The sequence below is a fragment of the Alsobacter sp. R-9 genome, assembly GCF_054612375.1.
In genome coordinates, this window is the sequence record NZ_JBTSWJ010000004.1 from 219,568 (window position 1) to 275,437 (window position 55,870).

A 55,870-nucleotide genomic window follows, 5' to 3' on the forward strand; every position below is an offset into this window, starting at 1 on the left:
CTGGATGTCGACCAGCACCAGCTTCGCGCCCTCGCGGGCGAAGCACTCCGCGATGCCCTGGCCGAAGCCCTGCCCGGCGCCGGTGACCAGCGCGACCTTGTCCTGCAGGCGTCCCATGCCCTTGTCCCCGATGCTCCCGGCCTTCAGCCGTGGTTGATGACGATTGTGCGCGAGGCGCTGAACTCGTAGAGCGCCTCGAACCCCTTCTCGCGGCCATGGCCGGACTTCTTCACGCCGCCGAAGGGCAGCTCGATGCCGCCGCCCGCGCCGTAGCCGTTGACGAAGACCTGGCCGCAGCGCATCGCCCGCGCCACCCGCATCGAGCGCTTCGCGTCGCCCGTCCACACGCCCGCGACGAGGCCGTAGGGCGTGCCGTTGGCGAGGCGGATGGCGTCGGCCTCGTCGTCGAAGGGCAGCAGCGAGAGGACCGGGCCGAAGACCTCCTCGCGGGCGAGGTCGTTGGCGCGCGGGACCGGGCCGAAGAGGGCCGGCCTGACGTAGAAGCCGCCGGCCGGCAGGCCCTCCGCCAGCGTCCCCTCCGCCAGCGGCGTCAGCCCTTCGGCGCGGGCGCGTTCGACGAACCGCTCCACGCGCTGCTTCTGGCCGGCGTTGATCATGGCGCCGAGGTCGAGGTCCATCAGGTGGCTGCCGACGCGCACCTGCGAGAAGCGATCCGCCACGGCGGCCGCGACGCGGTCGTAGGCGCTGCGCTCGATGAGGACGCGGCTGCCGGCCGAGCAGGTCTGGCCACCGTTCTGCACGATCGCCTTCACAAGCACGGGCACCGCCGCGTCGAGGTCGGCGTCGGCGAAGACGAGCTGCGGCGACTTGCCGCCGAGCTCCAGCGTGCAGCCGATGTGGTTGCGCGCCGCCGACGTCTGGATCAGCGTGCCGACCTCCGGGCTGCCGGTGAAGGAGATGAAGTCGATTCCCGGATGGGACGACAGCGCGGCCCCCGCCTCCTCGCCGAGGCCTGTGACGACGTTGAGGGCGCCCGGCGGGAATCCCACCTCCAGCGCCAGCTCGGCGAAGCGCAGCAGCGACAGGCACGCATCCTCTGCCGGCTTCACCACGCAGGCATTGCCGCAGGCGAGCGATGCGCCGACCGAGCGGCCGAAGATCTGGGCCGGGTAGTTCCACGGCACGATGTGCGCCGTGACCCCGTGCGGCTCGCGCGTCACCGCGACGGTGTAGCCGTTGAGGAAGGGGATCGTCTCGCCGTGCAGCTTGTCGGCGGCGGTCCCGTAGAACTCGAAGTAGCGCGCGGCCGCGACCATGTCGGCGCGGCCCTGCGACAGCGGCTTGCCGGTATCCTGCGCCTCGAGCGCGCCGAGTTCGTCGACCCGGGCGGCGACCGCCTCGCCGAGCTTCACGAGCAGCCGCCCGCGCTCCGTCGCCGTGAGCTTGCCCCACGGCCCCTCGAACGCGGCGCGGGCGGAGGCCACGGCGGCGTCAACGTCGGCACTCCCGGACCGCGGCATGGTGGCGAAGGCTGCGCCGTCCGACGGGCAGATCGCATCCAGCGTCCGGCCGTCGCGCGCGGGGATGCGGCGCCCGTCGACGATGTTGGCATAGGCGGCGAGGCTGTCCCCGGAGCGGGGCTGGGGCGTCGGGGCGTTCATGGCGATCCTCCCGCGGCTCGCACGGCCGCTGCCGGAGTTTAGGCGACGCGTCAGGGCGGGGACAACACGGGAAGCGTTGCGCGCTTGCCCGCCGTCGACCGCCGCTCAGTCCTTGCGGACGTCGTCGTCGTCGAGGATACGGGCCGCGGCGCCGTCGAGGTCGTCGTACTGGCCGCTCTTCAGCGACCACAGGAACGCGCCCAGCGCCAGGAGCCCGAGGCCCAGCGCGATCGGCAGCAGGTAGGCGATGACGTTCATGCCGGCAGCGTGCGCGCCGGCCGGGGCGGAATCAAGCCGGATGCCGTCCCGGTGGCGTCCTCCGCGCGGACCCTCTCCGGAGCGCGGGCCCGCAGCGCATTGAGGGTGACGATCACCGACGAGCCCGACATGGCGGCCGCGGCGATGAGAGGCGTGACGTGCCCCGCGATCGCGAGCGGGACCGCGACGAGGTTGTAGAGTACCGCGATCCAGAGGTTCTGCCGCATCACGGAGACGGCCCGCCGGGCGATGGCCGCGGCGTCGGCCACCGGGGCCAGCCGCTCGCCGAGGAAGAGGGCGTCGGCGCTCGCCTGGGCAAGGTGGGCCGCGGTCACCGGCGAGATCGACGCGTGGGCGGCGGCGAGCGCGGGCGCGTCGTTGAGGCCGTCGCCGACCATCAGGACGCGGCGGCCCTCGGCCGCCATCGCCTCCAGCGCAGCGATCTTGTCGCCGGGCTTCAGCCCGCCGCGCCACTCCGTGACGCCGAGCGCGGCGGCGGCCTGCTCGACAGGGCGCTCGCGGTCACCGGAGAGGATGGCGATGCGGTAGCCGGCGCGGCGCAGGCCTGCAACGACGTCGACCGCGTCGGGTCGCAGCGCCTGCCGCAGCAGGAAGACGGCGCGGCGGTCGCCGGCCGACAGGGCGATGACCGTGGCGTCGGGCTCGTCCGACAGGGCGGCGGCCGCCTCGGCCCCGGCCCCGCAATAGGCCGGGCTGCCGAGACGCACTTCGACGCCGTCCAGCACGGCGCGGACGCCCTGCCCCGCCTCCTCGACGGCATCGGCAAGGGGCGCGACGCCCCGCGCCTCCTGCGCCAGCGCCGCGGCGAGCGGGTGCCTGCTCGACAGGGCGAGCCTCGCGCCGAGGGCCACGAGATCCGCCGGGATGGACGCCCGGTTGACGATGCGCGGCTCGGGCGTGGTGAGCGTCCCCGTCTTGTCGAAGACCACCGTGTCGCACTGGGCCATGCGCTCGATGGCATCGCCCGCCTGCAGCAGCACGCCGGCCTTGAACAGGCTGCCGGACGCGACGACCTGCGTCGCCGGCACGGCGAGCGCCAGAGCGCAGGGACAGGTGATGATCAGCACGGCGATGGCGGTGACGAGGCTGTCATGCACGCCGGCGCCGAGCACCATCCAGCCGACGGCGGTGAGCAGCGCGGTGAGGTGGACGATGGGCGAGTAGATGCGGGCGGCGCGGTCGGCGAGGCGCAGGTAGCGCGAGCGGGCGCTCGACGCCGTCTCGACGAGCCGGTTGATCTCCTGCAGCAGCGTTCCTTCCGCCGCGGCGGTGACGCGCACGGTGACGGCTCCGCTGACGTTGACGGTGCCGGCATAGACCATGGCGCCCGGCCCGATGGCCTCGCGCGCGGTTTCCCCGGTGACGAGGCTGGCGTCGACCTCCGACCGTCCCTCGACCACGAGGCCGTCGACGGCGAAGCGGTCGCCGGGGCGCACAAGAACCCGGTCGCCCGGCTTCACCGCCTTGACCGGCAGTTCACGCGAGGCGCCGTCCTCGCCGAGGACGAGCGCACTGTCGGCCCGGAGCGCCAGCAGGTTGCCGGCGACCGCGCGCGTCTTGCGGCGCATCACCTGGTCGAGAACGCGGCCGAGCAGCAGGAAGAAGAGCAGCATCACCGCGCTGTCGAAATAGGCGTGGTGGGCGCTGTGGGCGGTCTCGTAGATCGACATGCCGAGCGCGAGGCAGACGCCGAGCGAGATCGGCACGTCCATCGTCATGGAGCGGTTGCGGATGGCGCGGGACGCGTTGCGGAAGAACGGCAGTCCGGCGTAGGCGGCGGCCGGCAGCGCGATCAGCGCCGACACCCAGTGGAAGAGGTCGCGCGTCTCGTCGTTGATGTCGGTGACGTTGCCCGACCAGACGGACACCGACAGCAGCATGATGTTCATCGCCGCGAAGCCGGCGACGCCGAGGCAGCGGATGAGGAAGCGCATCTCGGCCGCCTCGGCCTCTTCCTCCCGCGACGCCTCGAAGGGATGGGCCTTGTATCCCAGGTCGGCGAGGCGGCGCACGACGGCGCCAGGATCGAAGCCCGGGTCGGTCCAGTCCACCGCGAGGCGACGGTTGGTGTAGTTCAGACGGGCGCGGCCGATCCCCGGCAGCGGCGCCAGCCCGCGCTCGATGTCGCCGATGCAGGCGGCGCATGTGATGCCCTCGACGGCGAGGTCGAGGTGACGGGACCCGTCCTCGCGCGTCTCTACGAGGGCGCTGTAGTCGATGCCTTGGGCGGGGGCTTGGGGCATGACGGATCTCCCGTGGTGCGCCCCGGTCAGGGCAGCAGCAGCCTCGAGGTGGACTCGAACACCGTCTCGCCGCCGCGCTGCAGCTCGACGATGACGTCCCACTGGCCCGACTGGACATCGTCGAGCGTCGCGCCGTAGCGGCCGGTCCCCGTCGCGGCAAGGTCGGCCTCGTGGTCGAGCCGCTTGTCCGACGGGCGCTCGAGACGCAGGCGGCCGGCGAGCCCGTCGACCGGGCGCCCCGCCTTGTCCGCCGCGGTGAGCGCGAAGGCCGCGCGGCCGTTGCCGTCGCGCGTCAGCCGGCCCTCGACAGACCAGCCGAGGGCATCCTGCTTCTGCGCCGCCGCGATGCGCGTGTTGTAGGCGAGGCCCATCTTGTAGGGCGTCTCGGTCTGCACGCCGCTGAAGGTGGCGACGGCGACGCGCATCATGTAGCCGTTGACGGCGAAGACGACGCCGAAGAAGGCGACGAAGAGCAGGAAGACGTGCCGGCCGGTCAGGCGGAACCCGTCCTGCGACTCAGGCGCAGTGCTGTCGTGGCTCATGGGGCGCTCCCCGGTCCCTTGAAGTAGTCGTCGGCGTAGGCGACCGCGCCGCTCACCACGTCGGTGAGGCGGAAGCGGACGGCACGGGACTCGGCGTCCGCGCCCTGCCCGCGCAGCGACACGAGGACACGCAGTTCGCGCGTCTGGTCGGGCCCCACCTCGACGAGCGTCGAGAGCTGGGCGGTCGAGTCGATGCCGGGCACCTCGAGCTGCGCGTCGGGCAGGCCGAGCACCTCGAGCCGGAAGGGCCGCGACTCCAGCGTCTTGTTGCTGAGGCGCACGGTCCAGCCGTTGCGGATGCCGCCCTCGGCGAGGCGCACGAAGATCGGGTTGCGGTCGTGCAGCGCGCTGATCGCGAGGGTGGTGCGGCCGGCGAGCGTCCACGTCATCAGGCCGCCGATGACGGCGATCAGCGCGGCGTACAGCAAGGTGCGCGCGCGGATGATGCGCACGACCGGCTCCTCGCGCGCGATGCGGCGCTGCACGTTCACATCGGTGTCGTAGCCGATGAGGCCGGTCGGCCGGCCGATCTTCACCATCACGTTGTCGCAGGCGTCGATGCACAGGCCGCACTGGATGCAGCCCATCTGCAGGCCGTCGCGGATGTCGACGCCGGTCGGGCAGACGTGCACGCACTGCCGGCAGTCGACGCAGTCGCCGGCGGGTTCCTCGCGGCTGCGCGCCAGTTCCGCCTTCTTTGCCGACATGCGGGGCTCGCCGCGGTCGTAGCGGTAGGTGACGTTGAGCGCGTGCTCGTCCGTCAGGGCCGCCTGGATGCGCGGCCACGGGCACATGTAGAGGCACACCTGCTCGCGCATGAAGCCGGCGAGCGCGTAGGTGGTGAAGGTGAGGATGGCGATCCAGGCATAGGCGACGGCGGGTCCGTTGAACCGGACGAGCTCGCTCACCAGCGTGGGGGCGTCGGAGAAGTAGAGGACCCAGGCGCCGCCGGTCCACCACGCGATCATCAACCAGATCGAGTGCTTGAGGATCTTCTCGGAGACACGCTCCAGATCCCACTTGCCGCTGTCCTTCTTGCGGATCTGCTCGCGCCGGTCACCCTCGATGGCGCGCTCGACGGCGTAGAAGAGGTCGGTCCAGACGGTCTGCGGGCACAGGTAGCCGCACCAGACACGGCCCGCGACGGCGTTCATGAGGAACAGCACGAGGGCCGCGAGCACGAGCAGGCCCGTGACGTAGTAGAGCTCCTGCGGCCAGATCTCGATGAAGAAGAAGTAGAAGCGCCGGTTGGCGAGGTCGATGAGGACCGCCTGGTCGGGGGCGTTCGGTCCGCGGTCCCAGCGCAGGAACGGCAGGAAGTAGTAGATGCCGAGCGTAACGACCAGGATCAGCCACTTGACGGTGCGGTAGCGGCCCTTGACCGCGGCCGGGAAGATGTCCTTCCGGGCCTCGTAGAGGGGGACGTCGTCGATCGACGCCGCGGCCGCAGCGGCCGCCCGGTCGGGCTGGCCTTCGACGCTGGACATGGCAGAACCTCGAAGGGAGGGGGATGAACGGGATCCGGCGCCCTTCGCTCGCCGGATCCCGGACTTTCGGGATTACTTGCCGCCGCCGAGCGAGTGGACGTACACGGCGAGGGCCTTGATGGTGCTGTCGTCGAGGCGGCCCGCCCACTGCGGCATCACGCCGCCGCGGCCGTTGGTGACCGTCTGCTCGATGGTCGCCTGGTCGCCGCCGTAGAGCCACAGGCCGCTGGTGAGGTTGGGCGCGCCGACGTCCGGGTTGCCCTTGCCGGCGTCGCCGTGGCAGGCGGCGCAGTTGTCGGCGAAGAGCTGCTTGCCCTTGGCCACGTCACCGGCCGTCGGCTTGCCGCCCGACAGCGTCACGACGTAGGCCGCGACGTTGGTGATCTCGTCCTTCTTGAGGATGCCGTCCTTGCCGAAGGCCGGCATCGGACCCTGGCGGGACTCGGGGTTCTCGTTGCGGATGCCGTACCGGATCGTCTGGTAGATCTGGTCCAGCGAGCCGCCCCACATCCACTGGTCGTCGACCAGGTTCGGATAGCCCTTCGAACCGCCGCCGCCGGAGCCGTGGCACGGCGCGCAGTTGTTGCCGAACGCCGCCTTGCCGGCCGCGTTGGCCACCGGCTGGAGCTGCGCGCTCTTGGCGATGTCGGCGAGCGGAGCCGTCGCCAGCGCCGCCACCTTGTCACCGCGGACCCGGTTCAGCGCGGCGAGGTCCTCCTCCACGGCATTGCGGGTGGCATAGCCGAAGAGGCCCTTGGTGTAGCTCGTCGCCAGCGGGATCGCCGGGTACACGATGATGTAGCCGATGCCCCAGACGATGGTGGCGTAGAAGAGCCACAGCCACCAGCGCGGCAGCGGCGTGTTGAGTTCACGAATGCCATCCCATTCGTGACCGGTGGTCGATGTGCCGGTCAGGCTGTCGACCTTGAGGTTGTCGGACGCCATCGGATCAGTCCTTCTCGAGCGGGACACGGGCGGCTTCGTCGAACTTGCCGCGGTTGCCCGGATTGAGTGCGTAGATCAGGACCAGGACGAAGAGAGCCACGAAGCCCACCGTGCCCCAGGTCTGGGCGAAACTCGCCAGCGATTCATAGGTCATCGGGGGGCTCCTCAGCGGATGTTGGCCTTGCGGTCGTAGGTCTTGAAGTCGACCAGTGTGCCGAGCATCTGCAGGTAGGCGATGAGGGCATCCATCTCGGTGACCGCGCCGGGATTGCCGTCGAAGTCACGCGCCGTCGCCTTCGGATACCGCTTGGCGAGGTCCGCCGCGCCGGGATCGTCGGTCGTCGCCTGGACGGCGACGTCGCCGGCCGCCTTCGCGATCATCTCGTCCGTGTAGGGCACGCCCAGCATCTGCTGGATGCGCATGTCCTCGGCGATGTGCGCGGCGTTCAGCTCCGTCGTGGCCAGGAAGGGATAGCCCGGCATGATCGAGGCCGGGACGACCGCCCGCGGGTTCACCAGGTGGGCCCGCTGCCACTCGTCCGAGTACTTGCCGCCCACGCGGGCGAGGTCCGGACCGGTGCGCTTGGAACCCCACTGGAAGGGGTGGTCGTACATGCTCTCGGCGGCCAGCGAGTAGTGGCCGTAGCGCTCGACCTCGTCACGCAGCGGCCGGATCATCTGCGAGTGGCAGTTGTAGCAGCCCTCGCGGACGTAGATGTTGCGGCCGGCGAGTTCGAGGGGGGTGTAGGGGCGCATCCCCTCCACCTTCTCGATGGTGCTCTTCAGGTAGAAGAGCGGGGCGATCTCCACGAGGCCGCCGATGGCGACCACGATGAGGATGCCGACGATCAGGATGATCGAGTTCTTCTCGAAGACCTGGTGCTTGGCCCAGACGGACATGGTGTCGCCCCCTTACTCGGCCGGGACCATCTGGGGACGCGCCTCGGGCTCGACCGCAAGGTCGGTCGAGGCGATCGTCTTCCAGACGTTGTAGGCCATGATGAGTGCGCCGAGGACGAACAGGCCGCCGCCGATGGCGCGAATGACGTAGAACGGATGCATCGCTTCCGTCGTCTCGATGAACGAGTACTCGAGGTAGCCGAGGCTCGTGTACGCCCGCCACATCAGGCCCTGGAGGATGCCCGACACCCACATCGCCGAGATGTAGACGACGATGCCGAGGGTCGAGAGCCAGAAGTGCCAGTTGACGAGCTTCAGCGAGTAGAGCCGCTTGCGGTTCCACAGCCACGGCACGAGGCAGTAGATCGCGCCGAAGGAGATGTAGCCGACCCAGCCCAGCGCGCCGGAGTGCACGTGGCCGATGGTCCAGTCCGTGTAGTGCGACAGGCTGTTCACCGCCTTGATCGACATGAGCGGACCCTCGAAGGTCGACATGCCGTAGAAGGCCAGCGAGACGACCATCATGCGCAGCACGGGGTCGGTGCGCAGCTTGTCCCAGGCGCCCTGCAGCGTCATGAGGCCGTTGATCATGCCGCCCCAGGAGGGCATCCACAGCACGACCGAGAACACCATGCCCAGGGTCTGCGCCCAGTCAGGCAGCGCCGTGTAGTGCAGGTGGTGCGGGCCGGCCCAGATGTAGATGAAGATCAGGGCCCAGAAGTGCACGATCGACAGCCGGTAGGAGTAGATCGGGCGGTCGGCGCGCTTCGGCACGAAGTAGTACATGATGGCCAGGAAGCCGGCGGTGAGGAAGAACCCGACCGCGTTGTGGCCGTACCACCACTGGACCATGGCGTCCTGGACGCCGGACCAGACGATGTAGGACTTCGGCGAGAAGATCGAGATCGGGATCGTCGCGTTGTTGCCGAGGTGCAGCATCGCGATCGTCACGATGAAGGCGAGGTAGAACCAGTTCGCCACGTAGATGTGGGGTTCCTTGCGCTTCCAGAGCGTGGCGAGGAACACCAGCAGGTAGACGACCCACACGACCGTGAGGAACAGGTCGGCGTACCACTCGGGCTCGGCGTACTCCTTGCCCTGCGTGATGCCGAGCAGGTAGCCCGTGCCCGCGATGACGATGAAGAAGTTGTAGCCGAGGATGACGAACCACGGCGCGATGGTACCGGCCAGCCGGGCGTGGCAGGTGCGCTGCACGACGTACAGCGACGATGCCAGCAGAACGTTGCCGCCGAAGGCGAAGATCACCGCCGAGGTGTGCAGCGGCCGCAGGCGCCCGAAGTTGATGAACTGGAAGTCGAAGTTCAGCGCCGGATAGGCGAGCTGCAGCGCGGCGATGAGGCCCACCGTGAACCCGGCGATGCCCCAGACGACCGACGCGATGGTCGCGAACTTGATCGGCCCCAGATTGTAGTTCGGCCGGCCGTTGATCTCCTGCGGGATCGGCTCCCCGGAGCGCTTGTTGTACCAGCTGAACACCATGAACACGGCCGCCACGCTCGCTGCCGCGAACAGGTAGGCGTGGAAGGCGTACGCAGGCGTATAGGCCTTCGCCGCGATGATGATGCTGAGGACGGCGAGCGCGGCGAAGGCGATGACCGACCCGCCCTCCCCTATCGTCATCGTCTTTCGGACGGCCGCAGATTGCGCCATGACTTCCCCCTTCGGACCCCAAAGTCCGCCATTCCCGACGACACGGCGTAACAGACGGGTCTGTCGGCCGCGCAGATGGGACGATTACGGAGGCCAGCATTGGCGCGGCCCGAAGCGTCCAGTCCTTGAGGAAAATCAACGGTAGGCGGAAGGACGCATGCCCCGGGCGGTCGCATGCGACGAATTGTCCATGCCCGAGGCGGGAATTGGGCCTCGTCCTGCTGCGCTGCAGCAACGGGGCCCGCCACAGGTCCCGCCGGCACCCTGACCATGCGCTGCCCGCGGCCCTGCCATGACGACGCGAGGCGGTACCCGGGGCGGCGACGGCTTCGATTGTGGAAGATGGCCGTGGCGTCCTAAAGGAGCATCCGGAGGAACGCGGCCGATGGAATCACGGGCGACGCAGGGCTACCTCGGCGGGGCGCTGCTGGCGCTGGCGGCCGGGACGATGTGGAGCTTCGGCGGCCTCACAGTCCGCTTCGCGCCCGACAGCGACGCGTGGCAGTACCTGATCTGGCGCTCGATGGGCCTGCTGCTCGCCATCGAGGGCTGGAGCCTCCTGCAGGGGCGCGGGCTCCTGCTCGCCCGCTTCCTGCGCGGCGACCGCCTCGACGTCATCGCGGCGCTGGCCCTCGTGCTCGCGGCCGTGGCCTTCGTCTTCGCCATGAAGGCGACCACGATCGCCAACGCCATCTTCTTCGCGTCGGTCACGCCGCTGATCAGCATGGTGCTGGCGCGCACCATCCTCGGCGAGCCGCTGACGTGGCACGCCATCGCCGCCATCGGCCTGGGTCTCGCGGGCCTCGCGGTGATGGTGGGCGGCGAGTTCGGCCACGGAACCCTGTCGGGCGATCTCGTCGCCCTCCTCTCCTCGCTCGGTTTCGCCGTCTATTCGATCTGCGTGCGGCTGGCGCCGAAGCGGGATTTCTCGCCCGCGCTGCCGGCCTACGCGGTCCTCTCGATGACGTTGTGCGCCGTCATCACGGTCTTCAACGGCAAGCCGCTGGTGCCGCCGGCCTGGGACGTGGGCATGGCGATGCTGCACGGCGCCGTCTTCATCGGCATCGGGATCCCTCTGTTCAACCGTGCCGCGCCCCGCGTGCCGGCGGTGGGCCTTGTCGTCCTGGCGCAGACCGAGACGATCCTGTCCCCGTTGTGGGCATGGCTGTTCGTCGGGGAGACACCGAAGCTGACGACGCTCGCCGGCGGAGGCCTCATCCTCTCCGGCGTCGTGCTGACCGCGATTGCCGGAGCCCGGCGCGCCGCAACGCGCTGAATCGGTTATCGGTGGCGGCTGCGGGCCGCAGCGGCTCGCCGGAGACGGGAATGGACTGGTCGCCACAACAGGAGGATGCGCTGCGGGCCGTGGCCGCCTGGCTGCGGCGGGGTTCGCCCCAGGTCTTCCGCCTGTTCGGTTACGCCGGCACGGGCAAGACGACCTTGGCGCGGCACTTCGCCGAGGGGCTCGACGGAGACGTCGCCTTCGGCGCCTTCACCGGCAAGGCCGCGCACGTGCTGCGCTCCAAGGGGTGCGAGGGCGCCGCGACGATCCACAGCCTGATCTACCGGCCGGCCGCCGTGGAGAGCGAGGAGCCCTCCTTCGTCCTCAACCGGGAGAGTGCGGCGGCCAAGGCCGACCTCATCGTCATCGACGAGTGCTCGATGGTGGACGAGGAGCTCGGCAAGGACCTTCTCTCCTTCGGCTCACCCGTGCTCGTGCTCGGCGATCCCGCCCAGCTGCCGCCGGTGAAGGGCGGCGGCTACTTCACCGAGGCCGAGCCCGACGTGATGCTGACGGAGGTACACCGGCAGGCCCGCGACAACCCGATCATCCGCATGAGCATGGCCGTGCGCGAGGGCGGCACGCTGGAGCGCGGCGACCACGGCGACAGCCGCGTCATCGGCCGACGGGAGATCGACGCCTCGGCCGTGCTGGCGACGGACCAGGTGCTCGTCGGCACCAACAAGACCCGGCGCCAGTACAACCGCCGGATCCGCGAGCTGATGGGTTTCCGCGACCCGATGCCGGCGGCGGGCGAGAAGCTCGTCTGCCTGCGCAACGACCGGAAGAAGGGGCTTCTCAACGGCGGGTTGTGGACGGTCAAGGAGCTGCGCGACCAGCACAAGGGGCAGGTCCGCATGACCGTCGTGCCGGACGAGGATCCCGGCCGGCGCAAGGGCGTGAACGTGAAGGTGCTGCGCGAGTTCTTCGAGGGCGGCGACGAGGAAATCCCCTGGCTCATCCGCCGCGACACGGACGAGTTCACCTACGGCTACGCGCTGACCGTCCACAAGGCGCAGGGCTCGCAGTGGGACGACGTCGTGCTCTTCGACGAGAGCTGGGCCTTCCGCGAGCACCGGGCGCGCTGGCTCTACACCGGCCTCACGCGCGCGGCGAAGCGCATCACCGTGGTGGTGTGAGGGCAGGTTTCGCCGGACGTAGCGAAGTCCCTCACCCCTGCCCCTCCCCACAAGGGGGAGAGGGCGGAGAGGGCGAGTCTGTCCGCCATGTTTCGTGCCGAAACGTCGAAGAAGGAGCCTGCGCGGGCGACGAGATCGGGCTCCTTGATGCGCCCGGCCGGTCATCCCCCTCCCCCTTGTGGGAGGGGCAACGGGTGGGGGCAGCCGAGGGTAGCAGCCGGCCTCAGACGATGCCGTTGCGCAACTCCGTCTCCCCCCGCCAGAGGCGGTCGAGGTTCTCGAGCAGGATGTCGGCGACGTTCTCCTCGTAGCGCCGTGTCTCGCCCGCCGTGTGCGGGGTGACGATGACGTTGGGCGCGGTCCACCACGGCGACGACGCCGGCAGGGGTTCCTCGCGGAAAACGTCGAGGCCCGCCCCCGCGATGCGGCCGGATGCGAGCGCGTCGAGCAGCGCGGCGTCATCGACGACCTTTCCGCGCGCCACGTTGACCAGCAGGGCACCGGGCCGCATGGCGGCGAGGGCACGCGCGTCGATCAGGTTCTCGGTCTCCGGCGTCAGGGGGCAGGTGAGGACGACGACGTCGGCCTGCGCCAGCGCCTCGAAGAGGCGGGACATCGGCCACACCTCGTCGGCCGCACCAGGGACCGGCGCCGCGTCGCGGCGCAGGCCGATCACGCGCATGTCGAAGGCCTTGGCCAACCGCCCCACCCGCTGGCCGATGCGACCGAAGCCGACGATGGCGAGCGTCTTTCCGCCGAGTTGGTCCTCGCGGCGGCCGAGGTCGCCGATCATCGGGCGCCAGAACGCGCGCGCCTGGTTGTCGCGCGCCTCCGGGAGCTTTCGCGTCAGCGCTAGCATCAGCGACAGCGCGTGCTCGGCGACGGCGCGCTCGTTGACGCCCTGGCCGCTCGCGAGGCGGATGCCGCGCGCGCGGAAGGCGTCCTTGTCGTACTGGTCCGTTCCGGCGCTGAAGGACTGCACGTAGCGCAGCCGTGGCGCCTGCGCGAGCAGCGCATTCGACCACAGACCGGAAACGACGAGGACGTCCACGTCGCCGATGATGCGGGCAAGCCCCGCGGCGTCGGTCGCCGTGACAGTCCGCAGCCCGGTGTCCCGTCCCGCGAACGCAAGGTCCATGCGGTAGGCGACGTGTGCGAAGCCGACGAGAAGCTCGGAGGGAGGCGGCAGCAGGGAAGGCGTCGTCACGGGGCTCTCCACGGGCCGGCGGGCCCGCGGACAGGACTAGAGCATTTCACGGGGACGGAGAAGCGCGGGGGATGGGAGGCGCCGGCAGGGACCGGCGCCGTCCCTTGCTCACCCGAACATCAGTGCGAGGGCGCCCACGGCGGCGATGGTGCCGACGGAGAAGGCCATCACCGGGTCGAAGCGCGCCATCGGGTCGGCGATCTTGCGGACGTTCCGCGCGACCTTTCCCGAGGCCATGCTCCAGCCGTTCATGCACGAGCACATGAGGCGGTGAGCGTCGTCTTCCGAAATGCGGAAGAAGGCCATGCCGTCGCCGAGCCGGTCGCTGGCAAGCCCTTCGGCCCGCAGGACGGGGTCGTCGAAGGCGACCGAGAGGGGCGAATCGGGCGCACGCATCGCCGGCCGGTCGGCCGGGGATTTCAGCTCGATCTCGCCGAGCGACCGGAGCCTGCGCTCCGGGTCCTTCTCCAGCAATTCGGCCCAGCGCAGCAGACGCTCCTTGCGGGACATCGGCTGCTTTTCCGAAACGCGCACGTCTGCGACGTCGCGCAGGTCCTCGACCGTCTTGTATTCCATGGATCCGTCTCCCGGGTTTGCGGAGCATGGCGCAGGCTTCGCGCACGCCGATCCTCCGCGGAGGATCGCCCCCCTCACGGCCGCCGGCCTCGGCAGGCGACCGATCTCCCCGGGAAACGCGCGACGCGGGTTCCCGTTCGTTTTCGAGATGTCTGACGGATGGAAAATGGAGTGACGGCAGCGCCGACGCCGGCGGCCGTTCCCCGGCGATCAGGCGTGGGAGCGCTGCGGCGAGGCCCGGTGGTCCTTCAGCACGTCACCGGCGCGGTCGACCTCGCGCAGGAGGACGTCGTAGCCCCACAGGTCGGCGAGGTGCTGCAGCACGCGCCCGACGTCCTCGGCCTCCAGCAGCATGCGGTTGGCGACCGTATGATGCAGGACGAGCCGGCGGTCCCCCGCGAGGTCGACGTCGACCACCTGGATGTCGGGGTCTGTCCACGCCACGTCGTACTGCCGCGCCAGCGTCGAGCGGATGCGGCGGTAGCCGCGCTCGTCGTGGATCGCCTCCACGCGCAGTTCCTGCTCCTCGCTGTCGTCGAGGACGTGGAAGAGCCGCCACTTGCGGATCAGCGACGGGCTGAGGAACTGCAGCACGAAGCTCTCGTCGCGGTAGTTCGCCCACACGTCGCGCAGCACGCCCTCCGGGTCGCCCTTCCCGGCGAAGTCCGGGAACCACTGGCGGTCCTCCGCGGAGGGGTCGAGGGCGATCCGCTCGATGTCGCTCATCATGGCGAAGCCGAGCGCGTAGGGGTTGATCCCGTTCCAGCGCCGGTCGTTGTAGTTGGGCTGGAACGTGACGTTGGTGTGGGAGTGCAGGAACTGCATGTAGTGGCCGTCGTCGATGCGGCCCTGCTCGTGCAGGCGGTTCATGATCCTGTAGTGCACCCACGTGGCGCAGCCCTCGTTCATGAGCTTGGTCTGGCGCTGCGGGTAGAAGTACTGCGCGATCAGGCGGACGATGCGCAGCACCTCGCGCTGCCATGGCTTCAGGCGGGGCGCGGTCTTCTCGAGGAAGTAGAGGATGTTCTCCTGCGGGAGCTGCAGCAGCGCGCGGCGCATGTCCTCCCGCGTCGGCTCGGCCGCCTCGCGGCCCTTGGCGGGCAGCGTGCGCCACAGGTCGTTGTACATCCGCTCCTCGTGCTGCCGGCGCTCGCGCTCGCGCGCTTCCTCGGTGCGCAGGTCCGGCCGCGACCGGCGCGGATAACGGTGCACGGAGTGGCTCATCAGCGCATGCGCGGCGTCGAGCAGGCGCTCAACCTCCTGGTGCCCATAGCGCTCCTCGCAATCGGCGATGTAGCCCTTGGCGAAGTCGAGGTAGTCGAGGATGCCGTCGGCGTCGGTCCACTGCCGGAAGAGGTAGTTGTTCTTGAAGAAGTGGTTGTGGCCGTACGAGGCGTGCGCGATGACGAGCGCCTGCATCGTCGCCGTGTTCTCCTCCATGATGTAGGTGATGCACGGGTTCGAGTTGATGACGATCTCGTAGGCGAGGTCGCCGTAGCCCTGCCGGTAGATCGACTCGTGCTGCGCGAAGTGCTTGCCGAAGGACCAGTGCTTGTAGAACAGCGGCATGCCTGACGAGGCATAGGCGTCGAGCATCTGCTCGGCCGTGATCACCTCGATCTGGTTCGCGTAGGTGTCGAGGCCCAGCTCGCGCACGGCAATGCGCTCGACCGCCTCGTTGATCCGGCGGATCGTCTCGAAGTCCCAGTCCGCGCCCCGGAAGAGCAGCCCCTCGCCGCTGTCGACCACGGTGCTCACGGAGCGCTCCTTGCGCCCTCGGCGCGCCGCTGGAAGAGTTCGCGGAACACGGGGAAGATGTCGCGGCGGTGGCGCACCTTGCGCATGCCGAACGGGGCGCCGTCATCGCGCAGCGACTCGTAGGTCCGCCACAGGTCGCTGGCGCGGTTGCCGAGGCCGAGCGAGGACGGCTCGTCCTCCGTGCCGACCTCCAGGTAGGCGAAGTACTGGCACACCGGCAGGATGGCGTTCTGCAGCAGGTCCACCGTCCGCTCCTTGTCGTTGGGCGCGTTGTCGCCGTCCGATGCCTGCGCGGCGTAGATGTTCCAGTCGCTCGGGCTGAAGCGCTCGGCGACGATGCGGCGCATCTCCTCGAGGCCCGTCGACACGACGGTGCCCCCCGTCTCCGTGGAGTGGAAGAAGGTGTCCTCGTCGACCTCCGCGGCGACGTGCGTATGGCGGATGAAGACGATCTCCACGTGCTTGTAGCGGCGCTTCAGGAAGATGTAGAGCAGTGCGTAGAAGCGCTTGGCGAGGTCCTTCATCGGCTCCGTCATCGAGCCGGAGACGTCCATCAGGCAGAACATCACCGCCTGCGCGACGGGCCGCGGGTAGGGTGCGAACTGGCGGTAGCGCAGGTCGATCGGGTCGATCCACGGGATGCGCTTTCGGCGTGTGTCCAGCGCCAGGATTAGTGCCTCCAGTTCGGCGAGCTGCGCCGGGTCCCCTCCCTGCTCGCGAAGGTCCGCCGCCTCCGCCTCCAGCGCGCGCAGTTCCTCCGACTTCGGACGCCGCAGGGCGATGCGGCGGGAGAGGCTGTTGCGCATCGTGCGCAGCAAGGCGAGGTTCGCCGGCGAACCCGACACCGAATAGCCGGCGCGGCGCCACTCGACATGCTCGACACCCTCCAGCTTGCGCTTGGCGAGGTCGGGCAGTTCGAGGTCGTCGAGGAACAGGTCGAGAAACTCGTCCTGCGACAGCGCGAAGCGGAAGTCGTCCTCCCCGCCGCCGTCCTCCGAGCCCTGCGAGCCGCCCCGCCCTCCCCCGCCCCCCGGACGGGGAATGGTGTCGCCCTCGACGAACTCACGGTTCCCGGGGAGCACCATGTCCCGCCGCCCGCCGCCGGAGGCCCGGCGCAGCGTCGGCTCGCGCACGCCGTCGCCCGGGATCGTGACGTCGCCGCCCTTCTCCATGTCGCGGATGCCGCGCTCGCGGCTCTGCTCGCGGACCGCGCGGCGCACATAGGCCTGCGCGCGGCGCAGGAAGCGCTGCCTGTTCTCGAGACTCTTGCCCCCTGGATTGAGGCGCCGGTCGACGATGTACATTCACTCGTCCCTGGACACGTCCCTGCGCCCGGCCTCAACCCGCCTGCTTCACCCTCATGTACCATTCCACCAGGCGGCGGACCTGACGCTCCGTGTAGCCGCGGTCCATCATGCGGCGCACGAACTCGCCGTGCTTCTTCTCGCTGTCGCTGTCCTTCTTCGACCCGAAGCTGATCACCGGAAGCAGTTCCTCCACCTGGCTGAACATCCGCTTCTCGATGACCTCGCGCAGCTTCTCGTAGCTCGTCCACGAAGGGTTGCGCCCGCCGTGGCTTGCGCGCGCCCTGAGAGCGAACTTCACGACCTCGTTGCGGAAGTCCTTCGGGTTGGCGATGCCCGCCGGCTTCTCGATCTTCGTCAGCTCCTGGTTGAGGAGTTCGCGGTTCATCAACTGACCCGTGTCCGGGTCCTTGAAATCCACGTCCTCGATCCACGCGTCGGCATAGTCGACGTAGCGGTCGAACAGGTTCTGGCCGTAGTCGTGGTAGCTCTCGAGGTAGGCCTTCTGGATCTCGTGGCCGATGAACTCGGCGTAGCGCGGGGCAAGCTCGCCCTTGAGGAACTCGAGGTAGCGCTTCTCCACCGCCTCGGGCAGCTGCTCGCGGCGGACCGTCTGCTCCAGCACGTACATGAGGTGAACCGGGTCGGCGGCGACCTCAGTCGTGTCGTGGTTGAAGGTGGCCGCCAGCACCTTGAACGCGAAGCGCGTCGAGATGCCGTCCATGCCCTCGTCGACACCGGCGGTGTCCTTGTACTCCTGCAGCGAGCGGGCACGCGGGTCGACCTCGCGCAGGCTCTCGCCGTCATAGACCCGCATCTTCGAGAACACGTTGGAGTTCGCGTGCTCGCGCAGCCGCGACAGCACGGCGAAGCGCGCCAGCATCTCCAGCGTCGCCGGGGCGCAGGGCGCGCCCGCCAGCTCCGACCCCCTGATGAGCTTCTCGTAGATCTTCTGCTCCTCCGTAGCCCGGAGGCAGTAGGGCACCTTGATGACGTAAATGCGGTCGATGAAGGCCTCGTTGTTCTTGTTGGTCTTGAACGACTGCCACTCGGCCTCGTTCGAATGGGCCATCACGATGCCCTGGAAGGGGATCGCGCCGATGTTCTCGGTGCCGACGTAGTTGCCCTCCTGCGTCGCGGTGAGCAGCGGGTGCAGCATCTTGATCGGCGCCTTGAACATCTCGACGAACTCGAGGATGCCCTGGTTGGCTCGGTTGAGGCCGCCCGAATAGCCGTAGGCGTCAGGATCGTTCTGCGAGAGCATCTCCAGCTTGCGGATGTCGACCTTGCCGACGAGCGAGGAGATGTCCTGGTTGTTCTCGTCGCCCGGCTCGGTCTTCGCGATGCCGATCTGGCGCAGGCGCGAGGGACGCAGTTTCACGACGCGGAAGCGCGTGATGTCGCCGCCGAACTCGTCGAGGCGCTTGATGCACCACGGGCTCATGAGACCCGTGAGGCGACGGCGCGGAATGCCGTAGCGGCTCTCCAGCAGGTCGCCCATCTGCTCGGGGTCGAAGAGGCCGAGCGGGCTCTCGAAGATCGGGCTGATCTCGTCTCCGGCCTTGAGGACGTAGATCGGGTGCGTCTCCATGAGCGCCTTGAGGCGCTCCGCCAGCGAGGACTTGCCGCCGCCGACGGGGCCGAGCAGGTAGAGGATCTGCTTGCGCTCCTCGAGTCCCTGAGCGGCGTGGCGGAAGAAGCTGACGATCCGCTCGATCGTCTCCTCCATGCCGAAGAACTCGGAGAAGGCGGGATAGACGCGGATGGTGCGGTTCATGAAGATCCGCCCCAGCCGGGTGTCGCGCGACGTGTCGACGAGCTGCGGCTCGCCGATGGCGGCGAGGATGCGTTCCGCCGCCGAGGCGTACATCATCGGATCGTCGCGGCAGCCCGACAGGTACTCCGCGAGGGACATCTCCTGCTCGCGACGGGACTCGTAGGTCTTCGCGAAGGTGGCGAAGAGGTCAGTCTCCGGAAACATCGTGTTCCTTCCGATTCTGCCCAGCCGACACTAACCGTCCGGGAAGCAAAGGGTTGCGTCAAGTCACACGGCGTAGATTTCGCTTAATTCTCAATGCTTTGGCAGCGCTCGGCGCAGAGTGCTGACATGCTGCGTCCCGATGTGCCGGGGCAGCAGGCAGATGACCATTTCCCGGGCCGGTCGTTGCCCGGTTGTTCATCGCGCTCGGATGCGCGACCTCTTTCGCGCGTCCATCCTCTTCGCAATTATGTCTCCAACGGAGGTCGACAATGGCCCAGTCGCAGATTTCGAATCCCGAATCGGTGATCGCGTTCTGGCGGGAGGCCGGGCCTGAGCGGTGGTTCCGCTCCGACCCCGCATTCGACCAGGCTTGCCGTGACCGATGGATGGCTCTTCACGCCGACGCCGCGGCGGGGCGTCTCGACGACTGGGCGGCGACGCCGGACGGCGCGCTCGCCCTGCTCCTGCTGCTCGACCAGATGCCGCGCAACATGCATCGCGGGACGCCGGCCGCCTACGGCTCAGACCCGGCGGCGGTCCGTGCGGCCCGCGCTGCCCTTGCGCAGGGCTTTCCGTCGCGGGTGGACCCCGCGCTTCGGCGGTTCTTCCACCTGCCGTTCTCCCACTCGGAAGCGCTGGCAGACCAGGACCTGGCGGTATCGCTGGCGGAGGCGTCGGGCGATGCGGACGCGGCGAAGTGGGCCCGTCATCACCGCGACATCGTCGCGCGGTTCGGGCGCTTTCCCCACCGCAACGCCATCCTCGGGCGGGCAAGCACGCCGGAGGAAGTGGAATGGCTGGCCGGCGAAGGGGCCTTCAAGGGCTGACGGGATCAGGCGCCGCTCAAGCGCCGGCGAGATCCTCGCGGGTGATCCAGAATACCTCCGCCTCGCTCTCCTCTGTGTCGAGCCAGAGGAAAGGAAGATCGGGAAAGGCCTCCTCGAGGGCGGGGCGTCCGGTTCCGACCTCGCACAGGATGGCGCCGCCCGGCTTCAGGTGGCCTGTTGCCTGCTCGAGAATGCGCCGCACGATGTCGAGCCCGTCATCGCCGGCCGCGAGCGCCATGCGCGGCTCATGGCGGTACTCCGGCGGCAGCAGGCTCATCGCCTCCGCATCGACATAGGGCGGATTGGTGATGATCAGGTCGTAGAGGCGACCGGAGAGCGGCGCGAATAGGTCGCCGTGACGCAGCGTGACCCTGTCCTCGAGCCCGTGGTCACGGACGTTCTCCGCCGCGACCTGGAGCGCCGGCCCGGACAGGTCGACGGCATCGACGGCAGCGTTCGGGAACAGCATGGCCGCGATGATCGCGAGGCATCCCGATCCCGTGCAGAGGTCGAGCACGTCCTCCACCGCGTCCGGATCGGGCACGAAGTCGTCCTGTCCCAGCACCGCGTCGCCGAGAAGCAGTTCGCCGAGATAGGAGCGGGGGACGATCACGCGTTCGTCGACGCGGAAGGGGATGCCGCGGATGTATGTGCGGCCCAGCAGGTAGGCCGCGGGCTTCCGCGTGGTCACCCGCGCGTGGACCAGCTCGACGAGACGAACCCTCTCGGCGCGCGTGAGCCGCGCGTCAGCGAAGGGATCGAGCCGGTCCACCGGGAGATGCAGCCCCTCGAGGACGATGAAGGCGGCCTCGTCGATCGCGTCGGTCGTGCCGTGGCCGAAGACGAGCTCGGCCTCGCGGAAGCGGCTCACGGCATAGCGCAGCACGTCGCGCACGGTCCGCAGTTCATCGGCGACGGAGGCGGCGGTCGGCAGCGACGTATCCATGGCGGGGCAATCCCGGAGCGAAGCAGTGGTTTCGAGCTGACGGTGCGCACTGTGGCGTCGCGGCCCCGCGGGCGCAACCCGCGGCTACGTTGATCGGCATCAAGGACGACGGGCGTTCTTTTCCTACGATCGCACGAAGGAGGACCGCACGATGTCCCAATCCAATCCCGACAAGCGGAGCTTCGTCAGCTCGATCAGCGCTGCCCTTGCCTCGCTCACCCAGCCCTTCAACGACGAGACGGCGGCGCTCGGGGCGCACGAACTTGACCGGGTGATGCACGAACTCGGCATGACCTGCGCCGATCTCAATCCCGAGAACCCGGACTCCTTCGAGCTCCTGCCGGCGATGCTGGCGCGCCTTGGTCTCGGCTCGCGCTCCGACATCGAGCCCTCGGTCCTGCGCGAGCTGGAGCGCACCTGCAGCCGCTGCACGAACGGCGGCACCTGCCGGACGGCGCTTCGCGAGGCCGGTGCTCCGGATTACGAGGCGTTCTGCAACAACGCCCCCACGCTGGCGACCCTGGAACCGGGCTCGCACGGCTGAGGGTCAGCTGCCGGTGTCCTGGGGTTCACCGGCCGGGCCGACGCGCCCCATGATGTGACGCAGGACGCGGTCGAGCGCGGCAAGATCGTCGGGCGCGATGCCCTCGACGAGGGAATGCTGGTACGACAGCGCGACGGGGATCAGGCCCTCGTAGGTCGAGCGACCGCGCGCGGTCAGCATGAGGAAGGCCTCGCGCCGGTCGGTTTCGTTGGCGCGGCGCACGAGAAGCCCGTGCTCCTCCAGCGAGGTGACGGCGCGCGATACCTTCGCCTTGTGCATGCGGCTGATAAGGCCGATCTCCTTGGCCGTCATCTCGGTGAACTCCCCGAGGCACGCCATCACCCGCCATTCGGGAATCGTGATGCCGAAGCGCTCGGAATAGGCGTGGGCCAGACCTTCCGCCACGCGCTGGGCGGCGACGTTGAGCCGGTATGGGAGGAAGGCGTCGAGCCGAAGCCGCGGCCGGGCCGGACGGGCCGGCGCGGCGGACCGGCCACGCGAGGTTGAGTTTGCGGCCGGTTTCGCCACGATGGACGCACCCCTCCCCTTGCCGGACCTCGGGACACCTGACGCGCCCTCTGCGGCGCCATCCGGCGCCGCGGGGGCGGGAATGTCAATGTCGGGGGCGCTCATGCAACCGCCGGTCGCGGTCGCGGCCGCCACACGAGCCAAGCCATGATCGCCACGTTGATCAGGTTCCAGGCCAGCCCGTTGGCGAAGGCCGCGCGGTAGGAGCCCGTCAGGTCGAAGATGGCGCCCGACAGCCATCCGCCGAGGGCCATGCCGACGAGCGTCGCCATGATCACGACGCCGACCCGCGTGCCTGCCTCCGCCGCCGGGAAGTACTCCCGCACGATGATTGCGTACATCGGCACGATGCCGCCCTGGAACAGGCCGAACAGGGCCGAGATGACGTAGAGCGACGTCAGGCCGTCGAACTGCAGGTAGAGCATCAGCGCGACGCCCTGGAGCGTCGAGCCGAGCAGCAGCGTCTTCACGCCGCCGATCCTGTCGGCGATGAAGCCGGAGGCGAGGCGGCTGATGATGCCGAAGCCCAGCATCAGCGACAGCATCTCGGCGCCGCGGGCAACGCCGTAACCGAGGTCGCCGCAGTAGGCGACGATGTGAACCTGCGGCATCGACATGGCGACGCAGCAGGCCAGCCCTGCGGCGATCAGGAGGGCCTGGAGGACGCGCGGCGGCAGGTCAGCCGCGGTGCCGCCCCCCGAACCCGGCGAAGGACCCGCGGAAGCCGGCACCGGCGGCCGGCGGCGCAGCAGCAGGGCGAGCGGCAACATGAGCACGAGGCAGACGATGCCGATCCCGATCTGGGTCTGCCGCCAGCCCACGGTATGGATGTAGTGCTGGACGATCGGCGGCCACAGCGTGCCGGCGATGTAGTTGCCGCAGGCGCAGATGGCCACGGCGACGCCACGCCGCTTGACGAACCAGCGCGACGCATCGGCGAGCAGCGGTCCGAAGGTCGCGGAACTCCCCAGCGCCCCGATGAGGATGCCGTTGATGATCGCGAACTGCCACAGGTTCGCAGCGTAGCCGGACAGGACATAGCCGAGGCTGAGCGCGACCGCGCCGATGAGCACCGTGACCATGACGCCGTATCGGTCGGCGACGCGTCCCATCACGACACCGCCGCCGGCGAACCCGAGCATGGCGAGCGTGTACGGAAACGACGCCCCGGCCCGGGCGGCGCCGAACTCCTCCTGCACGGCCGGAAGCGCGACGACGACCGACCACATCCCGACGCCGCCCACGGTGCTGATGAGGACGCTGACGCCCAGGCGCATCCAGGCATACCCGCTGTCGGCCTGGCCGGCGGGGAGGGAAGACGAGGAGGACGACATGGAGGCGAATTCCGAAGCTGCGGCGCGCGACGTTAGACCAAGCCGCGCGCCGAGGGAACGCCGCCGGATCAGCCCGGCGGACGAGTCCAGCGCTGCCTGAGGTCCATCAGGTGGGAGACGAGCGACCCGCACAGGCCCAGCGCCACGCCCGGCCAGCCGCCGCCGGTGAGGGCCGTGCGCAGGGCGATCATCAGGAAGACGCCGGAGGCCGTGATCCACAGGAGGTCGCCGGGCGGCACGCCGCCACCCGTCCTGCGGCGCCACAGCGCCAGGGCGACGACCTCCACCGCCATGAAGGCGAGGACGACGTCGACCGCCCGGCCGCTGGCGAAAAAGGCCGCGATGGCGTCGCTCACTGCAGCGAGGGACCGCCTGTCCGGCTCCGGGCGTCGGGATCGACGGCCGGGACGAGGCCCAGCAGGTGACCCATGTCCTTGAAGAATATCTTCACGTGGGCGAGCGGGTCGCGGCGGACCAGCTCCTTGTTCATGTAGCTGTCCCAGGTGAGCTTCTGGACATCCTTGTCCTTGCACATCGAGACGAAACGCTCGCGGCGCTTGTCGCTCGAGTACCAGAAGTACTGCATGATCCCAAGGATCCAGAAGACCCGGCCATGCGCCTTCATGAAGGCCTTGCGGGCGCCAGCGAGGTGGACCGCGTCGCCGGTCGCCAGGAACTTTCGCGCCGCCTCGCCCGCGAGGCGGCCGCTCAGCATCGCGTAGTAGATGCCCTCGCCCGACGCGGGCGCGACGACGCCGGCCGCGTCGCCGACGAGCAGCACGTCGCGGCCATTGTCCCAGCGCTTCAGCGGCTTCAGCGGGATCGGCGCGCCTTCCCGGCGTATCGTCGTGACGCCGTCGAGGCCGGTCAGCTCACGCAGGTCCTTCACCGCGCCGCGCAGCGAGAAGCCCTTGTGCGCGCTGCCGGTGCCGATGCTCATGGTCTCGCCGTGCGGGAAGATCCAGGAGTAGAAGTCGGGCGAGAGACGCCCGTCGTAGTAGACGTCGCAGCGCCGGGGATCGACCGACTCGAGCGCCTGCTGCGGCCACGCAACGATCTCGTGGTAGGCGAAGACGCAGGGAACGCGTTCCGCCCCCGGGATTTCCTTGCGACCCACCGCCGAGCGTGCGCCGTCGGCGCCGATGACGAGGCGTGCGCGCACCTGCTCGCAGGGCTCGTCGTCCGTCGCGCCCCGGGGACGGTAGTGGACCACTGCAGGCCCGCCATGGCCGCGGGTGATCTGCTCGAAGGTGCCGTCCCGTCGCTCGGCGCCCGAGCGTTCGGCCCGGTCGCGCAACCATTCGTCGAAGACGTCGCGGTCGACCATGCCGACATAGCCGCCGCCATCGATGGGCATGTCCACGCGCTGGTCGGACGGCGAGATCATCCGGGCCGCCGTCACGCGCGCGACGAGAAGGTCGTCCGGAATCTCGAAGTCGCGGATGAGCCGGGGCGGAATGGCGCCACCGCAGGGCTTGATGCGCCCTGCCCTGTCGAGCAGCAGCACGTCGTGCCCGGCGCGGGCCAGATCCGTCGCGACGGTGGCGCCCGAGGGGCCTCCGCCGACGACGATGACGTCGTAGATCCTGTCGGCAGCTGCCTGGGTCGCGTTCATGGTGGTCACCCTGCGTGAGATCCGGCCGGGAGGGGCCCGACGCCGGTACGGGCACCGGCGGGCCGCGGGGCCTGTCCGATGCCGAGCGCCAGCACCGCGCCGACGACGAAGAGAGCGGCCTCGCCGAGGAACACGAGCCCGTAGGCTTCGACCGGCGAGGCGATGAAGCGGCGCGCGACGTCGACGGCCACGGCGCCGAGAAGGCCGCCGACCCCGAAGGCGATGGCCTGCGCCGCGCCCCACAGGCCCATCCGCGTGCCTTCGCGCGAGGCCGCGCCCGAACCGGCGAGGCTCATCATCGAGCCGATCGCGGCGACGGCGAAGGCGCCGTTGGCGACACCGAGGAGGAAGACGGAGGCGCGCAGCGGATAGGCCGGGCCGGCAGCCCCGCCGACCGCGATGGCGACGAGCGCCAGGGCCGAGGCGAGACAGCCCCCCACGGTCCACATCCGCAGTGACCCGAGGATCCGTCCCCCGATGGCCGTGGCGCACACGCTGACGAGGATCATTCCGGCGAGAACGCCACCGTGCTGAACCCCGGCGAGGGTGGTGCTGGCTCCTGCCGTCAGCCCGAACACGATGCCCGCGAACGGCTCCAGGATCAGCTCCTGCGCGTTGTAGGCCAGCATCGACACGAAGACGAAGATCGTGAAGCGGCGCGCCTGGGGTTCGCGCCAGACCTCGCGCAGCGCCGTGAGGAACGCCGCCTTCGGCGCGTCCGGCCGCGCCGCCGGGGCGACGCCCTTCTTCTCCACGCCCCACAGGGCGAGGCAGGCGAGGCTGAAGGCGGCGGCCGCGACGGTTCCGGTGACGGCGACGAGTCGCAGGGGGCTGAAGGGGTCGATGAAGCGGCCGGCGAGGGTCGCGGTGATCGCAAGCCCGGCGATCATCATCACCCACACGATCGTCGCCGCGGCGGCGCGGCGTTCAGGCGCCACGTCGGTTGCCAGCAGGGCGAGCACCGACGTTCCCGCCGCACCGACGCCGATGCCCAGCAGCAGGAATGCCAGCACGGCCACGCCCAGTCCGGCCCAGAACATGGTGCCGAGAAGGGCGGTCGAGGCCGCCGCGCCGACCCCGCCGAGGCAGAGCGCGGCCATGCCGCCGATGATCCATGGCGTGCGGCGCCCGCCGACGTCGGATCCGTAGCCCCAGCGCGGACGCAGCACCTGCACCGCATAGTGGAGGGCGACGAGGAGGCCGGGCAGGAGGGCGGGAAGCGCCAGTTCGACGACCATCACGCGGTTGATGGTGGAGGTCATCATGACGACCACCGCGCCCAGCGACATCTGGACGAGGCCCAGGCGCACGATGCCGAGCCAGCCGAGACGCGGGCGGAACACGGGAGCGGTCATCGGCACCTCGGACTTCGGGTCCGCCCGGAGCGGACGGCACGGTGTCGTCGCCGTCGGGTCCTGCCGGGACGGCAGGCGTCGGCACAGCGGCGCCATGAGTGACGCTACGGCTTGACGTTTGGAAGTGTCAAGAATGACTGACAGTCGCAGGGGCGCCGCAGGGCGAGCGGCCCGGGCGTCAGTTGCCCTCGCCGTCCCCGTCGAGATCGCCCAATCCGTAGCGACGCAGCTTGGAATAAAGGCTCTGACGGCTGAGACCGAGCATTTCGGCGGCGGATGCGCGGTTGTCACGCGTGAGTTCGAGGGCCGCCTCGATGCACAGGCGCTCGATCATGTCCGTGGTCTCACGGACCAGATTTTTCAGGGAGACCCGTCCCACGAGCTCGGTGAACTGCTCGACCGAGCGCGGCAGTTCGCGGCCCGCGAGCGGCCCGCCCGTGCGCAGACTGGCCCCTCGGATCGTGAAGCCAAGGCAGGGGCTGTCGCCGCTGCTGACCGAGACGCCGGCCACCTCGACATCCTCGGTGGTGCCGAACTCGCCGCGCAGCACCGTCGAGAACAGCCGCACCGACCCGTGCTCGCGCAAGTTGGCGGAGAGCACGTCCATGTCGATCCCGGGACGGCCGAGCCAGCGGCCGAGCGACTCACCCCGAACCTGCTCCTCGGTGGCGAGTTGAGCCATGTCGAGGAAGGCCGCGTTGGCCGTGAGGATCCGCATCTCGGGATCCGTGACGACGAATCCCTCGGGCAGCCGCTCGACCACCTGCATGACGCCACGGCCGAGCTTGCCGGCCGTGGACGGCGGCCCGGCGACCGGCGTCAGCCGGACCAAGAAGTGCGACGCGCTCTCCTGGCGGAACATCGAGGCCGTGAGCCCGAACTCCGGCCCCCCGGCGAGCGTCGCATGCACATCGTCGACACGACCCGTGACCCGGACCGCGGCGAGCATGGACTGCACCTGCTCGCGGCTCTCCGGTGCGAAGAGCTCCGCGAAAGGCTGGCCGATGACCCGTTTGGCCGAGCGCCCGATCATCTGGTTCGCAGCCGGATTGGCGTCGATGATCCGCTGGCTGGAGGCCTCGACGATCAGCACCGGCTCGGACGCGAGCTGGAACAGCAGGCGGTAGCGGGTCTCGGCGCCGCGAATGCGCGCATATTCCCGCTCCATCGACTGCTGCGCATCGGCGAGGCGCTGCTGCAGCGAAGCCATGACCCGCAAGTCGCGGCCGATGGCGACAACGTCGCCGTCGGGGGCGAGGCGCATTGTCGAATAGCGGACGGGCACGTCGGCGCCGCGCGGCGACGGGTGGTTCACCTGCCGGAGTCGCGACACGCTGCTGGGCGACGCCTCGCGCAGGAGATCCTCGATCTTCGGCCGGCTCTCGACCGTCACGGTCTCGACCCAGGGGCGGCCGACCCACGCGGCATAGCCTTCGCGGCCGAGGTCCTCGCTGCCGAGGGCGACGTCCTTCACCACCCCATGGCGGTCCACGACGACGGCCACGTCCGCGGCCGCCGCAATCAGGACCGCTGCCGCCTCAGGTCCGAGCCCGGCGAGCGATTCCGTCGGCGCCGCGAAGGGCTTGGCCGAGTCGTTGGGAGAGAGAATCTCCATTCCCGTATCGATTTGTTTCGTCGCGCTCTTTCAGCAGGCTCTGGCACGGAGATCAAGCAGGCTTTGTGCCATGACGACTGCGCTGGGCCCATCGGGAGCGGTCGCGTCCGCGCCGATGAGAAGGGCCTTCTCCGGGTATCGGACGAAGTACTCGCCGCCAACGAGAATCCCGATGCCCTCGTTGCGGGAGGCCTTGCGGACCCGCCGGATCGCGGTGGTGAGCGCCTCCAGGCCGACCTCGCAGCTGAGCGAGAAGCCGACGATGGCGTACCAGTCGCGCCGCACCGCGCGCGCGGCGTCGGCATGCGGGTCGGCAGCGTGGGACGCCACGTCCCAGCCCGCCCCGCGGAAAAACTTCTCGACCATCGAGAGACCGAACGTGTGCCGTTCCCCCGGGGCCGCGATCAGCAGGATCCGCCGCGACCCCTCGGGCAGGCGACGGTCGGGGCCCTGGCCTCGCGGCGTCAGCTCCCGCAGGATCTGCTGGAGACGGGTCAGTGCGACCGTCACCTCCATGAAGTCCGCAACGTCCGCCGACCACAGTTCCCCGAGCCTGCGGGCCGCGGGAGCCAGGAGACCGAGGAAGATCGCATCCACCGACGTGCCTTCGGCGCGCAACCGGTCGACGAACGCGAAGGGCCGCGCCGGATCGCGGGACAACACCGCGTCGAGGAACGCGTCGACCTCCGCCATCACCGGCGGCTCGTCGAGCCCCGTCGAAGTCCTGTGAGCCAGCATCAGGCGCGGAATGATCTCCCCCTCGATGACGCTCGAGAGGCGTGACCGCACCGTTTCGGCAAAGTTCTCGTTGTCCGGGAGTCCTAAGGACGCTCCCCGAGGGCCGGACGCCTTCTCGAGAGACGGCCATCCACGTCGTCCGTCGTCTCGCCTGGCATTGTCCATGGGGCCCTCCCGCCCGATGGGTTACGTCACGTTTCGCCTGAGCAACTACACAGGGGAACCCACCATCTCCGATATGCGCCGGGTCAAAGCATACGCCCCAATGGGGGGCCTGAACAGCGCAACCTTGACCCATAGCAAAGCGCATCCGGACGACATTGTAAATCGTTCTTGACGTCAAGTTTGATTGACAGTCGTGGAGAGCGGGTCGTAGAGTCCTGGGCATCGGCGGTCGGGGCGACACCCGGCCGGGGGAGTGGGGCGACATGGTCAAGAAGGAGCACGCCGGAACGCGACCGCTCTATTCGGCCGAGGAACGAGCCCGCCGCGACCGCTCCCCGTGGACGATCGTCCAGGGGATCCTCGCTCCGATCCAGTTCGTGGTGTTCCTGATCAGCCTGGGCCTCGTGCTGCGCTGGCTCGCAACCGGCGAGGGCTACGCCGCGGCGACCGTCTCGGTCGTGATCAAGACGGCGATCCTCTACACGATCATGGTCACCGGAGCGATCTGGGAGAAGGATGTCTTCGGGCAGTACCTCTTCGCCGGCCCCTTCTTCTGGGAAGACGTGGTCAGCATGCTCGTGCTGGCGCTCCACACAGCCTATCTCGCTGCCGTCGCCGGGCACTGGCTCGACCCGCAGGGGCAGATGCTCCTCGCGCTCGTCGCCTACGCGACCTACGTCGTCAACGCCGCGCAGTTCGTCCTGAAGCTGCGCGCGGCGCGGCTCCAGTCGCGCCCGGCCCCCGCCCTCGCCACGGTGGAGCTGGCTCGATGAATGCCCCCCTCGTCACCCGCCCCGACACTGCCGAGGGTTGCACCAACGCCCCCGTGCTGCGGGAGCGTGGTCAGCGCGAAGTGTTCTGCGGTCTGACCGGAATCGTCTGGCTGCACCGCAAGATCCAGGACGCCTTCTTTCTCGTCGTCGGATCGCGCACCTGCGCTCACCTGATCCAGTCCGCCGCCGGCGTGATGATCTTCGCGGAGCCGCGATTCGGGACGGCGATCATCGACGAGCGCGACCTCGCCGGACTCGCCGACATCGACGACGAGCTCGACCGAGTCGTCGGGCGGCTGCTGGACCGGCGTCCCGACATCCGCCTGCTCTTCCTCGTCGGCTCCTGCCCGTCCGAGGTGATCAAGCTCGATCTTTCCCGCGCCGCGGCCCGGCTCTCCGCGCGGGTCGCTCCGCGTGTCCGCGTCCTGAGCTACTCGGGCAGCGGGATCGAGACGACGTTCACGCAGGGCGAGGACGCCTGCCTCGCGGCCCTGGTGCCGGCGCTCCCCGCCGCGACCGAGCAGGCCCCGCCGTCGCTCCTTGTCGTGGGTGCGCTGGCCGACGTGGTGGAGGACCAGTTCGCGCGCCTCTTCGCCGACCTCGGCATCCCCGACGTTCGATTCCTGCCGCCGCGGCGCTCCGGGGACCTGCCGCAGGTCGGGCCAAACACCCTTTATCTGCTGGCACAGCCGTTCCTGACGGACACGGCACGGGCGCTGGAGGAGCGCGGCGCGCGCCGTCTCGACGCGCCCTTCCCCCTCGGCGAGGAGGGGACCACGCTCTGGCTGAAGGCCGCGGCCGACGCCTGGAACGTCCCTGCGGATCGGTTCGAAGCGGTGACCGCGCCCGGCCGCCAGCGTGCCGCCGCGGCGATGGGCCGGCAGCGAGACCGGCTTGCCGGCCGCTCCGTGTTCTTCTTCCCTGACTCGCAGCTGGAGATTCCGCTGGCGCGCGTGCTGTCGCGGGAGCTCGGCGCCCGGCTCGTCGAGGTGGGAACGCCCTACCTGCACCGCCAGCACCTCGCCCGCGAACTCGCCCTGCTGCCTGCCGGCACGATGCTGAGCGAGGGCCAGGACGTGGATCGCCAGCTCGATCGCTGCCGCGCGGCCAACCCGGACCTCGTCGTCTGCGGGCTGGGCCTCGCCAATCCGCTCGAGGCGGATGGCATGACCACCAAGTGGTCGATCGAGCTCCTCTTCACGCCCATCCAGGGCTACGACCAGGCCGGCGACCTCGCCGAACTGTTCGCCCGCCCGCTGGTGCGGCGCACGCGGCTGGAGGTCTGACCATGCAGCTCACGGTCTGGACCTACGAAGGACCTCCCCACGTCGGCGCGATGCGCGTCGCGACCGCGATGAAGGGCCTGCACTACGTGCTGCATGCCCCGCAGGGCGACACCTACGCCGACCTGCTGTTCACGATGATCGAGCGGCGCGACCGTCGCCCGCCGGTGACCTACACCACTTTCCAGGCCCGCGACCTCGGCGGCGACACGGCGGAGCTGTTCAAGACCGCGGCGCGCGACGCCTTCGAGCGTCATCGCCCGGACGCCATGATCGTCGGCGCCTCGTGCACGGCCGAACTCATCCAGGACGATCCGGGCGGCCTCGCCCGCGCCCTCAACCTGCCGGTGCCGGTGATTCCGCTGGAGCTCCCCTCCTACCAGAAGAAGGAGAACTGGGGCGCCGCGGAGACCTTCTACCGGATCGTGCGCACGCTCTGCAGCCCGTCGGCACCGGCTCCGGGCACGATGCGTCCGGCAAGGCCGGCCGACCGCCGGCCGACCTGCAACATCCTCGGCCCGACCGCGCTGGGCTTCCGCCACCGCGACGACGTGACGGAGATCACGCGCCTGCTGGCGCGGCTCGGCGTCGACGTCGCCGTCGTCGCGCCGATGGGCGCCGCGCCTGCGGACGTGGCGCGCCTCGGCGAGGCGGATTTCAACGTCGTGCTCTATCCCGAGACGGGCCTGCCCGCGGCACTCTGGCTGGAGAAGGCCTTCGGCCAGCCCTGCGTGAAGACGGTGCCGATCGGCGTCGGCGCGACGCGCGACTTCGTGGCCGAGGTGGCCCGCGTGGCGGGCGTCGATGCCTCGGCGGTGCTGGACGATCCGGGCACCCGGCTTCCGTGGTACTCGCGCTCGGTCGATTCGACCTACCTCACCGGCAAGCGCGTCTTCATCTTCGGCGACGCGACCCACGCGGTCGCGGCGGCGCGCGTCGCGGCCAAGGAACTCGGCTTCGCCGTCGTCGGCATCGGCACCTACAGCCGCGAGTTCGCCCGCGAGGTGCGCGAGGCCGCCGCGCTCTACGGCGCAGAGGCGATCGTCACCGACGACTACCTCGAGGTGGAGGAGCGCGTCGCGGCGCTGCAGCCCGAGCTGGTGCTCGGCACGCAGATGGAACGCCACATCGCCAAGCGGCTCGGCGTTCCCTGCGCCGTCATCTCCGCGCCGGTCCACGTGCAGGACTTCCCGGCCCGCTACTCGCCCCAGATGGGGTTCGAGGGCGCCAACGTGCTCTTCGACACCTGGGTCCATCCGCTGATGATGGGCCTCGAGGAGCATCTGCTGACGATGTTCCGCGACGACCATGAATTCCACGACGACGCCGCGCCCTCGCACCTCGGCCACGGGCCGCGCGCGAACGGCACCACGGCCTCGCACGAACCCCCACTTGCGGCGGGAGCAACCCCAACTCCGTCCCCGGCTCCCGCCGCCTCTCTCCTGACCGTCCCCCCTGCCACGCAGACTCACGCGCCGATCCAGCTGAACTGGGCGGTCGATGCCGAGAAGGAACTGAAGAAGATCCCGTTCTTCGTGCGCGGCAAGGCCCGCACCAACACGGAACGGTTTGCAAGGGAGCGCGGCGTCGCGCTCATCACCGTCGAGACCCTGTACGATGCCAAGGCCTATTTCGGGCGCTGAGCAGACCCCGCTGCGCGTCGCCATCATCACGATGGATACGCATCTCGCCGGAACGGTCCGGCGGGCGGAGCGCGCCTTGCGCAAGGACCTGCCTGGCCTGGTGGTCAGCCTCCATGCCGCATCGGAATGGGGTGACGACGGTTGCAGCCTCGACCGGTGCCTCGCCGACATCGCTTCCGCCGACATCGTGCTCGCCGCGATGCTGTTCCTCGAAGATCACTTCCAGCCCGTGCTGCCAGCCCTTCAGGCCCGGCGCGACCGCTGCGACGCGATGGTGTGCATCCTCTCGGCCGGAGAGGTGACCCGCCTCACGCGCATGGGCGGCTTCACCACCGACGGCCGCCAGGGCGGCGCGATGGGCCTGCTGCGCAAGCTGCGCGGCAAGAAGGAAGAGGGCAAGCCTGCCGGCGAGGCGCAGATGAAGATGCTGCGCCGCCTGCCGAAGATCCTGCGCTTCATCCCCGGCGCGGCGCAGGACGCGCGCGCCTGGTTCCTGACCCTGCAGTACTGGCTCGCCGGCACCGACGACAATGTCGCGAACATGCTGCGCATGCTCGTCGAGCGCTACGCCGACGGCCCGCGCAGGCCGCTGCGCGGTCTCGTCCATGCGGCGGCTCCGGTCGAGTATCCCGAGGTCGGCGTCTACCACCCGCGCGCCAAGGGCCGCATCGGGACCGACGCGGCGAAGCTGCCGGCGGGCGGCAGCAAGGGCACCGTGGGGGTGCTGGTGCTGCGCTCCTACGTGCTGGCCGGCAACGCGGGGCACTACGACGGCGTGCTCGCGGCATTGGAAGCTCGCGGTCTCACGGTGATCCCGGCCTTCGCGAGCGGCCTCGACGCGCGTCCCGCGATCGAACGCTACTTCATGAAGGACGGCCGCCCGACGGTGGACGCGCTCGTCTCCCTCACCGGTTTCTCGCTGGTCGGCGGTCCCGCCTACAACGACGCCGCCGCAGCCGAAGAGGTGCTGGCCCGTCTCGACGTACCCTACGTCGCCGCGCATCCGGCTGAACTGCAGACGCTGGAGCAGTGGGCAGCCTCCGAGCGCGGCCTGCTCCCCGTCGAGGCGACGATCATGGTCGCCATTCCGGAGCTCGACGGCGCGACCGGGCTCAGCGTCTTCGGCGGACGCTCCGACAAGGCGGGTGTCGCCTGCACCGGCTGCGACCGGTCCTGCCGTTTCGAGGCGGGCGCGGACGACCGCAACATGCAGGCCTGCCCGGACCGCGCCGAGGCGCTTGCCGCGCGCGTCGCCAAGCTCGTTGCGCTGCGCCGCAGCCGGCACGCCGAGCGCAAGCTCGCGATCGTGCTGTTCAACTTCCCGCCGAACGCGGGCAACACGGGCACGGCCGCCTTCCTGTCGGTGTTCGAGTCGCTCTACCGCACGCTGGGCGCGCTGGCGCGCGACGGATACACGGTGGAGTTGCCCGAGAGCGTCGACGACCTGCGTCGCCGCATCATCGACGGCAACCGCGAGCGGATGGGCAGCCACGCCAATGTCCATGCCCGCATCCCCGCCGCCGATCATGTCCGTCGCGAGCGCTTCCTGCGCGAGATCGAGGGCCAGTGGGGTCCGGCCCCCGGTCGTCATCAGAGCGACGGTTCCTCGATCTTCGTGCTCGGCGCGCAGTTCGGGAACGTGTTCGTGGGCGTGCAGCCCGCCTTCGGCTATGAGGGCGACCCGATGCGGCTGCTGTTCGAGCGGGGTTTCTCGCCGACGCACGCCTTCTCGGCCTTCTACCGCTGGATCCGCGAGGACTTCGGCGCCCACGCCGTGCTCCACTTCGGCACCCATGGGGCGCTCGAGTTCATGCCCGGCAAGCAGGTGGGCCTGTCGGCGCGCGACTGGCCGGAGCGGCTGATCGGCGACCTGCCGAACCTCTACCTCTATGCCGCGAACAACCCGTCCGAGGGCGCCATCGCGAAGCGCCGCGCCGGCGCCACGCTGATCAGCTACATGACGCCGCCGATCGCGCATGCCGGCCTCTATCGCGGCCTGCTCGACCTGAAGGCATCGATCGAGCGCTGGCGGCAGACCGACCCCGCCCTCATCGAGGAGCGCGCGCGGCTCGCCGAGCTCGTGCAGGCGCAGGCCGCCGCGGTCGATCTCGCGGCGGCCGAACCGGCCTGGGGCGAAGACAGCGAACGCCACGTCGTCGACCTGGCCCATGCCGTCCTGGAGCTCGAATACACGCTCATTCCGCACGGCCTGCACGTCGTGGGACAGGAACTCTCGGTCGCCGAGCGCGTCGACATGCTCGCCGCCGTCGCCGAGGCGTCTCACGGCGTGCGGCCCCAGCGCCCGGTGCTGGAGGCCCTCGTCGCGGGCGCCTCCTCGACCGAGGCGAACGCCCGGGCCGGCTCGGGAGACGTCGTGCCGGTGCCGGTGCTCGACGAACTCGCCCGCACCAGCGCGCTGCTGGCGCAGGACCACGAGGTTCCCGCCATCCTGCGTGCGCTCGACGCGCGCTTCATCCGCCCCGCTCCGGGCGGCGACCTGGTCCGCACCCCGGCTGTGCTGCCCACCGGGCGCAACCTGCACGGGTTCGACCCGTTCCGTATTCCCAGTTCCTTCGCGCTGGTGTCGGGCGCGCGGCAGGCCGAGCGGCTGATCGAGCGGCACATGGCCGACGGGCAGGCGTTCCCCGAGTCGGTCGCAGTCGTGCTGTGGGGCACCGACAACATGAAGACCGAGGGCGGCCCGATCGCCCAGGCGCTGGCGCTGATCGGCGCCCGTCCCCGGTTCGACGGCTACGGGCGCCTGGCCGGCGCCGAGCTGGTGCCGCTGGCCGCGCTCGGGCGCCCGCGCATCGACGTCGTCGTGACGCTGTCGGGCATCTTCCGCGACCTGCTGCCACTGCAGATCAAGCTCCTGGCCGAGGCGTGCTTCCTCGCCGCCAGCGCCGACGAGCCGGTCGAGGAGAACTTCGTGCGCAAGCACGCCCTCGCCTACCAGGCCGAGCATGGCTGCGACTTCGAGACGGCCGCTCTGCGCGTCTTCGGCAATGCCGACGGCGCCTATGGATCCAACGTCAATCACCTCGTCGAGAACGGCGGGTGGGACGACGAGGACGAGCTCGCCGAGACCTACACGCGTCGGAAGAGCTTCGCCTTCGGCCGCACCGGAAAGCCCAGCTGCCAGGCCGGCCTGCTGAAGAGCGTTCTCGCCGATGTCGACCTCGCCTATCAGAACCTCGACTCGGTCGAGCTCGGCGTCACGTCGATCGACCAGTACTTCGACACGCTCGGCGGCATCAGCCGCGCCGTGAAACGCGCTCGCGGCGACGCGGCACCGGTCTACATCGGCGACCAGACGCGCGGCGACGGCGTGGTGCGCACGCTCGGCGAGCAGGTCGCGCTGGAAACCCGCACCCGCATGCTCAACCCCAAGTGGTACGAGGGCATGCTGAGCCACGGCTACGAGGGCGTGCGCCAGATCGAGGAGCACGTGCGCAACACCATGGGCTGGTCGGCGACGACCGGCGAGGTGCAGCCCTGGGTCTACCAGCAGCTGACGCAGACCTACGTGCTCGACGAGCAGATGCGCGAGCGGCTCGCCGCGCTCAACCCGACCGCTTCGGCCAAGGTCGCCAACCGCCTCATCGAGGCGCACCAGCGCGGCTACTGGACCCCTGACGACACCATGCTCGATGCGCTCATGCGTGCGGGCGAGGAGCTGGAAGACCGGCTCGAAGGCATCACCGCGGAGGCAGCAGCATGAACATCCCGATCCGGGCGGGCGTCCCCCGTCGCCCCGAGGGCAGCATGCAGGTGGAGATGGACCCCACCCTGAAGATCGACACCGCCAAGGTGTTCGCGGTCTACGGGAAGGGGGGCATCGGCAAGAGCACGACGTCGTCCAACCTGTCGGTCGCCTTCGCCAAGCTCGGCAAGCGCGTGCTGCAGATCGGCTGCGATCCCAAGCACGACTCGACCTTCACGCTCACGAAGCGCCTCGTGCCGACCGTGATCGACGCGCTGGAAAGCGTGCAGTTCCACTCCGAGGAGCTGCGTCCCGAGGACTTCGTCGTCGAGGGCTATGCCGGCGTGATGTGCGTGGAGGCCGGCGGCCCGCCGGCCGGCACCGGCTGCGGCGGCTACGTCGTCGGCCAGACGGTGAAGCTCCTCAAGGAGCATCATCTGCTGGAAGACACCGACGTCGTCATCTTCGACGTGCTCGGCGACGTCGTGTGCGGCGGCTTCGCCGCACCGCTCCAGCACGCAGACCGCGGGCTGATCGTCACCGCGAACGATTTCGACTCAATCTTCGCGATGAACCGCATCGTCGCGGCGATCCACGCCAAGGCGAAGAACTACAACGTCCGCCTCGGCGGCGTCATCGCCAACCGCAGCGCCGGCACCGACCAGATCGACCGCTTCAACGCCGCCGTCGGCCTGCAGCGGCTCGCCCACTTCCCGGATCTCGATGCGGTGCGGCGAAGCCGGCTGAAGAAATCGACGCTTTTCGAGATGGACGAGACGCCTGAGCTGACGGCCGTGAAGGCCGAGTACATGCAGCTCGCCGAGCGTCTGTGGAGCGGCGTGGACGAGTGCGAGGCCAAGCCGATGAAGGACCGCGACCTCTTCGAGTTCCTGGGCTTCGACTGAGCGAACGGAGAGCGGGACAGCCATGCCGACCGTCACCTACACCGAGCGCAAGGGCCAGCTCGAGACCTACTTCGACCGCACCGCGGTCGATGCGTGGGCTCGCCTCACCTCCGACGCGCCCGTCGGCCGGATCCGCGCCACGGTGCGCGCGGGCCGCGACCGCATGCGCGCGACGCTGCTCGACTGGCTGCCTGCCGACCTCTCCGGCCGCCGCTTGCTCGACGCGGGATGCGGGACCGGCGCGCTGGCCGTCGAGGCGGCGAAGCGCGGGGCCGAGGTGACGGCCATCGATATCTCCCCGACGCTCATCCGCCTCGCCCGCGAGCGGCTCCCGCATGACCTCGGCGTCGGCTCGATCCGCTTCCTGGTGGGCGACATGTTCGACCGCGAGCTCGGGCGGTTCGACCACGTCGTCGCCATGGACTCGCTCATCCACTACCGCGCGCACGACGTGACGCGGGTGCTGGCCGGGCTTGCCGCACGCACCGACCACTCCATCGTCTTCACCTTCGCGCCGCGCACGCCGGCCCTCGCGCTGATGCACGCGGTGGGCAAGTTCTTCCCGCGCAGCGACCGCGCCCCGGCCATCGAGCCGGTGTCGGAGACGACCCTCCTCTCGCTCGTCGGGCGCGAGCCCGGGCTCGACCACTGGCAGGCGCGCCGCACGCTGCGCATCGCCAGCGGCTTCTACACCTCGCAGGCGCTGGAGCTCGCGCACCTATGAGCATGAACCCGTTCGGCAGAGGCATCGTGAAGGCGTGGGGCGAACTCGGCCCCCGCTTCCTGCCGTTTGCCGACGCGGCCACGCCGGAGCTGCCTCTCGGCCGGCTGATGCGGCTGTCGCTCTTCCAGGTGACGGTGGGCATGGCGGCGGTGCTGCTCATCGGCACGCTCAACCGGGTGATGATCGTCGAGCTCGGCGTCCCGGCGTGGCTGGTCGCGACGATGGTGTCGCTGCCGCTGCTGTTCGCTCCCGCGCGGGCGCTCGTCGGCTACCGGTCCGACACCCACCGCTCGGCGCTGGGATGGCGGCGCGTGCCCTTCATCTGGACAGGCACGCTCGTCCAGTTCGGCGGGCTCGCCATCATGCCGTTCGCGCTGATCCTGCTGTCGGGCGACGTCACCGCCGGCCCCTCGTGGATCGGCCAGCCGGCCGCGGCGCTCGCTTTCCTCATGGTCGGGGCCGGCCTCCACACGGTGCAGACGGTCGGCCTCGCGCTTGCCACGGACCTCGCGCCCGAGCGTGCGCGCCCGAAGGTCGTGGCGCTGCTGTGCGTCATGCTCCTTGTCGGCATGGTGCTCTCGGCCACCGTGTTCGGCGCGCTGCTCGCCAACTTCAGCCAGTTGCGCCTGATCCAGGTCATCCAGGGCGCGGCCGTCCTGACGATGGTCGTGAACATCATCGCGCTGTGGAAGCAGGAGCCGCGCGATCCGGGCCGCAACCGCAACGTCGAGGCGCCCCGTTTCGGTGACGCCTGGGCCGCGTTCCTGAAGGGCGACAAGGCCCGCCGCCGGCTCGTCGCCACCGGCATCGGCACGGCGGCGTTCAGCATGCAGGACGTGCTGCTCGAGCCGTATGGCGGGCAGATCCTGAAGCTCTCCGTCGGCGCGACAACCGCCTTCACCGCGGTCCTCGCCGCAGGCGGTATCGCCGGCCTCGTCCTGGCCGCACGGCGCCTGAACAATGGCGCCGATCCGCACCGCGTCGCCGCGCTGGGCGTCGTCGCCGGCATCTTCGCGTTCTCCTGCGTGGCGTTCTCTGCGCCGCTGGGGTCCGGCCCGCTGTTCGGCATCGGCGTTGCGCTCATCGGCTTTGGCGGCGGTCTCTTCGGCCACGGGACCCTGACGGCCACGATGGAGAGCGCACGCCGCACCGGGGACGTCGGGCTGGCGCTGGGCGCCTGGGGCGCCGTGCAGGCGACCGCCGCGGGACTGGCGATCGCCGCCGGCGGCATCATGCGCGACATCATCTCCGACAGCGCCGTCCACCACCGGCTCGGCGACGGGCTCAATGACGCTTCGGCCGGCTACGTCGCCGTCTACCACACCGAAATCCTGCTCCTGTTCGTCACCCTCGTCGCGATCGGACCGCTGGTCCGCCGTCACGTCGGACCGGCGGGAGCCGCTTCATCCTTCGACCTGGCCCGCGCGCCAGGCTGACGACCCCGGGAGGTCAACATGCAGACAGGTGCCATTACCCAGTACATCGACGTCGCCCAGGTCGTCCTCTACGCGTTCTGGGTCTTCTTCGCAGGGCTGATCTTCTACATCCGGCAGGAAGACCGCCGCGAGGGCTATCCGCTCGAGAACGACAAGACGGGCGAACTGGGACCCAAGGGCTTCCCGTTCATTCCCGATCCCAAGACGTTCATCCTCGCGCATGGCCACGGCACGGTCTCGGTGCCCAACAACATCCGCGACCGCCGCCCCATCGCCGCGCAGAAGATCGCGCCGTTCGCCGGCGCCCCGCTGGAGCCCACCGGCAACCCGTTGGTCGACGGCGTCGGTCCTGCGGCCTGGGCCGAGCGCTCGGACCGCCCCGACGTGACGCTGCACGGCGACGCCAAGATCGTCCCGCTGCGCGCCGCGCTGGCCTTCCACATCGCCGAGGAGGATCCCGATCCCCGCGGCTACGAGGTGGTCGGCTGCGACAAGCAGTCGGGCGGCAAGATCACCGATGTCTGGGTCGACCAGTCGGAGCACATGGCGCGCTACTTCGAGGTGACCACGGGCAGCGGCCGCAAGGTCCTGGTGCCGGTGACGTTCACTCTCGTCGACGGGAAGCAGGGCATCGTCTACGTCCACGCGCTGCGCGGCAGCCAGTTCGAGGGCGTGCCGGTGACGAAGCATCCCGAGCAGGTGACGATGCTCGAGGAAGACAAGATCTGCGCCTACTACGGCGGCGGCACGCTCTACGCCACGCCCTCGCGCTCGGAGCCGCTGCTGTGAGCGCGCACGACGACTTCGCCGTCGAACCGATGCCGGGCCTGCCCGCCGTCCCGCCGCAGGGCGAGACGATCCTGTGGCAGGGCCGGCCGGACCGGACCGCCTTCTCGCGGCACGTCTTCCACCTGCGATTGATCGGCGTCTATTTCGCCATCCTCGCCGCGTGGCGCGTCGTCACGATCGCGTCGGACGGCGGGACACTCGCCGACATGGCCGTCTCCGTCGCGGTGCTCGCCGCCTGCGGGGTGGCGGCCGTCGGACTGTTCGCGTGGATCGCCCGTTCGATCCAGCGCTCGACCGTCTACACCATCACCTCGCGCCGCGTGGTGATGCGCTTCGGCGTCGCCTTTCCGATGACCTTCAACCTGCCCTACGCGCGGATCGACGGTGCCGACCTCGTGCAGCATGGTGACGGCATCGGCTCGATCGCGCTGAGGCTCGCGCCCGGCGAGCGCGTCGCGTACGCGGTGCTCTGGCCGCACGCCCGCCCGTGGCGCTTCGGTCATCCGCAGCCGATGCTGCGCTGCATCCCGAAGGCGGAGACCGTCGCGGCCATCCTCGGCCAGGCGTACGCCGCCGCCCAGCCGGCGCGGGTCGGCCGCACCGAGGCGGCCTCCGCCGCCACGGCCCGCCCCACCCTCTCCCCGGCTGCCTGAGGAGGACCCCAGCATGGCCTCGTCGACCGCTCCGCTTCCCGCGAACCGCTTCCCCCGCCTGCCGCTCTACTCGGCGATCGGGCTCGTCGCGTTCGCCATCGCCGCGGTGATGTTCGGGCAGGCCACCGAGATCGGGACGCTGCGCAATCCCAGCACGTCCCCCGAGTCGATCCGCGACCTGAGCTTCGTCGAGCTCGAAGGGGACCGGATCCGAGTGCTCGATGCCCGCAGCGGCAGCGAGCTGGCCCTCATCGGGCCCGACCAGGACGGCTTCATTCGTGGTTTCCTCCGTGGCCTCGGCCACCAGAGGAAGCTCCACAACGTGGAGCCGGACCAAGCCTACCGCCTGATCCTGTGGAACGACGGAAGCCTGACGATTTCCGACACGGCCACGGGTCAGCGGGTCATGCTCAACGCGTTCGGCGCCACCAACGCCGCCGCGCTGGCCCGTTTCCTGGAGAAAAGGAGCGCTACCCCATGATCAAGTCCATCCTGGGCGGTCATACGGAGGACGTGCCCTGCACGATCGAAGTAGAGAACACCTTCGAGAGCCTTCACGCCCACGTGAAGCTCGAGAACGGGGCGGTCATCCACCCCGGCGACGAAGTGCTCGTCCATGGCGAGCGTGTCGTGGTGCCCTACGGAGAGAAGCGGGTGTTCAGCCGTATGGCCACCATCAACCGTGCCAGCTGGCTGGAGCGTCTTTGGACGCGCGCGACCGGCGATCTCGAATTCATGGAGCTGTGTGAGTTCAGCTTCTCGGAAAGGCCGCAGCTATGAACGCGCACGCTCCCCTCACCGCCGAAGAGCGCGAAGTCAACGAGACGACGCGCATCGCGCAGTCCGACACGCTGCTCACGCCCCGCTTCTACACGACCGACTTCGACGCCCTCGACAAGATCGACGTCACGCCGGTGCGCGAGGAGTGGGACGCCCTCATCGCCGAGATGCGGGCCGACCCGAACAAGGGCCACTTCCGTCGCAACGAGGAGTGGAACACGATCAACCTCGACGACCTGCCGGAGGACCTCCGCAAGGAATTCGTCGACTTCCTGGTGAGCTCGCTGACGGCGGAGTTCTCCGGCTGCGTGCTCTACAAGGAGATGAAGCGCCGCGGATCCAACAAGGAGATCTGCGACCTGTTCTCCTACATGAGCCGCGACGAGGCACGCCATGCGGGCTTCATCAACGACGCCCTGCGCGAGTTCGACATCGCGGTGAACCTCGGCTTCCTCACCAAGACGAAGAAGTACACGTACTTCCAGCCGAAGTTCATCTTCTACGCCACCTACCTGTCGGAGAAGATCGGCTACGCGCGCTACATCACGATCTTCCGCCACCTGCAGAAGAACCCGGACCGGCGCTTCCACCCGATCTTCAAGTGGTTCGAGCAGTGGTGCAACGACGAGTTCCGCCACGGCGAGGCGTTCTCGCTGCTGATGCGGGCCAACCCGCAGATGATCAGCGGACTGAACAAGCTGTGGGTGAAGTTCTTCCTGCTCGCCGTGTTCTCGACGATGTACGTGCGCGACCACGCACGCCCGGCGTTCCACAAGGCGCTCGGCATCGACGTGGACGACTACGACTTCCGCGTGTTCCGCCTGACGTCGGAAATCTCGAAGCAGGTGTTCCCGCTGACGCTGAACCTCGACGACCCGCGGTTCCTCGCCGGCCTCAAGACGCTGCGCAAGATCAACGACGAGATGGCGGCCCTCGACGAGAAGGGCGGCATCGGCTCGAAGATCCGCAAGGGGTGGCTCTCCGCGCGGGCGGCCGTCGCCTTCGGGAAGCTCTACATGATCCCCTCGACGCCGAACACGATCCCCGCCCGCAGCAGGCTGCAACCGGTCTGGTGATCGCATGCAGGCGTGGTGGCACTCCTGGGGCGCGGCGATAGGGTTCGCCCTTTTCGTCTGGTGGTTCTCGACGGGCGTGATCCTCATGCTCGTCAGGATACCGCGCGTCCTGCACCCCATCGCCATGGCCGGCTTCACGGTCCTGGCGGCGGCGTGCCTGTGGGGACTGGCCGCCACGCGGTCCGACGTCTCGCCGCTTGGGGCCTTCGCCGGCTTCACCTACGGCATCGTCATCTGGGGATGGCTGGAGACGGCCTTCCTCTTCGGCTACGTCACCGGCCCGCGCCGCGTCCCGCTGCGCGAGCCGGTGAGCGGCCTCGAGCGCTTCCGGCAGGCGTGGGGCACCATTGCCTACCACGAACTCTCCATCCTCGCGGCCGGCATCGGCCTCGTGGTTCTCACCTTCGGCGCGCCGAACCAGGTCGGCACTTGGACGTTCCTCGTGCTCTGGATCATGCGGATCAGCGCCAAGCTCAACCTCTTCTTCGGAGCGCCGAACGTTTCGGCGGAGCTCCTGCCGCCGCATCTCGACTATCTCGGCTCCTACTTCGCGCGCCGACGCGTCGGTGCGTTCTTTCCCTTCTCGGTGACGGTCGCGAGCCTGTGCTTCGGTGTTGCCCTGCACGCCGCCGCGACCGCGGTGGACGGCTACGGCACCGTGTCGTGGACGCTGATCGCGTCCCTCCTCGGCCTCGCCATCATCGAGCACTGGTTCCTCGTGCTTCCCCTGCCCGACGCGGCCCTCTGGCGATGGGCCGTCAAGTCCCCCGAGGCTGCCCGCATCGCCCACGACTTCGCCCGCGACGTCGCCGACGACCTCGCTCCCTTCGACCCGATGAACGGCGATGCCGTGCGGCCGGTCGCCGTGCGCACGCCACCGCTGACGCAGAGGATGCCATGAACTACGAAGACTTCTTCAAGGGGAAGATCGCGGAGCTGCACAAGGAAGGCCGCTATCGCGTGTTCGCGGAACTCGAGCGTCGGGCGGGCTCGTTTCCGAAGGCGACCCGCTACACGCCGGAGGGCACCCAGGAGGTGACCGTCTGGTGCTCCAACGACTACCTCGGCATGGGGCAGCACCCCGATGTCCTCGCCGCGATGCACGCGGCCATCGATGGATGCGGCGCCGGTGCCGGCGGAACGCGCAACATCTCGGGCACCAACCACCACCACGTGCTGCTGGAGCGCGAGCTCGCCGACCTCCACCACAAGGAGGCCGCGCTGCTCTTCAACTCCGGCTACATGTCGAACTGGGCGGCGCTCGGCACGCTCGGCGCGCTCCTGCCGGACTGCGTGATCCTGTCGGATGCGGGCAACCACGCCTCGATGATCGAGGGCATCCGGCACAGCCGGGCCGACCGCGTGATCTTCCGTCACAACGATCCCGAGGATCTCGCCCGCAAGCTTGCCGCCGTCGCTCCCGGCCGCGCGAAGCTCGTGGCCTTCGAGTCCGTCTACTCGATGGATGGCGACATCGCCCCCATCAAGGAAATCTGCGACGTCGCCGATGCGCATGGCGCGATGACCTACATCGACGAGGTTCACGGCGTCGGCCTCTACGGCCCGCGCGGCGGCGGCGTCGCCGAGCGCGAGGGCCTGATGGACCGCATCACGGTCATCGAGGGCACGCTGGGCAAGGCGTTCGGCGTGATGGGCGGATACATCACCGGCTCCGCCGCGCTGTGCGACTTCGTCCGCAGCTTCGCTTCCGGCTTCATCTTCTCGACCGCGCTGCCGCCGGCGCTCGCGGCCGGCGCATGCGCCAGCATCCGCCACCTGAAGGCCAGCGGGGCCGAGCGGGCGCGCCACCAGAACCGCGTCGCGGCCCTCCGCCGCAAGCTGGACGCCGTGGGCATCCCCCACATGGCCAATCCCAGCCACATCGTGCCGGTGATGGTGGGCAACCCCGTGAAGTGCAAGTGGATCAGCGACGTGCTGCTCGACAACTACGGGATCTACATCCAGCCCATCAACTACCCCACCGTCGCACGCGGTACGGAACGCCTGCGCATCACGCCCTCGCCGTTCCATTCGGACGAGGACATCGAGCGGCTCGTCGACGCGCTGCACGACCTCTGGTCGCAGTGCGCTCTGAGCCGCGCGGTCGCCTGAGGCCGCCATGCAGGCGATCTCGATCTCCTTCTTCCGCTTCGACGGGCTCGCCGCGCGGCTCTGGGCGTTCGCCCAGATGCAGTTCGCCCGCGGCAAGCTGCGGCGGACGCCGGGGATCGGGTTCTTCAAGCTGTTCGGCACCGGCACGGGCGAAGGCTTCACGCCCGTGCCGAACTTCGGGGTCTACGCCGTGCTGGCCACGTGGCCGGACCTCGAGACGGCGCGCCGTGCAGTTGCGGAAGGGCGCGCCTACCGCGACTACCGCGCCCATGCCGTCGAGCACGCGACCATCTATCTCTCGGCCGTGGCGAGCCGCGGCCGCTGGGATTCGCAGGAGCCCTTCGAGGTCTTCCAGAGCGAGCCCCAGCCTTCGCCGATCGCCGTCCTCACGCGGGCGACCGTCAGGGGGCGACACCTGTTCCGGTTCTGGGGGCGCACGCCCGACATCAGTTCGACCGTGCGCGGGGAGGACCACCTGCGCTTCAAGATCGGCATGGGCGAGGTGCCCTGGATCCAGCAGGTCACCTTCTCCGTCTGGGACGACCCCGCCAGCATGGTTTCCTTCGCCTATCGCTCCGCCAGCCACGGAGAGGCGGTGAAGCGGGTCCGCAGCGGCAAATGGTTCAAGGAAGAGCTCTACGCGCGTTTCCGGATCCTCGACTGGGACGGGACCTGGGAGGGACGCGCGCCGATACCCGGCTTTATCGCCCATCACGCGGTCTGAGGAGGCGACCATGAACGCGACTGCGCTTCGCCTTCCCGCCACGGACCCCGCCCCGATCCTCATCCCCGGGATTGCAGGCGACGGTTCGCTCTACCCGATCGAGAAGCTCGACGCCCACCGGCAGGCCGCGTTCCACCTCGCCATCTCGGTGTTCATCTTCAGCGGCGGAGAGTTGCTGATCCAGCGCCGGGCACTCGGCAAGTACCACTGCGGGGGGCAGTGGGCGAACACCTGCTGCACCCATCCGCACTGGGGCGAGGACGTCGCCGCGGCTGCTCGCCGTCGCCTCAGGGAGGAACTCGGGTTCAGCGCGCCCCTGCGCGAGACGCGCGTGGTGGACTATCGCGCCGACGTGGGCAACGACCTCGTCGAGAACGAGCGCGTGCACATGTTCCTCGGCGAGGTCGACCGCGAGATGCTGCGGCCCGCGCCCGATCCCTCGGAGGTCGCCGAAGTCCGCTGGGTCGATGCGGCGACGCTGCGTCGGGAGATCGAAGCCACGCCGCTGGCCTTCACGCCGTGGTTCCGCATCTACGTGTCGCGGTTCCCCGACCTCTCGTTCTAGAACGACGCCAGCCGTCCCCGCCGGCACCCCCGGCCCACCGGCCTCAGTCCGCCGGGTCGCCAGCGCTCGGATCCTCGTCCGCGATGACGCCGTGGCGTCTGGCGACATCCTCGATCAGCGCCGCGACGACGGGCGGATTCTCCTCGTGGGCGAGATGTCCGAGGCGACGCAACCGCATCACCCTGGCCGAGCGCAGGACGCTCTTCACCTCGTAGGCCTGCCCGGGCGGCACCGCATGGTCCTCCGTGGCGGCCGCGAGGACGAGCGGCACCTTCAGCCGGCTGATGTCATGCAGCAGTCCGTCGAGATCCCAAGACGCCATCATGGCGAGCGCGCCGGCGACATGGCCGGGGTTTCCAGCGAGGCGGGCGTAGAGCGCGATGCCCCGCTCGTCGAGGCGCGAGCCGGTGTCGCGCAGCAGGCGCGCCACCACGTCCGGGTCGCCCGCGCGCCAGGCGAAAAGCGACGGCACGAACGGGTTGAGAACCAGGAGCTTCGCGATGGGCGAGAAGAAGCGCGTCGCCGCGCCGCGGAACGGGATGAAGGCGCCGTTGAGGCTGATGATCGCCGCCGGCCGGGCCCCGCCGTCGAGCGCCATACGCACGGCGATCGCAGCACCGGCGGAATGCCCCACGAGTAGCGCGGGCTCGAGCTCGAGCGCGTCCAGCAGGGCCGCGACCGCTGCAGCCATCCCGGGAAGGGTCTGCTGGTCCGGGGCCGCGGGGCCGCTGAATCCATGACCCGGCAGATCCATCGCGACGACGCGGAAGTGGCGAGCCAGCAAGGGCGCGAGGTCGCGCCATGAATGCAGCGACGCCCCGGTTCCATGGATGAGGACGAGGACCGGGCCTGCACCCATCTCCATCACGAGCCAGCGCAGGCCGCCCGCGTCGACGAAGCGGCAGGCTTCCCTGTGCGGCCAGTCGATGCCGTCTACGTCCCAGTTCAGCCGGTCGTGTCGCATCACATGCAAAGGGGCGCACCGCGGCGCGCCCCTTCTCCGATGAAGCCGGTGGTCCGGCGGATCACGGCTTGGTGCCGAGTTCCGCCATGTAGTCCTTCAGCACCTGGGCCCCGTTGAGCGGCTTGTTCAGCCCCTGGTGGCAGGTCGCGCAACCCACCTTGGCCACGTCGCCCGTCTTGCCCAGGCGGTTTGCCGGGAAGGTCGAGGTGAGCGGCTCGAGGTAGGTCTTGTTCACCGCCCTCGCCATGCGGATGCCGTAGAACGCCGTGACGCGCTGCGGGGGGCTCTCGTCCCACGCGTTGAAGGCGCGGCTGTTGTGGCAGAACGTGCAGTTCTGCCCCAGCGACTGCGACATGTGCATCATGAGCGCCCAGGTGTGCTCCGTGTCCATGATGGTCGACTTGTTGCCCGAGGGCAGCGCGGTCAGGGTATGGACGCGGATCGGCTTGTCGCCGAGCAGGAACTCGCTCAGCGCGTCGTAGGGCAGCGAGGTCAGGTCGGCGTTCTTGGCAACCAGGTTCTGGCCGCCCTCGTAACCGAGCCACTGCGTGGCCTTGGCGTTCTGCAGGCCGGTTTCCTTGTACCAGACGTTCTTCGGAACGCCGTTGCCGCCGTGGCAGGTGTAGCAGGTGACGCCCGTCGCGCCGACGTGGTTCTTCCACTCGGTGTTGATGGTGCGCGTCATCTGGATCATGCGACGGGCGACGATCAGCTGGTAGCGGCTGTAGTCGCCCATGTTCTCGGGGTTGTGGCAGTAGGCGCAGCCCTGCTCGCCGCCGACCCATTCCGCGAAGGATGCCATCAGGCCGTTGAACTGATCCTCGCTGAGGTCACCAAGGACCTGCAGGTTCGGATACACGGTCTTGGCCTTGGGGCCCTCCGGGCTCGCGACGTAAGGTGGAGGCGGCGCGGTGATCTTGGCGTTTGCCGCGACCACGCTGGCGTCCTTGGTCTGTACCATGGCGACGCCGCGGTACCCGATCTGCTGGCTCTTGGCCGGGGGAAGACTCCATCCGGCGGTGGCCACCATCCAGCCGCCGATGAAGAGGCCCACGGTCCCGAGCGCGAGTGTCCAACCGAAGGACTTCATGGCTTGGCTCCTGCGGCGAGGGCGGGATCCGTGACGCCGCCGAATACGTCGGGATAATGGGGAACGAGGCCGTGCTTGATGCCCCACAGGTACCAGTTGTCCACGACGGTGCCGGTGAGAAGGATGCCGATGCCGCCGGTGAGCGGGGTCAGCACCGCGAACCACCACGCCCAGCGATGGATCGACTCCATCGTGGCGTTGAAGCCCATCGTCCAGCGCCAGAAGAGTGCGGCGCGCTCGCTGGCCGTGCCCCGGTCCACGATCTGCTCGAGCTCGCGGTCGCCGCCGTAGCGCGTCACGGCCAGGATGGTCGCGCCGTGCATGGCGAACAGGAGCGTCGAGCCGTAGAGGAAGACGATCGAGAGGCAGTGGAACGGGTTGTAGTAGAGGTTGCCGTAGCGGATCGAGAACGCCGTGGTCCAGTCGAGGTGCGGCAGGATGCCGAACGGCACGGCCTCGGACCAGCTGCCCATGAGCATCGGACGGATGAAGCCCAGCACGAGGAACAGCCAGATCGCCGAGGCGAAGGCCCACGCGATGTGCGTGCCCATCTTGAGCGCACGGGCCCGCGCGTACATCCGCACCCACCACAGCAGCACCGAGGCGGTGATGAAGGCGCCCGAGATGACCCACCAGCCGCCCTGGTTGAGCGGCGGGATGATGCGGAAGCCCTGCGAGGGCGGCGGCGGCTCGAGCGCGAGCCACGGCAGCAGGCGGATGAACTGGATGGGGTTCCAGTTCACCGACGCCAGCATGTTGAAGCCGATGATCGAGAAGCCGATGGCGAAGAAGATCACCGAGGCGATGCCGAGCGCGCCCAGGTAGACCGGGCCGAGCTGGGCGTTGCCGAACTTGCCGATCCAGTAGCTGAGGACCGGCGAGCCGATGCGTTCGAAGTCACCGTTCTCGATCGGGGCACCGGCCTCGATCGGGCCGCGGACCTGCACCCGCGTGAAGATGTTCTGGTATTCGGGAATGAGATACATGGCCGGCCCTTTCTCACGAGGCCCAGATCGGGAGCTTCAGCCACCAGTTCCACCACTCCGGCCAGCTCTTGTTCCAGAAGGGTCCGCTGATGACGATGCAGACGGCGCTCCAGAAGCCGGCGGACAGCGCGAGGAACAGGCCGAGGCGATGGATGCCGAGCGTGCCGATCGAGTAGCCGATCGTGTCGCGGAAGAAGGTGTCCTCGTGCTCGGGGCTCTTGACCTCCTCGCCCTTGGGCGGGTTGGCGGCGGAGAGCACGAGCGCGCCATGGAGCGACAGCGCCAGAGTCGTGGTGAAGAAGAACGTCACCGCGATCATGTGCGCTGGATTGTAGTGGAAGTGCAGGAACTGGTAGCCGACGTTCGACACCCAGTCGAGGTGGCTGAAGATCCCGTAGGGGAAGCCGTGGCCCCAGGCGCCGAGCAGCACCGGGCGGATCACCACCAGCGTGACGTAGGCGAAGATCGCGACGCTGAAGGCGAACGGCACGTGGTAGCCGATGCCGAGCTTGCGGCAGATCTCGACCTCGCGCATGGCCCATGATCCGAAGGCCCCTATGGCGCAGATCGTGATGATCTGCCAGAGGCCGCCGTCCTTCAGCGAGGGCGCGGCGCCGAGGCCGTACTTGAGGTCGGGCGGGGCGATGCTGATCTGCCAGATGTTCCAGGTCGGGCCGATGGCGGCGCCGTAGAGGATCATCGCGGTACCGACGATGGTACAGAACGTCCCCGTGACCCCGAAGAAGCCGACGTAGAACGGCCCGACCCAGAAGTCGAAAAGGTCGCCGCCGATCAGCGTCCCGCCCCGTACGCGATACTTCCGTTCAAAACTGAGCAAGGCCATGCGCCCCTCCCTCGATCCCATGCGGGCCAGGCGACCGTCCGTGACGGGGCCCGGGCAGTGACGGCGGGCGGCCGGACATCGTCCGGCCGTCCGCCATCGCACCGTGCCGACAGGCCGCCGCCGCAGCGGGGCCTGCCGGGATCACGGCAGCGTTCGACTCACTTCCCGACCGGAGCGCCGAGCAGCCAGTTGAAGCGCTCGGTGCTGAGGAGGACGAGGTGGATCATGACCGCCAGTGCGAACAGGAACACACCCTGCGCCACGAGGACGCGCCGCGGGTCAAAGACTTTCCAGATGCGCCACATGTGCGGATCTCCTTACGAGAAGTACGGGAGCACGGTGGAAGCCACCGTGGTCACGCTGTCGAGCAAGCTTGAGGAATAGCCCTTCGGCCCGGGGATCCACGGACGCCACATCCAGACGAGGAAATGAGCCACGACTGCAACTGCGACGAACAGGACAGTTCCCTGGATGTAGTACCGATGGAACTCCTCAGCTTCCTGGTCGGACAGTCCCGACCAAGACGTAGATTTATCAGCCATCGTTTCCCTCCGACTGACGAGCCTTACGGCGGTTACCGCACACAACCCCGTGCGGCGTGGTACGTCACGGCTTGTCGGCCGCGAAGTTTCGCCCGGGGGCACCGGGCGAAAGGTTGGCGCGTCGGCAGGGGACCGGCGCGGAAGCTGTCATGGCGGGCTGCCCCGGGCACACGCCCGGAGGGCCGGCCTCAGGCGCCGAAAGCGACGGCAACCGTCGCCGCCGCCATGGCGCGGGCATCGCCCAGAACCGAACGCGTCTCGCTGCCGCAGATCCGGCCGCGCCACGCATAGGGCAGCAGCCGCGCGAACAGCGCGACGAGCACGAAGATCGGGAATGAAACCGCGAAGACGGCGCGGTAATCCCGTTCGGCCGAGTGCCGCGTGCCGCCGTGGGTGGCGCGCGTCGCCTCCCAGGTGCGGTGCAGCTTGTGGCCCTCGGAGCCGGCGGCGCTGGCCGCCTCGCGCTGCGCCAGGATGTCGGCCAAGGTCATCGAACCGCTCATGTCGCTTGCCCCTCCAGCAGTGACTGACGTGTCTGCCGCACGCGGGCGGCGTTGACGGTGGTTTCGCCGGCCCGCCGCGCGGAACGCTCGCAGGCGTCGCGCAGGCGCTTGGCGGCGGAGATGCGCACGAGCACCGGCTCGGCCTCGACGAAGGCGTCGAGGACGTCCTTGGCCTCGCCGTCCCACGGCAGCTCCTCGTGCAGCCGCGCGCGGGTCGGCTCGACGGCGTCAAGCTGGGCGGCGAGCGGCAGGATGTTGAAGAGCGTGTCGAAGAGGGCGTTGCAGACTTCCTGGACGAGGTAGGTCGCGCCCGCGTAGCCCATGAAGGACGTGCCGGTGTGGCGGCGGATGATGGCGCCCGGGAACGAGGCGGGGATGTAGGTGCCGCGGCCGCCGGCCTCGACCAGGTACATCCGCTCGTTGTAGCTGCCGAAGAGGACGAGCGGTCCCTTCTCGCGGATCAGCTGCCGGATTGCCGCGTTGTCGGTCTTCTGCCCCGCCAAGCGCGGCACCGCAAAGGCGCAGGGCAGGCCGAGGTCGTGCTCGAGGAAGTTGCGGACGCCGCGGACATAAGTCTCGCACGCGACGATGCCGAAGCTCGCCGTGCCGAAGAAATCCTGCGTGACGGACCGCCAGAGGTCCCAGAGCGGCTTGATGGTCGTGTGCTTCTCGCGCTCGATGAAGGGCTCGGGGTCGAGACCCGTGAGCTCGCCCAGCGTGCGCAGGAAACGGGTCGTCGAGTGCAGGCCGATCGGCGCCTGGAGGTATGGCTTGCCGAGTTCCTCGCAGAGCAGGCGCCCGAACTCGCGGTAGAGGCAGATGTTGACGTCGGCGTCGATGAGCCGCGGCACATCCGCGAGGTGCGAACCGAGCGGGAAGACCAGGTTCACCTCGCAGCCGATGCCTTCCACCAGCCGCCGGATCTCGGCGAGGTCGGAGGGCATGTTGAAGGTGCCGTAGATCGGGCCGATGATGTTGACGCGCGGCTTGTCGCCCTCCTTGCGGGGGCGGGCCTTCGGGAGCTTGCCGCCCTTGGCGCCGTACTCCGTCCACAACCAGCGCAGCGCGCGGTCCGCGGACTGCCACTGGTCCTCGTCGATGGTGCGCGGCAGGAAGCGCTGGATGCCCGTGCCCTCGGGCGTCACGCCGCCGCCGATCATCTCGGCGATGGAGCCCGTCACGACCACGGCGGGCTGCGTCGGGTCGAGCACCTTGTGGGCGCGCTTCATCGCCTGCTCGGTGCCGTTCTGGCCGAGTTCCTCCTCGGCGAGGCCCGTGACCACGATGGGAAGTTCGTGCGGCGGCAGGGCGTCCGTGTAATGGAGCACCGACGTGACCGGCAGGTTCTCGCAGCCCACCGGGCCGTCGATGATGACCTGCAGGCCCTTGATCGCCGTGAAGACGTAGACGGAGCCCCAGTAGCCGCCGGCGCGGTCGTGGTCGAGGATCAGCATCCCACGGCCTCCCCGGTGTCGACGGCGTTGGTCTTCTTCGTGCGCGCGGCGAACTTCTTGCGGAACTCGGGGCGGTCCTGCGGCGTGTCCTGCCAGACGCCCGCGGCGTGGCCCTCGCCGACGCCCTCGAAGAACGCCTTCATCTCGTCGAAGCGGCCCTTGTTGCCCATGGCGGCGTTGACCACCTGGGCGAGCGAACCGGCACCGGCGGGCCCCATCAGCGGGCGGGCCGAGATCAGGTTCGTGAAGTAGAGGGCGGGCGTCGCCTTCTCCTTCGCCTTCTGCACGACCGGCGTGGTGCCGATGGCGAGGTCCGGCTCGAAGGCGTCGAAGGCGTGGAGGTCGTCCTCGAGCGAGGCGCGGAACTTCACGGCGACGCCATGGGCCTCCAGCCACTCGCGGTCGTGGTCCGAGAACCGCGTGCGCGCGCAGGCCGTGCCGACGTAGCGCAGGTCCGCGCCGCTCTCGACGAGCAGGCGGCCGACGAGCAGTTCCGAACCCTCGTAGCCGGACAGCGTGATGCGGCCCTTGATCGGGCTTCCGGCCAGTGCACCGCGGATCGCCGGCAGCATGGCGTTGCGGGCGCGGTCGATGGCCTCGCGGCCGACGCCGGCGGCCTCGCCGATGCGCTCCAGCCAGTCGCTGGTGCCGTCGACGCCGACCGGCGCGGATCCGACGATCGGGCGGCCGGCGGCCTCGAACTCGCGGAACGCGGCCGTATAGAAGGGATGGATCGCCGCCACGACGGCCCCGTCGAGCGCGGCATAGAGCTCGCGCCACTCGCGCGTCGGAACGACCGGGCCGGCGGCAAGGCCCATGAGGTCGAGCATGCGGCCAATGCCGATGGGATCGGCCGGGAACATCTCACCGACGAGGGTCACCGTCGGCTTGCCCGAGCGGCCCGCGGCCGGCGCCTGGACGGGGCCCTGCTCCGCCTCTAGCCGGGCGTAGTTCAGCATCGCCCCTGCGAGGACGTCCTTGGCCTCCGCATGCGTCGGCACGCCGAAGCCGGGCACGTCGATGCCGATGACGCGGACGCCGTTGATCTCCTTCGGCAGCAACCGCAGCGGCACGCCCGATGCGGTCGGCACGCAGAGATTGGTGACGACGATCGTGTCGTAGCGCTCGGGGTCGGCGAGGGCGAAGACGGCCTCGCGGATATCCTCGAAGAGCTTGCCGGTGACGAGCGTCTCCGAGTTGAACGGCACGTAGCCGACGGTGCGGCGGGCGCCGTAGAAGTGCGACGTGAAAGTCAGCCCATAGACGCAGCAGGCGGAGCCGGAGAGCACGGTGGCGGTGCGGCGCATGCGCAGCCCGACGCGCAGCGAGCCGAAGGCCGGGCACATGCTCTGAGGCTGGTCGTGCGGTCCCTTGGGGTAGTCCTGCGCGTAGCGGTCGAGCACCTCGCTCTGGCCGGCGGCACGGGCCGCGCGTTCCATCTCGGCGGCGCCCGCATGGCAGCCGCCTCCCGTCGCGATCTCGGCAGGTGCCGGTGCGCGCAGGTCGTCGTCCCCGTGGGGACGCTCGTCTCGGCTGTCGGTGGGGCGCTCGTCCATGGTGCGCTCAGACGGTTTCGTAGACGACTTCGAGGGACGGCTTCGAAAGGTCGGACACGCCGCGCATGTCCTCGGCCGTGGCCGGCTCCAGCACCACGTCGCGGCCGACGGTATCGCCGGAGAAGAGGCCGAGCAGGCCGTCCTGGCTCAGCGGCGCGGGCTGGCGCGGGGGCGCCTCGGCGACGTTGAGGGCGAGTTCGGCGAAGAGCGGCGCCCACTCGGTGCCGGGCTTGCCGATGATCTGGTAGTTCGCGCTCTTGCGGCGGATGTCCTCGTGCGCCGGGATCGCGGCCAGCACGGGGATGCCGACCGTTTCCGCGAAGGCGTGCGCCTCGCCGGTGCCGTCGTCCTTGTTGATGACCATGCCGGCGACGCCGACGTTGCCGCCGAGCTTGCGGAAGTACTCCACCGCCGAGCAGACGTTGTTGGCGACGTAGAGCGACTGGAGGTCGTTCGAGCCGACGACGATGACCTTCTGGCACATGTCGCGGGCGATCGGCAGGCCGAAGCCGCCGCACACCACGTCGCCCAGGAAGTCGAGCAGCACGTAGTCGAAGTCCCACTCGTGGAAGCCGAGCTTCTCGAGCAGCTCGAAGCCGTGGATGATCCCGCGGCCGCCGCAGCCGCGACCGACCTCAGGCCCGCCGAGTTCCATCGCGTAGACGCCGTCGCGCTTGAAGCAGACGTCGCCGATCTTCACCTCCTCGCCGGCGAGCTTCTTCCTCGACGAGGTCTCGATGATGGTGGGGCAGGAGCGGCCGCCGAAGAGCAGCGAGGTGGTGTCGCTCTTCGGGTCGCAGCCGATGAGCAGCACCTTCTTGCCCTGCTGGGCCATCATGTAGCTGAGGTTGGCGAGCGTGAAGCTCTTGCCGATGCCGCCCTTGCCGTAGATGGCGATGACCTGCGTCTCCTTGGTCGCGGCCGTCGGGACCGGATCCGGGGCGACGGCGGCTTCGGCGCGCAGGGCGTCGCGCTGGCGGTCGATCAGCGTATGGGTCGTGCTCATGCGACCGATCTCCAGTCGAGGACCATCTTGAGACAGGACGGATCCTCGAAGGCCGTCCTGTAGGCGGAGGCGGCCGTCAGGGCCGGCTCGCGATGCGTGATCAGGTTGTCGAGTGACAGGCGGCCCGACTCGACGAGCTCACGCACCGCCGAGAGGTCGTCTTCCCGCCACTCGGCGGCGACGCGCATCCGCGCCTCCCGCATGAAGGCGGTGGGGAACGTGAAGGCGAGCTGGCCGCTGTAGAAACCGGCCAGCACGATCTCGCCGCCGTGCCCGAGGTGCATGAGCAACTGGTCGAGGATCGCGTTGTCACCACTCACGTCGATGATGGTGCGGTAGTCGTTCTGGCGGTCGTCACGGGGATCGACCACTCGGTAGCCCTCGGCGCCCTCGGCCCGCAGCGGGTTCGTCTCCCAGACGGTGGGCGAACCGCCCTCGAGCACGCTGAGGCGCGCCAGGAGCCGGCCCAATACGCCGTGACCGACGATGAGTTCGGGACCCTGGGCCACGCCGACGCGGGCGTGCCGCGCCGTGGCGGCGAGCGCAAGGAGAGCCGCGCGTTCGCCGAGCCGTTCGCCCACGGGGGTCACGCGGGCTCCGGGCACGACGAGCCGCGAGGCGGCACCACCGAAGAGGCCGCGCACCGACGTGAAGCAACGGGAACCGGGGACGAAGACAAACTCGCCTTCGCGCCGACCGGACGCATGGCCGGCGTGAGAGACGCGGCCGACCGACTCATAGCCGGGGACGAGGGGATAACCCATGCCGGGGAAGGGTGGCATCCGTCCCGACCAGAGGAGCCGCTCAGTCCCGGTGCTGATGCCGCTGTAGGCGATCTCGACGACCACGTCCTCATCGCCCGGGGCCGACAGGTCGACCTCGCCGAGCACGAGGTGCTCCGGCTTCTCCAGGATGACGGCCAGCGCTTTCACGGTTGTGGACCCCTTGGCTGCAGATCCGATGGCGGATCCGACGGCCTATGTCAGCTTATCTTGACACTCTAAAGTGTCAATCTTTCTTCACAGGCAACTGCCTTGTTTCTGGTCTTTTCGTGCGGGGCCGCAGGAACGATTGCCTCCGGTCCCGCAGGCGTCACGGCCTAGCGACCAGGAGACCCGTCAGGAGGGGGCTGCGTGTGGATCGCGTGTCGACCTGG

At 69.4% G+C, this 55,870-nt stretch carries 55 protein-coding genes (2 of these 55 running past the window's edge); 20 read left to right on the plus strand and 35 right to left on the minus strand.

Annotation, left to right across the window (positions count from 1 at the left end):
* The 10 genes from ACX9GQ_RS09085 to ccoN form a co-directional block, all read right to left on the minus strand.
* A protein-coding gene (locus tag ACX9GQ_RS09085) for an SDR family oxidoreductase (RefSeq protein WP_459629199.1) crosses the window boundary here: on the minus strand, positions 1-117 show its 5' portion. Its footprint begins 630 nt before the window's first position; the window shows 117 of its 747 coding nt (coding positions 1-117); the start codon lies at positions 115-117; its stop codon lies off the left edge, out of view.
* Positions 118-143: 26 nt separating this feature from the next.
* On the minus strand, positions 144-1,622 hold the full coding sequence (locus ACX9GQ_RS09090; RefSeq protein WP_459629200.1) for an aldehyde dehydrogenase family protein: 1,479 nt from the start codon (positions 1,620-1,622) through the stop codon (positions 144-146).
* 105 nt (positions 1,623-1,727) lie between these two features.
* Positions 1,728-1,880 carry a cbb3-type cytochrome oxidase assembly protein CcoS gene (gene ccoS / locus ACX9GQ_RS09095; protein WP_459629201.1) on the minus strand — a complete coding sequence of 51 codons (153 nt, stop codon included), beginning with the start codon at positions 1,878-1,880 and terminating at the stop codon, positions 1,728-1,730.
* A complete protein-coding gene (locus tag ACX9GQ_RS09100; protein WP_459629202.1) occupies positions 1,877-4,144 on the minus strand; it encodes a heavy metal translocating P-type ATPase in 2,268 nt (755 codons plus the stop codon). Before ACX9GQ_RS09100 ends, ccoS begins: the two co-directional genes overlap by 4 nt.
* A gap of 26 nt (positions 4,145-4,170) precedes the next feature.
* Complete coding sequence (locus tag ACX9GQ_RS09105; protein WP_459629203.1) at positions 4,171-4,686, minus strand: FixH family protein; 516 nt, start codon at positions 4,684-4,686, stop codon at positions 4,171-4,173.
* Positions 4,683-6,173 carry a cytochrome c oxidase accessory protein CcoG gene (ccoG, locus tag ACX9GQ_RS09110; protein ID WP_459629204.1) on the minus strand — a complete coding sequence of 497 codons (1,491 nt, stop codon included), beginning with the start codon at positions 6,171-6,173 and terminating at the stop codon, positions 4,683-4,685. Before ccoG ends, ACX9GQ_RS09105 begins: the two co-directional genes overlap by 4 nt.
* A 72-nt stretch (positions 6,174-6,245) precedes the next feature.
* Positions 6,246-7,118, minus strand: coding sequence for a cytochrome-c oxidase, cbb3-type subunit III (gene ccoP / locus ACX9GQ_RS09115; RefSeq protein ID WP_459629205.1), 873 nt, complete (start codon positions 7,116-7,118; stop codon positions 6,246-6,248).
* Between the two features lie 4 nt (positions 7,119-7,122).
* On the minus strand, positions 7,123-7,272 hold the full coding sequence (locus ACX9GQ_RS09120; protein ID WP_459629206.1) for a cbb3-type cytochrome c oxidase subunit 3: 150 nt from the start codon (positions 7,270-7,272) through the stop codon (positions 7,123-7,125).
* Between the two features lie 11 nt (positions 7,273-7,283).
* Positions 7,284-8,018 carry a cytochrome-c oxidase, cbb3-type subunit II gene (ccoO, locus tag ACX9GQ_RS09125; protein ID WP_459629207.1) on the minus strand — a complete coding sequence of 245 codons (735 nt, stop codon included), beginning with the start codon at positions 8,016-8,018 and terminating at the stop codon, positions 7,284-7,286.
* A 12-nt stretch (positions 8,019-8,030) separates the two neighbouring features.
* Positions 8,031-9,689: a cytochrome-c oxidase, cbb3-type subunit I gene (gene ccoN / locus ACX9GQ_RS09130; RefSeq protein WP_459629208.1), complete on the minus strand. Its 1,659-nt coding sequence runs from the start codon at positions 9,687-9,689 to the stop codon at positions 8,031-8,033.
* A 385-nt stretch (positions 9,690-10,074) separates the two neighbouring features.
* On the opposite strand from ccoN, the gene ACX9GQ_RS09135 reads away from it, so the two are divergent.
* Both ACX9GQ_RS09135 and ACX9GQ_RS09140 read left to right on the plus strand, forming a co-directional pair.
* Positions 10,075-10,965 (plus strand): DMT family transporter, encoded by an 891-nt coding sequence (locus tag ACX9GQ_RS09135; protein WP_459629209.1) that lies wholly within the window; start codon positions 10,075-10,077, stop codon positions 10,963-10,965.
* Positions 10,966-11,015: 50 nt separating this feature from the next.
* Positions 11,016-12,110 carry an ATP-dependent DNA helicase gene (locus tag ACX9GQ_RS09140; RefSeq protein WP_459629210.1) on the plus strand — a complete coding sequence of 365 codons (1,095 nt, stop codon included), beginning with the start codon at positions 11,016-11,018 and terminating at the stop codon, positions 12,108-12,110.
* 223 nt (positions 12,111-12,333) lie between these two features.
* Here ACX9GQ_RS09140 and ACX9GQ_RS09145 read toward each other — a convergent pair whose 3' ends face one another.
* The 5 genes from ACX9GQ_RS09145 to ACX9GQ_RS09165 all read right to left on the minus strand — a co-directional run bounded on the left by ACX9GQ_RS09145 (position 12,334) and on the right by ACX9GQ_RS09165 (position 18,936).
* Positions 12,334-13,317, minus strand: a complete 984-nt coding sequence (locus ACX9GQ_RS09145; protein WP_459629211.1) for a D-2-hydroxyacid dehydrogenase — start codon at positions 13,315-13,317, stop codon at positions 12,334-12,336.
* Positions 13,318-13,425: 108 nt separating this feature from the next.
* Positions 13,426-13,893, minus strand: coding sequence for a hypothetical protein (locus tag ACX9GQ_RS09150; protein ID WP_459629212.1), 468 nt, complete (start codon positions 13,891-13,893; stop codon positions 13,426-13,428).
* 210 nt (positions 13,894-14,103) lie between these two features.
* On the minus strand, positions 14,104-15,651 hold the full coding sequence (locus ACX9GQ_RS09155; RefSeq protein ID WP_459629213.1) for a SpoVR family protein: 1,548 nt from the start codon (positions 15,649-15,651) through the stop codon (positions 14,104-14,106).
* Positions 15,648-16,955 carry a YeaH/YhbH family protein gene (locus ACX9GQ_RS09160; RefSeq protein ID WP_459629214.1) on the minus strand — a complete coding sequence of 436 codons (1,308 nt, stop codon included), beginning with the start codon at positions 16,953-16,955 and terminating at the stop codon, positions 15,648-15,650. Before ACX9GQ_RS09160 ends, ACX9GQ_RS09155 begins: the two co-directional genes overlap by 4 nt.
* Before the next feature lie 34 nt (positions 16,956-16,989).
* Positions 16,990-18,936, minus strand: coding sequence for a PrkA family serine protein kinase (locus ACX9GQ_RS09165; protein ID WP_459629215.1), 1,947 nt, complete (start codon positions 18,934-18,936; stop codon positions 16,990-16,992).
* A gap of 269 nt (positions 18,937-19,205) precedes the next feature.
* Between ACX9GQ_RS09165 and ACX9GQ_RS09170 the strand changes: the two genes are divergently transcribed.
* On the plus strand, positions 19,206-19,763 hold the full coding sequence (locus ACX9GQ_RS09170; protein WP_459629216.1) for a DUF924 family protein: 558 nt from the start codon (positions 19,206-19,208) through the stop codon (positions 19,761-19,763).
* Positions 19,764-19,779: 16 nt separating this feature from the next.
* Here the strand turns inward: ACX9GQ_RS09170 and prmB are convergent, their stop codons facing one another.
* Entirely contained in the window at positions 19,780-20,709 is a 930-nt protein-coding gene (gene prmB, locus ACX9GQ_RS09175; RefSeq protein ID WP_459629217.1) for a 50S ribosomal protein L3 N(5)-glutamine methyltransferase, read from the minus strand.
* 151 nt (positions 20,710-20,860) lie between these two features.
* On the opposite strand from prmB, the gene ACX9GQ_RS09180 reads away from it, so the two are divergent.
* Positions 20,861-21,253: a DUF6455 family protein gene (locus ACX9GQ_RS09180; protein ID WP_459629218.1), complete on the plus strand. Its 393-nt coding sequence runs from the start codon at positions 20,861-20,863 to the stop codon at positions 21,251-21,253.
* A 3-nt stretch (positions 21,254-21,256) separates the two neighbouring features.
* Here the strand turns inward: ACX9GQ_RS09180 and ACX9GQ_RS09185 are convergent, their stop codons facing one another.
* From ACX9GQ_RS09185 to ACX9GQ_RS09215, 7 genes are all read right to left on the minus strand, one after another.
* On the minus strand, positions 21,257-21,781 hold the full coding sequence (locus tag ACX9GQ_RS09185) for a MarR family winged helix-turn-helix transcriptional regulator (RefSeq protein WP_459629219.1): 525 nt from the start codon (positions 21,779-21,781) through the stop codon (positions 21,257-21,259).
* Between the two features lie 101 nt (positions 21,782-21,882).
* Complete coding sequence (locus ACX9GQ_RS09190) at positions 21,883-23,115, minus strand: MFS transporter (RefSeq protein WP_459629220.1); 1,233 nt, start codon at positions 23,113-23,115, stop codon at positions 21,883-21,885.
* A 68-nt stretch (positions 23,116-23,183) separates the two neighbouring features.
* A complete protein-coding gene (locus ACX9GQ_RS09195) occupies positions 23,184-23,471 on the minus strand; it encodes a hypothetical protein (RefSeq protein WP_459629221.1) in 288 nt (95 codons plus the stop codon).
* Positions 23,468-24,730, minus strand: coding sequence for a geranylgeranyl diphosphate reductase (locus tag ACX9GQ_RS09200; protein WP_459629222.1), 1,263 nt, complete (start codon positions 24,728-24,730; stop codon positions 23,468-23,470). Before ACX9GQ_RS09200 ends, ACX9GQ_RS09195 begins: the two co-directional genes overlap by 4 nt.
* A 5-nt stretch (positions 24,731-24,735) precedes the next feature.
* Positions 24,736-26,085, minus strand: coding sequence for a BCD family MFS transporter (locus ACX9GQ_RS09205; RefSeq protein WP_459629223.1), 1,350 nt, complete (start codon positions 26,083-26,085; stop codon positions 24,736-24,738).
* A 178-nt stretch (positions 26,086-26,263) separates the two neighbouring features.
* A complete protein-coding gene (ppsR, locus tag ACX9GQ_RS09210) occupies positions 26,264-27,700 on the minus strand; it encodes a transcriptional regulator PpsR (protein ID WP_459629224.1) in 1,437 nt (478 codons plus the stop codon).
* 30 nt (positions 27,701-27,730) lie between these two features.
* On the minus strand, positions 27,731-28,489 hold the full coding sequence (locus ACX9GQ_RS09215; protein WP_459629225.1) for a cobalamin B12-binding domain-containing protein: 759 nt from the start codon (positions 28,487-28,489) through the stop codon (positions 27,731-27,733).
* 377 nt (positions 28,490-28,866) lie between these two features.
* Between ACX9GQ_RS09215 and bchF the strand changes: the two genes are divergently transcribed.
* From bchF to idi, 16 genes are read left to right on the plus strand one after another with little or no spacing between them, the layout of a single operon-like run.
* On the plus strand, positions 28,867-29,376 hold the full coding sequence (bchF, locus tag ACX9GQ_RS09220; protein ID WP_459629226.1) for a 2-vinyl bacteriochlorophyllide hydratase: 510 nt from the start codon (positions 28,867-28,869) through the stop codon (positions 29,374-29,376).
* Positions 29,373-30,662 (plus strand): ferredoxin:protochlorophyllide reductase (ATP-dependent) subunit N, encoded by a 1,290-nt coding sequence (locus tag ACX9GQ_RS09225; RefSeq protein WP_459629227.1) that lies wholly within the window; start codon positions 29,373-29,375, stop codon positions 30,660-30,662. Before bchF ends, ACX9GQ_RS09225 begins: the two co-directional genes overlap by 4 nt.
* Before the next feature lie 2 nt (positions 30,663-30,664).
* The gene (bchB, locus tag ACX9GQ_RS09230) at positions 30,665-32,302 is read left to right on the plus strand and encodes a ferredoxin:protochlorophyllide reductase (ATP-dependent) subunit B (protein WP_459629228.1); all 1,638 of its coding nucleotides are present in this window, start codon (positions 30,665-30,667) and stop codon (positions 32,300-32,302) included.
* Complete coding sequence (locus ACX9GQ_RS09235; protein WP_459629229.1) at positions 32,277-36,023, plus strand: magnesium chelatase subunit H; 3,747 nt, start codon at positions 32,277-32,279, stop codon at positions 36,021-36,023. Before bchB ends, ACX9GQ_RS09235 begins: the two co-directional genes overlap by 26 nt.
* The gene (gene bchL, locus ACX9GQ_RS09240) at positions 36,020-36,910 is read left to right on the plus strand and encodes a ferredoxin:protochlorophyllide reductase (ATP-dependent) iron-sulfur ATP-binding protein (RefSeq protein WP_459629230.1); all 891 of its coding nucleotides are present in this window, start codon (positions 36,020-36,022) and stop codon (positions 36,908-36,910) included. The genes ACX9GQ_RS09235 and bchL overlap by 4 nt, the downstream gene beginning before the upstream one ends.
* Positions 36,911-36,932: 22 nt before the next feature.
* Positions 36,933-37,634, plus strand: coding sequence for a magnesium protoporphyrin IX methyltransferase (bchM, locus tag ACX9GQ_RS09245; RefSeq protein WP_459629231.1), 702 nt, complete (start codon positions 36,933-36,935; stop codon positions 37,632-37,634).
* Between the two features lie 2 nt (positions 37,635-37,636).
* Entirely contained in the window at positions 37,637-39,070 is a 1,434-nt protein-coding gene (locus ACX9GQ_RS09250; RefSeq protein WP_459629316.1) for a BCD family MFS transporter, read from the plus strand.
* Between the two features lie 18 nt (positions 39,071-39,088).
* Positions 39,089-39,859 (plus strand): photosynthetic reaction center subunit H, encoded by a 771-nt coding sequence (gene puhA / locus ACX9GQ_RS09255; protein ID WP_459629232.1) that lies wholly within the window; start codon positions 39,089-39,091, stop codon positions 39,857-39,859.
* Positions 39,856-40,512 (plus strand): photosynthetic complex putative assembly protein PuhB, encoded by a 657-nt coding sequence (puhB, locus tag ACX9GQ_RS09260; RefSeq protein WP_459629233.1) that lies wholly within the window; start codon positions 39,856-39,858, stop codon positions 40,510-40,512. The genes puhA and puhB overlap by 4 nt, the downstream gene beginning before the upstream one ends.
* A gap of 13 nt (positions 40,513-40,525) precedes the next feature.
* Positions 40,526-40,993, plus strand: coding sequence for a photosynthetic complex assembly protein PuhC (gene puhC / locus ACX9GQ_RS09265; protein WP_459629234.1), 468 nt, complete (start codon positions 40,526-40,528; stop codon positions 40,991-40,993).
* A complete protein-coding gene (locus ACX9GQ_RS09270) occupies positions 40,990-41,292 on the plus strand; it encodes a hypothetical protein (protein ID WP_459629235.1) in 303 nt (100 codons plus the stop codon). Before puhC ends, ACX9GQ_RS09270 begins: the two co-directional genes overlap by 4 nt.
* A complete protein-coding gene (gene acsF, locus ACX9GQ_RS09275; RefSeq protein ID WP_459629236.1) occupies positions 41,289-42,368 on the plus strand; it encodes a magnesium-protoporphyrin IX monomethyl ester (oxidative) cyclase in 1,080 nt (359 codons plus the stop codon). Before ACX9GQ_RS09270 ends, acsF begins: the two co-directional genes overlap by 4 nt.
* A 4-nt stretch (positions 42,369-42,372) precedes the next feature.
* On the plus strand, positions 42,373-43,269 hold the full coding sequence (puhE, locus tag ACX9GQ_RS09280; protein ID WP_459629237.1) for a putative photosynthetic complex assembly protein PuhE: 897 nt from the start codon (positions 42,373-42,375) through the stop codon (positions 43,267-43,269).
* Positions 43,266-44,480, plus strand: coding sequence for a 5-aminolevulinate synthase (hemA, locus tag ACX9GQ_RS09285; protein ID WP_459629238.1), 1,215 nt, complete (start codon positions 43,266-43,268; stop codon positions 44,478-44,480). Before puhE ends, hemA begins: the two co-directional genes overlap by 4 nt.
* 7 nt (positions 44,481-44,487) lie before the next feature.
* The gene (crtA, locus tag ACX9GQ_RS09290; protein ID WP_459629239.1) at positions 44,488-45,204 is read left to right on the plus strand and encodes a spheroidene monooxygenase; all 717 of its coding nucleotides are present in this window, start codon (positions 44,488-44,490) and stop codon (positions 45,202-45,204) included.
* Positions 45,205-45,214: 10 nt separating this feature from the next.
* On the plus strand, positions 45,215-45,769 hold the full coding sequence (gene idi / locus ACX9GQ_RS09295; protein WP_459629240.1) for an isopentenyl-diphosphate Delta-isomerase: 555 nt from the start codon (positions 45,215-45,217) through the stop codon (positions 45,767-45,769).
* A 43-nt stretch (positions 45,770-45,812) separates the two neighbouring features.
* On the opposite strand, the gene bchO is transcribed toward idi, so the two are convergent.
* The 12 genes from bchO to ACX9GQ_RS09355 form a co-directional block, all read right to left on the minus strand.
* The gene (bchO, locus tag ACX9GQ_RS09300; RefSeq protein ID WP_459629241.1) at positions 45,813-46,733 is read right to left on the minus strand and encodes an alpha/beta fold hydrolase BchO; all 921 of its coding nucleotides are present in this window, start codon (positions 46,731-46,733) and stop codon (positions 45,813-45,815) included.
* 61 nt (positions 46,734-46,794) lie between these two features.
* Entirely contained in the window at positions 46,795-47,823 is a 1,029-nt protein-coding gene (gene pufC, locus ACX9GQ_RS09305; protein WP_459629242.1) for a photosynthetic reaction center cytochrome PufC, read from the minus strand.
* Positions 47,820-48,800, minus strand: a complete 981-nt coding sequence (pufM, locus tag ACX9GQ_RS09310) for a photosynthetic reaction center subunit M (protein WP_459629317.1) — start codon at positions 48,798-48,800, stop codon at positions 47,820-47,822. The genes pufC and pufM overlap by 4 nt, the downstream gene beginning before the upstream one ends.
* Positions 48,801-48,822: 22 nt before the next feature.
* A complete protein-coding gene (gene pufL, locus ACX9GQ_RS09315) occupies positions 48,823-49,653 on the minus strand; it encodes a photosynthetic reaction center subunit L (RefSeq protein WP_459629243.1) in 831 nt (276 codons plus the stop codon).
* Positions 49,654-49,811: 158 nt separating this feature from the next.
* Positions 49,812-49,958 carry a light-harvesting antenna LH1, alpha subunit gene (gene pufA, locus ACX9GQ_RS09320; RefSeq protein ID WP_459629244.1) on the minus strand — a complete coding sequence of 49 codons (147 nt, stop codon included), beginning with the start codon at positions 49,956-49,958 and terminating at the stop codon, positions 49,812-49,814.
* A gap of 12 nt (positions 49,959-49,970) precedes the next feature.
* A complete protein-coding gene (gene pufB, locus ACX9GQ_RS09325; protein ID WP_459629245.1) occupies positions 49,971-50,195 on the minus strand; it encodes a light-harvesting antenna LH1, beta subunit in 225 nt (74 codons plus the stop codon).
* Between the two features lie 188 nt (positions 50,196-50,383).
* Entirely contained in the window at positions 50,384-50,698 is a 315-nt protein-coding gene (locus ACX9GQ_RS09330) for a hypothetical protein (RefSeq protein WP_459629246.1), read from the minus strand.
* Positions 50,695-52,152, minus strand: coding sequence for a chlorophyllide a reductase subunit Z (bchZ, locus tag ACX9GQ_RS09335; protein WP_459629247.1), 1,458 nt, complete (start codon positions 52,150-52,152; stop codon positions 50,695-50,697). The genes ACX9GQ_RS09330 and bchZ overlap by 4 nt, the downstream gene beginning before the upstream one ends.
* A complete protein-coding gene (gene bchY / locus ACX9GQ_RS09340; RefSeq protein ID WP_459629248.1) occupies positions 52,146-53,708 on the minus strand; it encodes a chlorophyllide a reductase subunit Y in 1,563 nt (520 codons plus the stop codon). The genes bchZ and bchY overlap by 7 nt, the downstream gene beginning before the upstream one ends.
* 7 nt (positions 53,709-53,715) lie before the next feature.
* Positions 53,716-54,714 carry a chlorophyllide a reductase iron protein subunit X gene (locus tag ACX9GQ_RS09345; protein ID WP_459629249.1) on the minus strand — a complete coding sequence of 333 codons (999 nt, stop codon included), beginning with the start codon at positions 54,712-54,714 and terminating at the stop codon, positions 53,716-53,718.
* Positions 54,711-55,646, minus strand: a complete 936-nt coding sequence (bchC, locus tag ACX9GQ_RS09350) for a chlorophyll synthesis pathway protein BchC (RefSeq protein ID WP_459629250.1) — start codon at positions 55,644-55,646, stop codon at positions 54,711-54,713. The genes ACX9GQ_RS09345 and bchC overlap by 4 nt, the downstream gene beginning before the upstream one ends.
* Positions 55,647-55,806: 160 nt before the next feature.
* Positions 55,807-55,870 carry the 3' end of a methyltransferase gene (locus tag ACX9GQ_RS09355; protein ID WP_459629251.1) on the minus strand. It continues 1,079 nt past the right edge of the window, so the window shows 64 of its 1,143 coding nt (coding positions 1,080-1,143); the start codon falls outside the window, past its right edge — the gene reads right to left on this strand; its stop codon occupies positions 55,807-55,809.

Excerpts from the sequence above, each read along its gene's own strand:
- ccoS (WP_459629201.1), bottom strand. The coding sequence starts at position 1,880 with ATGAACGTCATCGCCTACCTGCTGCCGATCGCGCTGGGCCTCGGGCTC.
- ACX9GQ_RS09200 (WP_459629222.1), bottom strand. The coding sequence starts at position 24,730 with ATGAACGCGACCCAGGCAGCTGCCGACAGGATCTACGACGTCATCGTC.
- ACX9GQ_RS09160 (WP_459629214.1), bottom strand. The coding sequence starts at position 16,955 with ATGTACATCGTCGACCGGCGCCTCAATCCAGGGGGCAAGAGTCTCGAG.
- ACX9GQ_RS09120 (WP_459629206.1), bottom strand. The coding sequence starts at position 7,272 with ATGACCTATGAATCGCTGGCGAGTTTCGCCCAGACCTGGGGCACGGTG.
- puhC (WP_459629234.1), top strand. The coding sequence starts at position 40,526 with ATGGCCTCGTCGACCGCTCCGCTTCCCGCGAACCGCTTCCCCCGCCTG.
- ACX9GQ_RS09330 (WP_459629246.1), bottom strand. The coding sequence starts at position 50,698 with ATGAGCGGTTCGATGACCTTGGCCGACATCCTGGCGCAGCGCGAGGCG.
- puhE (WP_459629237.1), top strand. The coding sequence starts at position 42,373 with ATGCAGGCGTGGTGGCACTCCTGGGGCGCGGCGATAGGGTTCGCCCTT.
- crtA (WP_459629239.1), top strand. The coding sequence starts at position 44,488 with ATGCAGGCGATCTCGATCTCCTTCTTCCGCTTCGACGGGCTCGCCGCG.
- bchZ (WP_459629247.1), bottom strand. The coding sequence starts at position 52,152 with ATGCTGATCCTCGACCACGACCGCGCCGGCGGCTACTGGGGCTCCGTC.
- hemA (WP_459629238.1), top strand. The coding sequence starts at position 43,266 with ATGAACTACGAAGACTTCTTCAAGGGGAAGATCGCGGAGCTGCACAAG.
- pufL (WP_459629243.1), bottom strand. The coding sequence starts at position 49,653 with ATGGCCTTGCTCAGTTTTGAACGGAAGTATCGCGTACGGGGCGGGACG.
- ACX9GQ_RS09235 (WP_459629229.1), top strand. The coding sequence starts at position 32,277 with ATGCCAAGGCCTATTTCGGGCGCTGAGCAGACCCCGCTGCGCGTCGCC.
- bchB (WP_459629228.1), top strand. The coding sequence starts at position 30,665 with ATGCAGCTCACGGTCTGGACCTACGAAGGACCTCCCCACGTCGGCGCG.
- ACX9GQ_RS09140 (WP_459629210.1), top strand. The coding sequence starts at position 11,016 with ATGGACTGGTCGCCACAACAGGAGGATGCGCTGCGGGCCGTGGCCGCC.
- puhA (WP_459629232.1), top strand. The coding sequence starts at position 39,089 with ATGCAGACAGGTGCCATTACCCAGTACATCGACGTCGCCCAGGTCGTC.
- ACX9GQ_RS09250 (WP_459629316.1), top strand. The coding sequence starts at position 37,637 with ATGAACCCGTTCGGCAGAGGCATCGTGAAGGCGTGGGGCGAACTCGGC.
- ACX9GQ_RS09100 (WP_459629202.1), bottom strand. The coding sequence starts at position 4,144 with ATGCCCCAAGCCCCCGCCCAAGGCATCGACTACAGCGCCCTCGTAGAG.
- ccoO (WP_459629207.1), bottom strand. The coding sequence starts at position 8,018 with ATGTCCGTCTGGGCCAAGCACCAGGTCTTCGAGAAGAACTCGATCATC.
- ACX9GQ_RS09205 (WP_459629223.1), bottom strand. The coding sequence starts at position 26,085 with ATGACCGCTCCCGTGTTCCGCCCGCGTCTCGGCTGGCTCGGCATCGTG.
- acsF (WP_459629236.1), top strand. The coding sequence starts at position 41,289 with ATGAACGCGCACGCTCCCCTCACCGCCGAAGAGCGCGAAGTCAACGAG.
- ACX9GQ_RS09170 (WP_459629216.1), top strand. The coding sequence starts at position 19,206 with ATGGCCCAGTCGCAGATTTCGAATCCCGAATCGGTGATCGCGTTCTGG.
- ccoG (WP_459629204.1), bottom strand. The coding sequence starts at position 6,173 with ATGTCCAGCGTCGAAGGCCAGCCCGACCGGGCGGCCGCTGCGGCCGCG.
- ccoN (WP_459629208.1), bottom strand. The coding sequence starts at position 9,689 with ATGGCGCAATCTGCGGCCGTCCGAAAGACGATGACGATAGGGGAGGGC.
- ACX9GQ_RS09270 (WP_459629235.1), top strand. The coding sequence starts at position 40,990 with ATGATCAAGTCCATCCTGGGCGGTCATACGGAGGACGTGCCCTGCACG.
- bchF (WP_459629226.1), top strand. The coding sequence starts at position 28,867 with ATGGTCAAGAAGGAGCACGCCGGAACGCGACCGCTCTATTCGGCCGAG.
- pufB (WP_459629245.1), bottom strand. The coding sequence starts at position 50,195 with ATGGCTGATAAATCTACGTCTTGGTCGGGACTGTCCGACCAGGAAGCT.
- ACX9GQ_RS09180 (WP_459629218.1), top strand. The coding sequence starts at position 20,861 with ATGTCCCAATCCAATCCCGACAAGCGGAGCTTCGTCAGCTCGATCAGC.
- ACX9GQ_RS09345 (WP_459629249.1), bottom strand. The coding sequence starts at position 54,714 with ATGAGCACGACCCATACGCTGATCGACCGCCAGCGCGACGCCCTGCGC.
- ACX9GQ_RS09090 (WP_459629200.1), bottom strand. The coding sequence starts at position 1,622 with ATGAACGCCCCGACGCCCCAGCCCCGCTCCGGGGACAGCCTCGCCGCC.
- ACX9GQ_RS09225 (WP_459629227.1), top strand. The coding sequence starts at position 29,373 with ATGAATGCCCCCCTCGTCACCCGCCCCGACACTGCCGAGGGTTGCACC.
- bchM (WP_459629231.1), top strand. The coding sequence starts at position 36,933 with ATGCCGACCGTCACCTACACCGAGCGCAAGGGCCAGCTCGAGACCTAC.
- ccoP (WP_459629205.1), bottom strand. The coding sequence starts at position 7,118 with ATGGCGTCCGACAACCTCAAGGTCGACAGCCTGACCGGCACATCGACC.
- ACX9GQ_RS09165 (WP_459629215.1), bottom strand. The coding sequence starts at position 18,936 with ATGTTTCCGGAGACTGACCTCTTCGCCACCTTCGCGAAGACCTACGAG.
- pufA (WP_459629244.1), bottom strand. The coding sequence starts at position 49,958 with ATGTGGCGCATCTGGAAAGTCTTTGACCCGCGGCGCGTCCTCGTGGCG.
- ACX9GQ_RS09190 (WP_459629220.1), bottom strand. The coding sequence starts at position 23,115 with ATGTCGTCCTCCTCGTCTTCCCTCCCCGCCGGCCAGGCCGACAGCGGG.
- bchL (WP_459629230.1), top strand. The coding sequence starts at position 36,020 with ATGAACATCCCGATCCGGGCGGGCGTCCCCCGTCGCCCCGAGGGCAGC.
- bchY (WP_459629248.1), bottom strand. The coding sequence starts at position 53,708 with ATGGACGAGCGCCCCACCGACAGCCGAGACGAGCGTCCCCACGGGGAC.
- ppsR (WP_459629224.1), bottom strand. The coding sequence starts at position 27,700 with ATGGAGATTCTCTCTCCCAACGACTCGGCCAAGCCCTTCGCGGCGCCG.
- ACX9GQ_RS09150 (WP_459629212.1), bottom strand. The coding sequence starts at position 13,893 with ATGGAATACAAGACGGTCGAGGACCTGCGCGACGTCGCAGACGTGCGC.
- ACX9GQ_RS09135 (WP_459629209.1), top strand. The coding sequence starts at position 10,075 with ATGGAATCACGGGCGACGCAGGGCTACCTCGGCGGGGCGCTGCTGGCG.
- prmB (WP_459629217.1), bottom strand. The coding sequence starts at position 20,709 with ATGGATACGTCGCTGCCGACCGCCGCCTCCGTCGCCGATGAACTGCGG.
- idi (WP_459629240.1), top strand. The coding sequence starts at position 45,215 with ATGAACGCGACTGCGCTTCGCCTTCCCGCCACGGACCCCGCCCCGATC.
- pufC (WP_459629242.1), bottom strand. The coding sequence starts at position 47,823 with ATGAAGTCCTTCGGTTGGACACTCGCGCTCGGGACCGTGGGCCTCTTC.
- bchO (WP_459629241.1), bottom strand. The coding sequence starts at position 46,733 with ATGCGACACGACCGGCTGAACTGGGACGTAGACGGCATCGACTGGCCG.
- ACX9GQ_RS09105 (WP_459629203.1), bottom strand. The coding sequence starts at position 4,686 with ATGAGCCACGACAGCACTGCGCCTGAGTCGCAGGACGGGTTCCGCCTG.